General features: G+C 70.3%; 53 protein-coding genes and 1 tRNA gene (1 of these 54 running past the window's edge). 33 read left to right on the top strand and 21 right to left on the bottom strand.

Going from position 1 to position 55,157, the window contains the following annotated elements:
* Positions 1 to 378: the 3' portion of a YidC/Oxa1 family membrane protein insertase gene (locus C8263_RS10480; RefSeq protein WP_107138076.1), read on the top strand. It extends 1,266 nt beyond the left edge of the window; the window shows 378 of its 1,644 coding nt (coding positions 1,267-1,644); its start codon lies beyond the left edge, outside the window; its stop codon occupies positions 376 to 378.
* 54 nt (positions 379 to 432) lie between these two features.
* On the opposite strand, the gene C8263_RS10475 is transcribed toward C8263_RS10480, so the two are convergent.
* The 5 genes from C8263_RS10475 to C8263_RS10455 all read right to left on the bottom strand — a co-directional run bounded on the left by C8263_RS10475 (position 433) and on the right by C8263_RS10455 (position 7,409).
* The gene (locus tag C8263_RS10475) at positions 433 to 1,632 is read right to left on the bottom strand and encodes a tetratricopeptide repeat protein (protein ID WP_233218762.1); all 1,200 of its coding nucleotides are present in this window, start codon (positions 1,630 to 1,632) and stop codon (positions 433 to 435) included.
* 222 nt (positions 1,633 to 1,854) lie between these two features.
* Positions 1,855 to 2,820, bottom strand: coding sequence for an alpha-ketoacid dehydrogenase subunit beta (locus C8263_RS10470; RefSeq protein WP_408608054.1), 966 nt, complete (start codon positions 2,818 to 2,820; stop codon positions 1,855 to 1,857).
* A gap of 32 nt (positions 2,821 to 2,852) precedes the next feature.
* Positions 2,853 to 3,992, bottom strand: coding sequence for a pyruvate dehydrogenase (acetyl-transferring) E1 component subunit alpha (gene pdhA / locus C8263_RS10465; protein WP_107138073.1), 1,140 nt, complete (start codon positions 3,990 to 3,992; stop codon positions 2,853 to 2,855).
* A 398-nt stretch (positions 3,993 to 4,390) separates the two neighbouring features.
* The gene (locus C8263_RS10460) at positions 4,391 to 6,361 is read right to left on the bottom strand and encodes an alpha-amylase family glycosyl hydrolase (RefSeq protein WP_233218761.1); all 1,971 of its coding nucleotides are present in this window, start codon (positions 6,359 to 6,361) and stop codon (positions 4,391 to 4,393) included.
* A 160-nt stretch (positions 6,362 to 6,521) separates the two neighbouring features.
* The gene (locus C8263_RS10455; protein ID WP_107138071.1) at positions 6,522 to 7,409 is read right to left on the bottom strand and encodes a DUF4384 domain-containing protein; all 888 of its coding nucleotides are present in this window, start codon (positions 7,407 to 7,409) and stop codon (positions 6,522 to 6,524) included.
* A 262-nt stretch (positions 7,410 to 7,671) separates the two neighbouring features.
* Between C8263_RS10455 and C8263_RS10450 the strand changes: the two genes are divergently transcribed.
* Positions 7,672 to 8,676, top strand: coding sequence for a CAP domain-containing protein (locus tag C8263_RS10450; protein ID WP_233218760.1), 1,005 nt, complete (start codon positions 7,672 to 7,674; stop codon positions 8,674 to 8,676).
* A 75-nt stretch (positions 8,677 to 8,751) separates the two neighbouring features.
* Here C8263_RS10450 and C8263_RS10445 read toward each other — a convergent pair whose 3' ends face one another.
* Positions 8,752 to 9,339: an RNA polymerase sigma factor gene (locus C8263_RS10445; RefSeq protein ID WP_233218758.1), complete on the bottom strand. Its 588-nt coding sequence runs from the start codon at positions 9,337 to 9,339 to the stop codon at positions 8,752 to 8,754.
* Positions 9,340 to 9,478: 139 nt separating this feature from the next.
* Here C8263_RS10445 and C8263_RS10440 point away from each other — a divergent pair, with 139 nt between their 5' ends.
* Positions 9,479 to 9,823: an FUN14 domain-containing protein gene (locus C8263_RS10440; protein ID WP_107138070.1), complete on the top strand. Its 345-nt coding sequence runs from the start codon at positions 9,479 to 9,481 to the stop codon at positions 9,821 to 9,823.
* Positions 9,824 to 9,878: 55 nt separating this feature from the next.
* On the opposite strand, the gene C8263_RS10435 is transcribed toward C8263_RS10440, so the two are convergent.
* Positions 9,879 to 10,880 (bottom strand): LacI family DNA-binding transcriptional regulator, encoded by a 1,002-nt coding sequence (locus tag C8263_RS10435; RefSeq protein ID WP_199188379.1) that lies wholly within the window; start codon positions 10,878 to 10,880, stop codon positions 9,879 to 9,881.
* 188 nt (positions 10,881 to 11,068) lie between these two features.
* Here C8263_RS10435 and C8263_RS10430 point away from each other — a divergent pair, with 188 nt between their 5' ends.
* From C8263_RS10430 to C8263_RS10410, 5 genes are all read left to right on the top strand, one after another.
* Entirely contained in the window at positions 11,069 to 11,539 is a 471-nt protein-coding gene (locus tag C8263_RS10430; RefSeq protein ID WP_107138068.1) for a copper chaperone PCu(A)C, read from the top strand.
* On the top strand, positions 11,539 to 12,222 hold the full coding sequence (locus tag C8263_RS10425; RefSeq protein WP_107138067.1) for an SCO family protein: 684 nt from the start codon (positions 11,539 to 11,541) through the stop codon (positions 12,220 to 12,222). Before C8263_RS10430 ends, C8263_RS10425 begins: the two co-directional genes overlap by 1 nt.
* Entirely contained in the window at positions 12,219 to 13,016 is a 798-nt protein-coding gene (locus tag C8263_RS10420; protein ID WP_107138066.1) for a cytochrome c oxidase assembly protein, read from the top strand. The genes C8263_RS10425 and C8263_RS10420 overlap by 4 nt, the downstream gene beginning before the upstream one ends.
* A gap of 97 nt (positions 13,017 to 13,113) precedes the next feature.
* Positions 13,114 to 14,379, top strand: coding sequence for an NAD(P)/FAD-dependent oxidoreductase (locus tag C8263_RS10415; protein WP_107138065.1), 1,266 nt, complete (start codon positions 13,114 to 13,116; stop codon positions 14,377 to 14,379).
* On the top strand, positions 14,376 to 14,984 hold the full coding sequence (locus C8263_RS10410) for a VOC family protein (protein ID WP_107138064.1): 609 nt from the start codon (positions 14,376 to 14,378) through the stop codon (positions 14,982 to 14,984). Before C8263_RS10415 ends, C8263_RS10410 begins: the two co-directional genes overlap by 4 nt.
* A gap of 3 nt (positions 14,985 to 14,987) precedes the next feature.
* On the opposite strand, the gene C8263_RS10405 is transcribed toward C8263_RS10410, so the two are convergent.
* The 5 genes from C8263_RS10405 to plsY all read right to left on the bottom strand — a co-directional run bounded on the left by C8263_RS10405 (position 14,988) and on the right by plsY (position 21,099).
* Entirely contained in the window at positions 14,988 to 15,611 is a 624-nt protein-coding gene (locus C8263_RS10405) for a rhomboid family intramembrane serine protease (RefSeq protein WP_107138063.1), read from the bottom strand.
* Positions 15,612 to 16,380: 769 nt separating this feature from the next.
* Complete coding sequence (locus C8263_RS10400) at positions 16,381 to 18,168, bottom strand: proline--tRNA ligase (RefSeq protein ID WP_107138062.1); 1,788 nt, start codon at positions 18,166 to 18,168, stop codon at positions 16,381 to 16,383.
* Positions 18,169 to 18,741: 573 nt separating this feature from the next.
* Complete coding sequence (locus C8263_RS10395; RefSeq protein ID WP_107138061.1) at positions 18,742 to 19,761, bottom strand: aspartate-semialdehyde dehydrogenase; 1,020 nt, start codon at positions 19,759 to 19,761, stop codon at positions 18,742 to 18,744.
* Positions 19,762 to 19,924: 163 nt separating this feature from the next.
* Positions 19,925 to 20,224, bottom strand: a complete 300-nt coding sequence (locus tag C8263_RS10390) for a hypothetical protein (RefSeq protein ID WP_107138060.1) — start codon at positions 20,222 to 20,224, stop codon at positions 19,925 to 19,927.
* A 251-nt stretch (positions 20,225 to 20,475) separates the two neighbouring features.
* On the bottom strand, positions 20,476 to 21,099 hold the full coding sequence (gene plsY, locus C8263_RS10385) for a glycerol-3-phosphate 1-O-acyltransferase PlsY (protein WP_107138059.1): 624 nt from the start codon (positions 21,097 to 21,099) through the stop codon (positions 20,476 to 20,478).
* A gap of 135 nt (positions 21,100 to 21,234) precedes the next feature.
* Between plsY and C8263_RS10380 the strand changes: the two genes are divergently transcribed.
* From C8263_RS10380 to C8263_RS10370, 3 genes are all read left to right on the top strand, one after another.
* Positions 21,235 to 21,324, top strand: a tRNA-Ser gene (locus C8263_RS10380).
* An 86-nt stretch (positions 21,325 to 21,410) separates the two neighbouring features.
* Positions 21,411 to 23,771 (top strand): EAL domain-containing protein, encoded by a 2,361-nt coding sequence (locus C8263_RS10375; protein WP_107138058.1) that lies wholly within the window; start codon positions 21,411 to 21,413, stop codon positions 23,769 to 23,771.
* Positions 23,772 to 24,054: 283 nt separating this feature from the next.
* A complete protein-coding gene (locus tag C8263_RS10370) occupies positions 24,055 to 25,326 on the top strand; it encodes a hypothetical protein (RefSeq protein WP_146160650.1) in 1,272 nt (423 codons plus the stop codon).
* A gap of 128 nt (positions 25,327 to 25,454) precedes the next feature.
* Here the strand turns inward: C8263_RS10370 and C8263_RS10365 are convergent, their stop codons facing one another.
* Positions 25,455 to 26,621 (bottom strand): MFS transporter, encoded by a 1,167-nt coding sequence (locus C8263_RS10365; RefSeq protein ID WP_107138056.1) that lies wholly within the window; start codon positions 26,619 to 26,621, stop codon positions 25,455 to 25,457.
* An 86-nt stretch (positions 26,622 to 26,707) separates the two neighbouring features.
* Positions 26,708 to 27,130, bottom strand: coding sequence for a cobalamin B12-binding domain-containing protein (locus C8263_RS10360; RefSeq protein ID WP_107138055.1), 423 nt, complete (start codon positions 27,128 to 27,130; stop codon positions 26,708 to 26,710).
* A 354-nt stretch (positions 27,131 to 27,484) separates the two neighbouring features.
* On the opposite strand from C8263_RS10360, the gene C8263_RS10355 reads away from it, so the two are divergent.
* Entirely contained in the window at positions 27,485 to 28,633 is a 1,149-nt protein-coding gene (locus C8263_RS10355; RefSeq protein WP_107138054.1) for an META domain-containing protein, read from the top strand.
* A gap of 59 nt (positions 28,634 to 28,692) precedes the next feature.
* Here C8263_RS10355 and gltX read toward each other — a convergent pair whose 3' ends face one another.
* Positions 28,693 to 30,114, bottom strand: a complete 1,422-nt coding sequence (gltX, locus tag C8263_RS10350) for a glutamate--tRNA ligase (protein WP_107138053.1) — start codon at positions 30,112 to 30,114, stop codon at positions 28,693 to 28,695.
* A gap of 48 nt (positions 30,115 to 30,162) precedes the next feature.
* On the opposite strand from gltX, the gene C8263_RS10345 reads away from it, so the two are divergent.
* The 4 genes from C8263_RS10345 (at position 30,163) to C8263_RS10330 (ending at position 32,794) form a co-directional block, all read left to right on the top strand.
* Positions 30,163 to 30,696 (top strand): flavin reductase family protein, encoded by a 534-nt coding sequence (locus C8263_RS10345; RefSeq protein ID WP_107138052.1) that lies wholly within the window; start codon positions 30,163 to 30,165, stop codon positions 30,694 to 30,696.
* The gene (locus C8263_RS10340) at positions 30,686 to 30,985 is read left to right on the top strand and encodes a hypothetical protein (RefSeq protein ID WP_107138051.1); all 300 of its coding nucleotides are present in this window, start codon (positions 30,686 to 30,688) and stop codon (positions 30,983 to 30,985) included. Before C8263_RS10345 ends, C8263_RS10340 begins: the two co-directional genes overlap by 11 nt.
* Positions 30,982 to 31,869 carry a phosphotransferase gene (locus C8263_RS10335; RefSeq protein ID WP_158263783.1) on the top strand — a complete coding sequence of 296 codons (888 nt, stop codon included), beginning with the start codon at positions 30,982 to 30,984 and terminating at the stop codon, positions 31,867 to 31,869. The genes C8263_RS10340 and C8263_RS10335 overlap by 4 nt, the downstream gene beginning before the upstream one ends.
* Before the next feature lie 295 nt (positions 31,870 to 32,164).
* On the top strand, positions 32,165 to 32,794 hold the full coding sequence (locus C8263_RS10330; RefSeq protein WP_107138150.1) for a hypothetical protein: 630 nt from the start codon (positions 32,165 to 32,167) through the stop codon (positions 32,792 to 32,794).
* On the opposite strand, the gene mutL is transcribed toward C8263_RS10330, so the two are convergent.
* Positions 32,781 to 34,463, bottom strand: a complete 1,683-nt coding sequence (gene mutL / locus C8263_RS10325; RefSeq protein ID WP_107138049.1) for a DNA mismatch repair endonuclease MutL — start codon at positions 34,461 to 34,463, stop codon at positions 32,781 to 32,783. The genes C8263_RS10330 and mutL overlap by 14 nt on opposite strands.
* A 129-nt stretch (positions 34,464 to 34,592) precedes the next feature.
* Between mutL and C8263_RS10320 the strand changes: the two genes are divergently transcribed.
* Both C8263_RS10320 and C8263_RS10315 read left to right on the top strand, forming a co-directional pair.
* Entirely contained in the window at positions 34,593 to 35,372 is a 780-nt protein-coding gene (locus C8263_RS10320; RefSeq protein WP_233218757.1) for an ABC transporter ATP-binding protein, read from the top strand.
* A complete protein-coding gene (locus C8263_RS10315; RefSeq protein ID WP_107138048.1) occupies positions 35,369 to 37,042 on the top strand; it encodes a putative ABC transporter permease subunit in 1,674 nt (557 codons plus the stop codon). Before C8263_RS10320 ends, C8263_RS10315 begins: the two co-directional genes overlap by 4 nt.
* Before the next feature lie 303 nt (positions 37,043 to 37,345).
* Here the strand turns inward: C8263_RS10315 and C8263_RS10310 are convergent, their stop codons facing one another.
* On the bottom strand, positions 37,346 to 37,633 hold the full coding sequence (locus C8263_RS10310; protein ID WP_107138047.1) for a hypothetical protein: 288 nt from the start codon (positions 37,631 to 37,633) through the stop codon (positions 37,346 to 37,348).
* Between the two features lie 105 nt (positions 37,634 to 37,738).
* Between C8263_RS10310 and C8263_RS10305 the strand changes: the two genes are divergently transcribed.
* Positions 37,739 to 39,523 (top strand): AfsR/SARP family transcriptional regulator, encoded by a 1,785-nt coding sequence (locus C8263_RS10305; protein ID WP_146160649.1) that lies wholly within the window; start codon positions 37,739 to 37,741, stop codon positions 39,521 to 39,523.
* Positions 39,524 to 39,737: 214 nt separating this feature from the next.
* On the opposite strand, the gene C8263_RS10300 is transcribed toward C8263_RS10305, so the two are convergent.
* A complete protein-coding gene (locus tag C8263_RS10300; RefSeq protein ID WP_107138045.1) occupies positions 39,738 to 40,391 on the bottom strand; it encodes a TetR/AcrR family transcriptional regulator in 654 nt (217 codons plus the stop codon).
* Between the two features lie 205 nt (positions 40,392 to 40,596).
* Between C8263_RS10300 and hpf the strand changes: the two genes are divergently transcribed.
* From hpf to tsaD, 4 genes are all read left to right on the top strand, one after another.
* Positions 40,597 to 41,163, top strand: a complete 567-nt coding sequence (hpf, locus tag C8263_RS10295) for a ribosome hibernation-promoting factor, HPF/YfiA family (protein WP_107138148.1) — start codon at positions 40,597 to 40,599, stop codon at positions 41,161 to 41,163.
* A gap of 77 nt (positions 41,164 to 41,240) precedes the next feature.
* Positions 41,241 to 42,326, top strand: a complete 1,086-nt coding sequence (locus C8263_RS10290; RefSeq protein ID WP_107138044.1) for a butyrate kinase — start codon at positions 41,241 to 41,243, stop codon at positions 42,324 to 42,326.
* The gene (locus C8263_RS10285) at positions 42,313 to 42,684 is read left to right on the top strand and encodes a hypothetical protein (protein ID WP_199188378.1); all 372 of its coding nucleotides are present in this window, start codon (positions 42,313 to 42,315) and stop codon (positions 42,682 to 42,684) included. Before C8263_RS10290 ends, C8263_RS10285 begins: the two co-directional genes overlap by 14 nt.
* 101 nt (positions 42,685 to 42,785) lie before the next feature.
* Complete coding sequence (gene tsaD / locus C8263_RS10280) at positions 42,786 to 43,814, top strand: tRNA (adenosine(37)-N6)-threonylcarbamoyltransferase complex transferase subunit TsaD (protein WP_233218756.1); 1,029 nt, start codon at positions 42,786 to 42,788, stop codon at positions 43,812 to 43,814.
* Positions 43,815 to 43,898: 84 nt separating this feature from the next.
* Here tsaD and C8263_RS10275 read toward each other — a convergent pair whose 3' ends face one another.
* Positions 43,899 to 45,611, bottom strand: a complete 1,713-nt coding sequence (locus C8263_RS10275; RefSeq protein ID WP_107138042.1) for a long-chain-fatty-acid--CoA ligase — start codon at positions 45,609 to 45,611, stop codon at positions 43,899 to 43,901.
* A 193-nt stretch (positions 45,612 to 45,804) separates the two neighbouring features.
* On the opposite strand from C8263_RS10275, the gene C8263_RS10270 reads away from it, so the two are divergent.
* From C8263_RS10270 to C8263_RS10245, 6 genes are all read left to right on the top strand, one after another.
* Positions 45,805 to 46,344 carry a nucleoside deaminase gene (locus tag C8263_RS10270; protein ID WP_107138041.1) on the top strand — a complete coding sequence of 180 codons (540 nt, stop codon included), beginning with the start codon at positions 45,805 to 45,807 and terminating at the stop codon, positions 46,342 to 46,344.
* A gap of 3 nt (positions 46,345 to 46,347) precedes the next feature.
* Positions 46,348 to 47,262 carry a ribokinase gene (locus C8263_RS10265; protein ID WP_107138040.1) on the top strand — a complete coding sequence of 305 codons (915 nt, stop codon included), beginning with the start codon at positions 46,348 to 46,350 and terminating at the stop codon, positions 47,260 to 47,262.
* Between the two features lie 29 nt (positions 47,263 to 47,291).
* On the top strand, positions 47,292 to 47,780 hold the full coding sequence (locus C8263_RS10260; RefSeq protein ID WP_107138039.1) for a DUF1999 domain-containing protein: 489 nt from the start codon (positions 47,292 to 47,294) through the stop codon (positions 47,778 to 47,780).
* Between the two features lie 63 nt (positions 47,781 to 47,843).
* Positions 47,844 to 48,059: a heavy-metal-associated domain-containing protein gene (locus C8263_RS10255; protein ID WP_199188377.1), complete on the top strand. Its 216-nt coding sequence runs from the start codon at positions 47,844 to 47,846 to the stop codon at positions 48,057 to 48,059.
* A 5-nt stretch (positions 48,060 to 48,064) separates the two neighbouring features.
* Positions 48,065 to 48,406 carry a DUF503 domain-containing protein gene (locus C8263_RS10250; RefSeq protein WP_107138037.1) on the top strand — a complete coding sequence of 114 codons (342 nt, stop codon included), beginning with the start codon at positions 48,065 to 48,067 and terminating at the stop codon, positions 48,404 to 48,406.
* A 781-nt stretch (positions 48,407 to 49,187) separates the two neighbouring features.
* The gene (locus C8263_RS10245; RefSeq protein WP_107138036.1) at positions 49,188 to 49,733 is read left to right on the top strand and encodes an RBBP9/YdeN family alpha/beta hydrolase; all 546 of its coding nucleotides are present in this window, start codon (positions 49,188 to 49,190) and stop codon (positions 49,731 to 49,733) included.
* Positions 49,734 to 49,954: 221 nt separating this feature from the next.
* On the opposite strand, the gene trxA is transcribed toward C8263_RS10245, so the two are convergent.
* On the bottom strand, positions 49,955 to 50,287 hold the full coding sequence (gene trxA / locus C8263_RS10240; RefSeq protein ID WP_107138035.1) for a thioredoxin: 333 nt from the start codon (positions 50,285 to 50,287) through the stop codon (positions 49,955 to 49,957).
* Positions 50,288 to 50,419: 132 nt separating this feature from the next.
* On the opposite strand from trxA, the gene C8263_RS10235 reads away from it, so the two are divergent.
* The 4 genes from C8263_RS10235 (at position 50,420) to C8263_RS10220 (ending at position 53,795) form a co-directional block, all read left to right on the top strand.
* On the top strand, positions 50,420 to 50,791 hold the full coding sequence (locus C8263_RS10235) for a DUF309 domain-containing protein (RefSeq protein ID WP_107138034.1): 372 nt from the start codon (positions 50,420 to 50,422) through the stop codon (positions 50,789 to 50,791).
* A 144-nt stretch (positions 50,792 to 50,935) separates the two neighbouring features.
* Entirely contained in the window at positions 50,936 to 51,514 is a 579-nt protein-coding gene (locus C8263_RS10230; protein WP_107138033.1) for a LabA-like NYN domain-containing protein, read from the top strand.
* On the top strand, positions 51,504 to 52,529 hold the full coding sequence (gene plsX, locus C8263_RS10225) for a phosphate acyltransferase PlsX (protein ID WP_107138032.1): 1,026 nt from the start codon (positions 51,504 to 51,506) through the stop codon (positions 52,527 to 52,529). Before C8263_RS10230 ends, plsX begins: the two co-directional genes overlap by 11 nt.
* Positions 52,530 to 52,604: 75 nt before the next feature.
* Positions 52,605 to 53,795: a mechanosensitive ion channel family protein gene (locus C8263_RS10220; protein WP_107138031.1), complete on the top strand. Its 1,191-nt coding sequence runs from the start codon at positions 52,605 to 52,607 to the stop codon at positions 53,793 to 53,795.
* A 281-nt stretch (positions 53,796 to 54,076) separates the two neighbouring features.
* Here the strand turns inward: C8263_RS10220 and C8263_RS10215 are convergent.
* Positions 54,077 to 55,157 (bottom strand): ATP-dependent metallopeptidase FtsH/Yme1/Tma family protein (locus C8263_RS10215; protein ID WP_146160648.1); only part of this gene is annotated, 1,081 nt, incomplete at its 5' end.

Genomic DNA, 55,157 nt, shown 5'->3' with positions numbered 1-55,157 from the left:
CCAGACCTTGCCATTCCCGATCCTTTCTACCTGCTGGCGCTGGTCTACCTGATCGTAAACATCGGGCAGCTGTATGTCATGACGCGCAAGAGCCCCGAGATGTTCCGCCAGCAGGCGTTTATCTACATTATTTTCCTGTATTTCGCCCTGACCTTCCCGGCGGGCGTGACCATCTACATCATCCTGTCCACCCTGATCGGCATCGTGCAGCAGATCATCATCAACAAGCAGGTGGAAAGGGAAACCGCCAACCTGGGCGTGCAGAAGGTCACGGTCACCGCCCCGCCCAGCGGCAAGGCCGCCAAGCCCCAGAAGGCTGTGATCGTGGATAAGGCCGCCAAGACCTCCAAGGTCATTGACCTGCCCCGCAAGGACTGAAGCTGCCTCGAAGAGTGCCCCACCTCCAGCGCAAGGTGGGGCACTTTCCTTGGTTTATTTCAGCCGGGCCAGTTCCTGCTGGGGGGCCCCGTACCCCGGGCGCAGCCGCAGGGCTTCGCGGTAAGCCGCCTGCGCCTGCGCGGCGCGGCCCAGAGCGGCCAGGGCCCGCCCCCGCCAGTAATGCGCTTCCTCGTGGGTGGGCACCGAGCGCAGCACCGCGCCGGTCAGGCGCAGCACCTTGTCGTACTGGCCGGTGCGCACGTACGCCTCGAAGGGGCCAAACGAATACCACAGCGCGCGCCAGGGCAGCCCGCCCTGCACCCAACTGGGGCGGGTGGGGTCCAGCGTGCGGTCTGGCGGGGCAGCCAGTGCCTGATCAAAGGACCGGGCCGCGCCCCGGGCGTCGCCCAGGTCCAGTTGCGCCTGCCCCAGGTTCAGGTAGGCCACGGCGTCGCCCCGGCGGGCCGCCTCGGCCCGGGCCACGCGCAGATGCTCGGCTCTGGCAGCCACCGGATCGGCGCGCATGCCCAGCACTTCGCGCAGGGGCGCCGCCTTGCTGGGCGGCGTGACCACCAGATACGTGCGGCCAAATGAGCGCCACAACTCGTCAAACCGGGTGTAGTTCAGGGTCAGCGGGCCCAGGTACGAGTCCAGTGCACTGAACTGCCCGCGCGCGTCGTCATAGCCGGTGAGCAGGCGGTAGTGGCCCATGCCGCCGGAATCCGGCGTGACAAACCACGTTTCTACCATCACTGGAAACCCGGCCGAGAGCAAGCGGCGCAGCAGCAGGCGGTCCCCGCCCCGCGCCAGATGCACGTCCATGCCCTGCGTGCGGGCATAGGCGGCCAGTTCGTCCGGCGATACATTCACGTCGGCCCTGCCGGGCTTGAGGACCGGCGCAATGTCGTATTGATTCAGGGTGCTGCCCCAGCGGCTGAGTGCCATACCGACCGTGACCGGGCCGCAGTTGTTCAGCCGCTGGTATTCATGCCGGAGGCCGGGAATGCTGGCGCGGGCGGGCAGGGGCGGCGCGGCCGGTCTGGGCGCGGGAACGGGGGTCGGCTCCGGGGTTGGCGCCGGTTCGGGGGCCGGCTCAGGCACGGGCACTTCCTCTGGGAGAGGAGCCGGGGCAGTGGGGACAGCCGCCTGCACGGTGGGTCCTGGCTGGACCTTCTCACCCTGAAAGCGGCTGACGCCGAAGGCCGCCGCCCCCACCAGAAGGGCCGCAGTCAGGAGAAGGGCAGGGAGGCGCATCCTCTGCATCGTCCCTGCCCTTCATGATGCCGGCCTGAGGTGAATGGTGTGGTGCAGGGAGACAGAAGCTGCTGCCTGTTCTTCGGGGGTCACCACAGAGGGGGCGGGCCAGTTTGATGTGGCCCGCCCGCCGGGTTTGGAGGTTGTCAGGAAGTTGCGCGCCCCCGGAAGGAACCTCGCCCGGGCGCTCTTCCCACTGCCTACTCCCCACCTCCCCGCCCTTCAGTACGCCATGACCTGCTTAATGGCCCTGGCCACACGCACCGGGTTGGGCCGGTACACGTCCTCAATGGCCGTAAAGGGCGGGTACGGCGCGTCAAAGCCAGTCACGCGCACAATGGGCGCGCGCAGGTATTCAATGGCTTCCTCGGCAATGGTGGCGCTGATCTCGCTGTGGAAGCCGCCCGTGCGGGGGGCCTCGGTCACCACGACCACCCGGCCAGTCTTGGCCACGCTGGCCAGCACCGTCTCGGTGTCCATGGGCACCAGGGTGCGCAGATCCACGACCTCCACGCCAATGCCAGCGGTGCGGGCGGCCTCGGCGGCCTTCTGGGCCACCTCCACCATGCCGCCGTAACACACCACCGTTACGTCGTCGCCCCGCGTGACCAGCCGCGCCTTGCCCAGAGGCACGCGGTGGTCACCCACGGGCACCTCTTCTTTCACGCTGCGGTAGAGCTTGATCGCCTCGAAGAAGAACACCGGGTCGGGGTCAGCAATGGCGCTCAGCAGCAGGCCCTTGGCGTCGGCCGGGGTGCTGGGAATAACCACCTTGACGCCCGGGGTGTGGGCCAGAATGGCCTCTGGGCTGTCGGCGTGCTGCTCGGGGGTATGTACGCCGCCGCCGTAGGGCGCGCGGATGACCATCGGCAGGTGGTAGCGGCTGCGGGTGCGGTGCCGGAAGCGGCCCACGTGAGACAGAATCTGATCCAGTGCCGGATACAGAAACCCGGCGAACTGAATCTCGGCAATGGGTTTCAGGCCCGCCAGCCCCATCCCAATGCCCATGCCCACGATGGCGGCTTCAGCCAGGGGGGTATCGAATACGCGCTCCACGCCGTACTTGGCCTGCAGGCCGTCGGTGGCGCGGAAGACCCCGCCCATCACGCCCACGTCCTCGCCAAAGATATGCACGGTCTCGTCGGCCCCCAGGGCAATGTCCAGGGCGTCGTTGATGGCGGCGACCATCGTCATGGTTTTGGTTTTGGTGGCGGTGGCGGTCACTGCTGTTCCTCCGCGAGGATCTGCGCGCGCTGCTGTCTCAGCTGCGGGGTGGGTTCGGCAAACACGTGATCCAGAATCTCGGCGGGTGTGGGGTCCGGGTAGCTGTCGGCCTCCTGCAGCGCGGCCTCGAACTCGGCGGCAATCTCGGCCAGCAGCTCGGCCTCGCTGGCCTCGGTCATCAGGCCCTCCTGCAGCAGATGGGTGCGCAGCCGCAGCACCGGGTCCTTGGCGTCCCAGCCTTCCAGTTCGGCCTCGGTGCGGTAGCGGCTGGGGTCGTCGGCCACCGTGTGCGGCTTGACGCGGTAGGTCACGGTTTCAATCAGGGTGGGGCCTTCGCCCCGGCGGGCACGGTCCACGGCCTCGGCGGTCACGTGGTAGGTCGCCAGGGCGTCGTTGCCGTCCACACGCACGCCGGGAATGCCGTAGCCGTCGGCGCGGCGTGAAAGGTCCGTGGCCCTGGTCTGGGTGCGGGTGGGCACCGAGATGGCCCAGCCGTTGTTTTGCAGGATGAACACGCACGGGGCGTTCAGGGCGCCTGCAAAGTTCAGGGCCTCGTGGAAGTCGCCCTCGCTGCTTCCCCCGTCACCGATAAAGGCCATCGCCACGTTGCGCGTGCCCTTGCGGCGTTCGGCCAGGGCCGCGCCCACCGCCTGCGGGTACTGGGTGGCAATGGGAATGTAAAAGGGCAGCACCTTCAGGTCGGCGGGCATGTGCCAGCCGTGCGGGCTGGTGCGCCAGTAGGCCAGGGTGCGGGCAATCGGCAGGCCCAGGGTCAGGGCCGCGCCCGTGTCGCGGTAGGTGGGAAACAGCCAGTCGTTCTTGGTCAGCGCGGCGGCGGTGCCCACCTGGCTGGCTTCCATGCCGCCAAACGGCGGAAACACGCCCAGGCGGCCCTGGCGGTACAGCACCCAGCCGCGTTCATCGAAGTGGCGGGCGCGGCGCATCTGGCGGTACAGCGCCAGCCGGATGTCGGGGGCGGGCAGCAGATCGGGGCGAACGACCGAACCGTCGGGCGCCACGATTTGCACCATGTTGGTGTCCTGCTGCGCGGCGTCGTAGGCGGCCTGCGCGGCCTGATAGCCGAGGTCCGTCTCGCTGGCTTCCGGCTGGGTGGGGGCAGATTTGGGTGGGGTCATGCAGGGCTCCTGGGGGTGGGAATGAACCGGAACAGGCCAGAATAGACAGCAGCCTGAACGCGGCGGTTCCGCGCACAGCCTGCCAGGGAAACGCCGTCAGGGCGCGCGGCGCTGGTTGAGCAGTCGGCGCGTGCCAGGAAGGGGGCAGGGCAGGCGGTCAGGCATAGGGCTGGGCTGCGGGCGTTGGCCCCGCAAGATGGATGCCTCCCAGCGTAGCAGCCGGGAGGCACGGGAACCAAACGCTCGTTTGTTGAAGGGGGACGGGGGAGAGGGGCACTCTGGGCCGCGCCGCGTGTACCCCCTCCCGGCCTCCCCCATCAAGGAGGAGGAGAAACAACAGCGCCCACGCCGCTCTTTAATCTTTTCCTACAGCCCACACCCCACGTTCCACACCCCCTTTACGGCCTCCAGCTTCCCCCGTTCACCGTGCCTGTTCCCGACGCCGGGACCGTGTACGAGCGGTTGCTGCCGCCCTCCCAGGTCACGCTGGCGCCGCTGTCGCCGGGCTTCTTGATGAACTTGAATTGCAGGGCGACGCTGGGCGGCAGGCTGACGGTGGTTTTCCAGGTGCAGGTGCTGCCGCTGCAATTGCTGGGGGTCATGGCCAGGGCCGAAGCGGTGTTCCACGCGCCCAGTTCGCCCCGGTCGCCCAGCAGGTAGACGTCCTGGCCAAAGAAGGTGCTGGCCGTGACCTGGAAGGTGACGGGCACGGCGGTCCCCCCGCCGCCCGTGCCGGAGGCCCCAGCGCGGTAAATGCCCATTTTGCCCGCGCCCAGGGTAACGGGCAGGCGGCCGTTCGTGACGGTGGCGCTGGCGGGCGCGCCCTCGGCCAGCAGGTCGTTAAAGACCGTGCCGTTCCCCAGCGCGCTCTTGTCCGCGGCGCTGATGCCGCTGTTGCCGGCCAGGTCCAGATTGACGGTGGCGCTGCTGCTGGACGTATTGACCACCACCACAAAGCGGTTCGTGCCGCTGCCCCGGTAGAAGGCGTACACGTTCTGGCCGCCGTTGGGGCGCCACAGCTCGGCGTAGTTGCCTTTCCAGAGGGCGGCGTTGGCCTTGCGAATGCCAATCAGTTTCTTGGTCAGGTCATAGGTGGTTTTTGGGGTGCCGCCGCCCGCCACAAAATTGGCCTGCGCGACATTTCGGCCGCTGTCGGTCCAGGCCCAGGTCGGCATATCGCGGCGGTTGTCGGGGTCAGAGGCGCCGTACATGCCCAGTTCGTTGCCGTAGTACAGCTGCGGAATGCCCGGCAGCGTCATCAGCAGGCCCAGGGCGTTGTGGTACCGGGCGCGAATTTCCCCTTCGGCCACGCCCACGCCGGGTTCGTTCACAAATCGCGGCACGTCATGGTTGTCCAGCAGGTTCACCTGCAGCAGGGTGCGGTCCAGGCCCAGGGTGCCCAGCGTGTCGCCCATGCTGGCGGCCACCCGGTCCAGACTGCCGGCCTTGCCCACGCTGTCCACAATGGCCTGCCGCAGCGGGAAGTTGAAGGTGGAATCAAAGCCCGCGTCCAGGAAGGGCTTGAGTTGAGAAGCGCTTCCAGACAGGAACGCCTCGCCCAGCAGGAAGGTGTTGGGGCGAGAAGCCAGCACGCCGGGCACCCACGAGTTCTGCCAGTAGCTGTTGGGCACGTGCTTGACGGTGTCCATGCGGATGCCGTCCACCGCGTAGGTGGCGGTCCAGTTCTTGGAGAGGTTGGTCAGGTAGGTGGCCACCGCGCCGTCCTCCTGCCGGAAGTCGGGCAGGCCCGCCAGTGGGCACACAATCTCGTCGCCGCTGCAATTGCCGTGGAACCAGCCGGGCTGCTGGGTGGTGATGCGGGCACCGTAGCCGGCGTGGTTGACCACCATGTCCATGATGTATTTCTGGCCGCCCGCTTTCAGGTCATTAATCAGGCCCGTCAGCTCGGCGCCGGTGCCGAATTTGGGGTCCAGGGCGGTGTCGTCCGGGTTGGCGTAGTCGGGCCAGTAGCCGTGGTAGCCGCAGGAATTGCCGTTGACCAGCCCCACCTGCTTGTACACCGGCGTGGTCCAGACCGCACTGGCCCCCAGGTCGCGGATGTACGGCAGCTTGGCGCGCAGCCCGGCGATGTCGCCGCCGTGAAACTTGGTCGCGCTGGCGCGGTCAAAACAGTTGGGCGCCCCCAGATTGTCATTGGAAGAGTTTCCATTGAAGAAACGGTCCGGCATGACGAGGTAGATCACCTGCTGCCGCCACGCGTCAATATTGGCCCCACTGATGGCCTGTGCGCCCAGAGTCCCTGGACTGGAAACGGTTCCAAGTTGGGCAGGCGCAGGCCCCTGGGAGCAGGCGGAAAGCAAAAGTGCAGAGGACAGCGCCCCCCACAGACCGGCAGCAGAACGTTTCACAGTTGAAACCTCCAGCACGGCAAGACCCCGCACGGGTGCGGAGCCGGTGCATGAATTGTGGTGCTCCGCGATCATAAACGATGAAACCGCTCAGGAATCAAGGGGAGAGGACCACCCGGGCAGGCGGTCCTCTCTAGACAGGTTCGGCAACTGTGCTGGCTTATTCGCGCTCAATCTTGATCTCAACGCGGTTTCCCTTGCGCTTCACCGTCAGTTCAACCTTGACGTTCCCCTTGCGGAATTCGCTCTTGATCTCACTGTTCTTGCTGGTGGTTTTCACCAGGGTGTAGCCCTCGGCCTTCAGCTTGGCGGCGTAGGCGTCATGCTGGGCGCGCAGGTCGCGGCTGTCCACGGTGGTTTGCCACTCGCGGACATTGCTCCAGGGGTTCACCGACAGGGCCTGCGCGGTGCGGGGCGCTGGGGCATCGGCCAGGGGCTGGGCCGGTGCGGTGCGCAGGGGCGCCGCCACAGGCGCGCGGTTGACCACCGAGTAAAAGGCGGTGTCTGTGATCCAGTTGGCCGCTGGCACGGGGTTGACCACGATGCTCAGGGCCTGCGCCAGTCCCTGCTGCCCACTGACATTCACGGTGGCAAAGGAGTTCTGCTGGCTCCTGAAGGTGGCAATCTGGTCCAGATTCAGCGGGCTGCGGCTGGCCAGCGCCAGCACCTTGTTCACACCGTAGGGCGCGGCAATATCGAAGGTAAAGGAGTCGCCGGCGGCCGGGAACACCTTGACTGCGTTGGCCTTCAGGAAGTTGGCCCCGCCCTGAAACCGGTTGGGCAGAATCAGGTCCACCTGACCCTGGGGGTCCACGTTGAACAGGTACACGTAGGCGTCCTGATTCACCTGGGTAAAGAGGCGAATCTTCTCGCCCGGCGCGTAGCTGGGGGTGCCCGCCCCCGAGGTGTCGCGGTCAGTCCAGACCTTCACGCTAAGCGTGGTGGGCGCCGGGTTGACGATGATGCTCTGGGCGCTCAGTTGCGGGGCCGCGTATGCGGCGCAGCCCAGCAGGGCCAGGGCCGAGGACAGAAACAGGGTCGCTTTCATGCCCCCACCCTGGCCTGTTCACTTGACGGGGGCCTGACTGGCACCTGATGCCCGTGCTGAGGCGCAGCTTAGCTGGCGCTCATGTGGGCGTCGCTGTGTCGCTTACCCCTGTCCCTGGCCTGGACGGTCTCGTGCCTGAAGCGGAGACGGGTGGGGACCACCTGCCCTTGCCACCACGGCGACGCCCGTTCCTCCCTGACCCCCGACTGATAATCCCAAGTCGCTCACAGCAAAATTCCGGGCCAGCGTCTAGGCTGTTGGGGTGAGCCGAGCCCCCAAACTGCCTCATCTGGTCTTGACCCTTGGCCTGCTGAGTCTGGCCGCTGCGCCCCTGCCCGGCCAGGCACAGGGGGCGCCGGACTTCCGCATCGGGTACCGCGTCAGTGCCGAGCGTCAGGCGCCGCTGCGGGTGGCCTTTGAGGCCTCGGCGCCCGCCGGCTACGTGGTGCAGTGGGTCTTTGGCGACGGCACCCAGGCCACGGGACTGCGCGCCGAGCATGTGTATTACCGCCCCGGCACCTATCAGCTGCAGGCCACCCTGGTAGACGCCGGCGGCCGCGTGGTCAGCCGCGCCGAGGCTCAGCTGCCGGTGGGCAGTGCCGGCGCCGAGCGCCCCGCGCTGACGGTGCTGCAGCCCACCCCCGGCGAGGTGCGCCTGAGCGCCGAGGGCAGCGTGCTGTATACCCCTGCCCGCCCCACCCTGATGCTGTCCGGGCGCGAGGTGGGTACCGGGGCCACCCGGCTGCCCAGCGGCACCCACGCGGCGGTGGTGCGCGCCACCACCAGCGACGGGCGCACCGTAGAAAAGCGCCTGAACGTGACGGTGGCTCCCTGGACCGGCAGCGCCGCCTTTGACGCCGAGGTGCTGCGCCTGACCAACCAGGCCCGCGCCCAGGGCTACAACTGCGCCACCCACCGCACCGGCGGTGGCGCCCTGCCCCCGCTGAAACTGGACCCCACCCTGACGGTGGCGGCCCAGGCGCAGTCGGCAGGGATGGCCCTGTACGGCTACTTTGACCACACCAGCGCCTTTGACGGCAGCACCCCCATGCGCCGGGTGCTGGCGGCGGGCCTCAGTCCCCAGTCGGTGGCCGAGAACATCGCCGCTGGACAGCAGAGCCCGGCCGAGGTGGTGCAGGGCTGGCTGAAAAGCCCCGGTCACTGCCGCAATATCATGGGCGACTTCAACCGCATCGGCCTGAGCTATGTCAACCGCGCCGGCACCACCTACGGCCGCTACTGGACCCAGGTGTTCGCCCGGATGTAACCAGCGGCGCGCTTGCTGGGACAGGCCCCGCAAAGAGGCCACCTCATGGCTCATGCCCCGGAGCCCGTAGCCCCCTCAGTGCACGTCGGCCACGCCAGCCAGCAGCCCGGCCAGCTGCTCCTTGGCGCGGAACACGCGGCTTTTGGCGGTGCCCACGGCCACGCCCTGAATCTGGGCAATCTCGTCGTAACTCAGGTCCTCGACAAAGCGCAGTACCACGGCCTCGCGGTACTCGGCGGGCAGGCGCAGCAGGGCACGCTGCACCCGGTCCTGGGCGTCGGCGCTCTCGGCGGCCTGCACGGGCGAGCGCTTCTCGCTGGTGACCTCAAAGCCCACGTCCTCGCGGGCCTGTTCCAGCGAGAAGCGCTGCAACTGCTTGCGGCGGTGCGACTCAATCTGGGTGTTGCGCGCCACCTGGTACAGCCACGGCAGCACCCGCTCGCCCACCCGGAAGGTTTTGATCGAGCGCCACGCGCGGTAAAAGACCTCCTGGGTCAGGTCCAGCGCGTCCTCGCTGTTGCCTTCCAAGCGGTACAGGTAGCCGTACATGCGGCCCTCGTATTCCTGCACGAAATCGAACCACGCCGCTTCCTCGCCTGCGCACAGCCGCGCGTACAGTTCGGGAGAGATCAGGTCGGGTGGCAATGACTCGGCGGGGTCCACAGTGGCTACACCATAGCGTGCCCCGGCGGGCGGCTGGGCTGGCCTTGCGGCGGGCTCGGGGCGCGGGCTCCCGGCGCGGCGACAGGCCACCCCCCGGCTGCTCTACCATGCACGCACGTTGAGTCCTGTTCGCCCTGAAATGCTGTCCTCTGCGCCGCCCACCCCACTGGCCGATGCCCTGCGCCCTCTGCTACCCGACCTGAGCGTGGGGGGGCTGCTGGGCTTCGCCACGGGCGTGGCCCTGCGCCACATTGGCCGCGTGGCCCTGATCGTGCTGGGCACGCTGTTTGTGGTGCTGCAACTGCTGGCCGCCCTGGACCTCGTGACCGTGAACTGGCTGCGCCTTCAGGCCCTGACCGAACCGTGGCTGAGGCAGGGCCAGGAACAGGGCGGCGCGTGGCTGCTGCGCGTGCTGACCGCCAATCTGCCGTTTGCCGGAGCCTTCACGGCGGGGCTGCTGCTGGGCCTGCGAGCGAGGGTGTAGATGGTTGATGGCGAAGTGCTTTTTCGATCAACCATCAACGGTTCCCCCTCGACCCCTATGCGCTGGTGCGCACCACGAGGCGGGGTTCAAAGCGGCGGGCGCGCGCCGGGCCCTTGTAGCCGTTCAGGCGGGTCAGCAGCAACTGGGCGGCCTCGTAGCCCATGCTTTCCACCGGCTGGTGCAGGGTGGTCAGGCCGCGCGCCTCGGCCCAGGGCTGGTCATCAAAGCCGATCACGCGCACGTCCTCGCCGGCCTTCAGGCCCCGCAGCCGCAGTTCGTCCAGCAGGGCCCCGGCCAGCATGTCCGCCGAGGCGAAGATGGTGCAGGGCAAGCCCGTCGCCTGGGCCTGGTCCAGCATGGCCGAGGCGGTGTTGCGCGCCGCCAGCGAATCGAAGCTGGAGGTGTATTCGGCTGCTGGCGTGCGCCCGGCAGTCTGCAGCGCGCCCAGAAAGCCCTTGCGGCGATCTTCAAAGACGCGGGTGGTGAACAGCTGGTCCAGTTCGGTTTCCACCCATACCGCGTACAGGTCGCCGGGCAGGGTCACGGCATATTCCCCGGCCATGCGCCCGCCCGCCACGTTGTCCATAAACGAGGAATCCACGTGCTCGGCGTAGGCGTCCACCAGCACCGTGGGCTGCTGGGTGCGCAGGCGGCGCTCGTGGAACATCTGCGTGAGGTTGTAGGTGGCCATCACCAGCCCGTCGGCCTGATAGGCCAGGGTGTGCGAGCCCAGGTAGCGTTCCAGCCGTGAGCGGTCCAGCAGCGGAAAAATGGCCACGTCGTAGCGGGCCTCCTGAAAGGCGGTTTCCAGACCGTCAAGCAGGCGCACATAGAACTCGGTGGTCAGCACCGGCAGCAGCACGCTGATGGTGTAACTTTTGCCGCCCGCAATGCGCCGGGCATGGGGGTTGGGCGTATAGTCCAGATCGGCAATGGCCTTGAGCACGAGTTCGCGGGTGGCGCCCTTGACCGCCACGTGGTTGTTCAGCACCCGTGACACGGTGCCGACCCCGACCCCGGCCTGCCGGGCCACATCCTGAATGGTGGGTTTACGCATGATTTGTTGCCCAGCATACCCTTTTTTTGGAAAGGGTTCCATGAGCTGTGCCTGAAGCCTCGCCCTGAGGGTTCGGTGGGCCCAGGCAACAGAGCCAGACAGTGGTCCAGCGCCGGGGACAAAGCGGCCCGGGGCGGCGGCCTAGACTGGGCGCAGGCTGGCCCCGGCCTGCAAAGGAGCCCTGCTTGATGCCCCAGTTCCCCACCCCCCACCCCGCTCGTCTGGCGCTGCTGGCCGCCGTGCTGGCGCTGCTGCCCGGCTGCCGCCCGGCGCCCCAGGCAGGCGCGGCCCGGCCCGCATTGACCGTGCAGGCGGCGCGCGTGGTGGCGGTGCCGCCCGGGGTAAAGGACACCAGCGTGTTTGGCACCCTGCGTAACCCCGGCGCGCGCCCCCTGCGCCTGACCGGGGTGCAGACCGGGGCGGCCGACCACGCCATGCTGATGGTCACCCGCACCGATGCCCGGGGCCTGACCGGTATGGCGGTCACCGGCGCCCTGACGGTGCCGGCGGGCGGTGAACTGGTGCTGAGCGACACGGGCGACCACATCATGCTGATGGGCCTGCGCGCGCCGCTGCGCGAGGGCGAAACAGTGGCCCTGACCCTGACCGACGACGCGGGCGGCACCCACACCCTGCAGGCCCCGGTGGTGAAGCCCTGATGCCCCCAGCCTCACCGGCCACAGAAGCCCCAGGGCCGCCGGCCCCCGCCCCCCCGGCGCGGCCCTGGTACGTGTCGGCGGGACTGGCGCTGGCGGCGGTGGCGCTGCTGCTGGGGCTGGCCTGGGGCATGGCGCGGCTGCGCAGCCCCTACCCGTTTTACGGCACGGCGTACCCGGCGGGCACCCTGGCCGCGCCGTTCCGGGGCGTGGCGGTGCAGGGCGGGCAGGCGCGGCCCTTCGCGTTCACGCCGGGGCAGGGGGGACAGGCCACCGCCCTGTTTTTCGGCTTTACCCACTGCGCCAGCATCTGCCCGCTGAGCCTGTCGTACCTGAACAAGGCGCGCGCCGGCCTGCCCCCCGAGCTGCGGTCCAGGCTGCAGATTGTGCTGGTCAGCGTGGACCCGGCGCGCGACACCCCGGCGCGGCTGAACGAGTACGTGCGCTACTTCGGCACCGGCGCGGGCGTGCGCATTCCGGAGCCTGCCCTGGGCCGCGTGGCGCGGGCCTATGGCGTGGCCTACGAAAAGGCTGAGCTGCAGGGCGCGGCCTATCAGATCAACCACACCACGGCCACCTACCTCATTGACGCCCGGGGGCGACTGCGGGTGCTGTGGGACTACACGCAGCTGCCCCAGGTGGCGCGCGTGCAGGCCGACTTGCAACACGTGCTGGAGACCCCATGAGCCTGAACCCCACCCTGACTGACCTGCTGCTGCCCCGCCCGGACTGGACCCTGCTGCCCATGGTGCTGGTGGGGGCGGCCTACGCCGCCGGGTTCGTGCGTGCGCGCCGCAGCGGTGCGCCGTGGCCCGTCTGGCGCGCGGCGCTGTTCGCGCTGGGTCTGGTGGCCCTGGTGCTGACCACCCAGACCCGCGCCGCTGGCCTGACCCAGGGCAGCATGGCGCTGTACATGGGCCGCCTGATGGTGCTGGCTGAACTGGTGCCGCCGCTGCTGGTGCTGGGCCTGCCGCCGCTGAAGATCAGTCCCCGGTCCGGGCTGGGGCGCATGCTGGGGGTACTGCTGGACCCCTGGGTGGCGCTGGCGCTGTGGACGGCCGTGATCGTGTTCTGGAACGTGCCCGCCGGGTTTAACGCCAGCGTGGTGTCCAACACGGCGGCCAGCCTGCTGCCGGGGCTGTACCTGCTCACCAGCCTGCTGGTCTGGAGCGTGGTGCTGCGGCCCCTGCCCAGCGTGCAGCCGGCGGGCATGGGCTCGCGCGGGTGGTTCGGGCTGCTCTCGGCCCTGCCCATGATGGCGGTGGCCAGCGTGTGGCTGTACGCCCCAAAGGTGCTGTACACGCCCTACGTGAACGCCCTGTGCCTGTGGAACCTCACCCCGCTGCAAAACCAGCAGCTGTCAGGGTGGATCATGATGGTGGCGGGGCTGCCGGCCCTGGCGCTGGCGTTTGTGCAGCTGTTCGCGTGGCTGATTCGCCTGACGGAGGGGCAGGGGCTGCCGCCCGAAGCCCCGCGCTAGACGGCAGCTCCTGGCCCCCCCACCCAGCTCAGCGTAAAGACCGCCTGAAGGCGGCGCGGCGCCCACCCCCACGCCCTGGCCTGTAGCCTGTGGGGGCATGTATGACGTTCTGGTCGTTGGCGGGGGGCTTGCGGGCCTGACGGCGGCGCGCGCCCTGGACCGCGCCGGAAAGCGGGTGCGCGTGCTGGAAGCGGGGCCGCAGCTGGGCGGGCGCGTGCAGTCGCGCGTGGAGGACGGCTTCACGCTGGACGCGGGGTATCAGGTGCTGTTTCCGGCCTATCCGGCCGCGCGGCGCTGGCTGGACCTGGAGGCCCTGGACCTGGTGCCCCTGCCCCCGGCCGCCGTGATTCGCCGGGGCCCGCAGGCCGATGTGGTGGGCTGGCCGCCCGGCGACCCCGGCGCCCTGGGCGGCACCCTGCTGACCCGCGCCCTGAGCACCCGGGACAAGGCGCGCGTGCTGGCCCTGGCGCTGCGGCTGCGCAGCCCGGCCCCCTGGACCCTGCTGCGCGGCCCCGATGAACCCACGGAGGGCTATCTGCGGCGCTTCGGGTTCAGTGAGGGCGCGCTGGACCAGTTTTTCCGGCCATTTTTCGGGGGGATTTTTCTGCAGCGCGACCTGAGCACGAGCGCGCGGCTGTTTCGCTACTACTTCCGGATGCTCATGGACGGCGGCGCCGCGCTGCCAGCGGCAGGAATGGGCGCCGTTTCGGCCCAGCTGGCCCAGGACCTGAAGGTCACGCTGAACGTGCAGGTTCAGCACCTCGCGCCGCACGGGTCGTCGGTGACGGTCAGCACCAGCGCCGGCGAACTGGACGCCCGGCAGGTCATCGTGGCCACCGACCCCGACACAGCCGCCCGCCTGACCGGCGAGGACACGGCGCGCGGGCACCTGAGCGGCACTTACCTGCACTACGCCGCCCCCGCGCTGGTGGACCGCGAGCGGCGCCTGCTGCTGAACGCGGGTGGCGGCCTGATTCAGAACGCCCACTGGCTGTCTGCGGCCGTGCCCGGCCGCGCCCCGGAGGGCCAGCACCTGCTGACCGTGACGGTGCTGGGCCTGCCCGACCTGCCCGACGACGCCCTGGACCGGCAGGTGCGCGCCGAACTGGCGACGTGGTACGGCGAGGCGGCGGTCCGGTCGCTGCGCACGCTGCTGACCGAGCGCATTCACCACGCCCAGTATCCGCAGCCGCCGGAATATGCCGCCACGCTGGCCGGCCACGCCACCCGCCTGAGCGGCGTGCTGCTGGCCGGTGAGGTGACGGCCATGAGCAGCATTCAGGGGGCGATGGAAAGCGGCGAGAAGGCGGCGGCCATCGTGCTGGGCGATCCAGAGGGCATGAGCCGCCCCCGGGGCGCATGACCGCCCACCTGGACCACCTCGTGGTGGCCGCGCGCACCCTGGACGAGGGCCGCGCGTGGCTGGAAGGCCGCCTGCGCGTGACCGCCCAGCCCGGCGGTGAACACGCGCACTTTGGCACCCACAACGTCCTGCTGTCGCTGGGCCCGGACGCCTATCTGGAAGTGATTGCGGTGAATCCCCAGGCGCCGGCCCCCGGGCGCCCGCGCTGGTTCGGACTGGACAGCCCGGCGGTGCAGGCGCGGCTCTCGCACGGTCCGGCCCTGATTCACTGGGTGGCGGCGGTGCCCGACCTGCCCGCCGGGCCCGGGGTCCTGGCCCTGTCGCGCGGCGAGCACCGCTGGACCCTGACCGTGCCCGAGGACGGCAGCCTGCCGGGCGGCGGCGTGACGCCGTCCCAGATTCACTGGGACACCCCACCGCCCCCCACCCGCCTGCCGGACGCCGGGGTGCGGCTGGCCCATCTGCACCTGGGCACCCCCACCCCCGATGCGCTGCGCCGGCATCTGCGCGCCCTGTCCTTCCTGGGCGAGGTGGAGGTGTACCGCGCACCCCAGCCCGAACTGCGGGCGCTGCTGGACACGCCCCACGGGCCGGTGGAGCTGTAGCGGTCAGCGGGGCCAGGGAGGTGAGCCGGGCGCGGCGCGGGGTCGGCGCCGGTGCAGCAGCGCCGCCGCCACCAGCCCGCCCACGAAGCCGAATAGGTGCGCTTCCCACGACACGGCCGGGTTGGTGGGAAGCACGCCCCACAGAATGCTGCCGTACAGCACGAAAGCCGCCACCGCCACCCCGATGGCCAGCGGGGTGCGCTCCCACCAGCCCACGCCCAGCAGGTAGGCCAGTAGCCCGAACACCAGCGCGCTGGCGCCCAGATGTACACTGCCGCCCCGGCCCAGCAACCACACCAGCGCGCCCCCCACCACCACAATCACCAGCAGCGCCGCCAGAAAGCGCCAGGGCCCACGCAGCGCCCCCATAAAGCTCAGGGCGGCCAGCGGCACGGTGTTGGCCAGCAGGTGCCCGAACCCCGCGTGCAGAAAGGGCGCCGTCAGGATGTGCCACAGGGCGCCCGGCTCGCGCGGCTGAATGCCGTAGCGGTCCAGGTCGCCGCCAAACACGAATAGATCGGCCACCTCCTGGCCCCAGAGCCCGGCGATCAGCAGGGTGGTCAGGCCGGCGGCGGGAAGGACGCCGGAGCGGGAGGCCAGGGAGCGGGGGGGAGGGGGGCGCCGCATGGGTTCAGCATGACGGAAAAGGGGAGGGGGGGCGTCGCTCCTTGGGTGGAGGTGGGGGGGCAAGTGTGGTTTCTCTTGGGGCGGCGATGGCCTGGCCCGGGTTGCCTCACCCCCCCAGCCCCCCTGCCCCGGACTCGTAGAGCTGCGCAGCAGAGGGGCAGGGGGGAGCAGCGCTGCGCTAGGCAAGAGTTTTTACTGGCGTTGGCGGGTTCGCTCCGTTTGGTCACGTGTCCGGCCTCGACGCCATGCTCCGCTCCCGCGCAATGGCCCGCGCCCTTCGGGCACGACGGCCTCGTCTGGACCTGGGCGGTGTGGGGGCAAGAAGGCTTGGTGCGGCCTAGAAAGTTCTACTTGAAAGACCACAGTAGGCAAAGGCCAAAGCTGCCTTTCAAAAGGAGAACCTCGTGCTATAAGCGTCCCCACCCTTCGCCTTTACGGGGCCAGCAACGGAAGCCGTCGAACGTGGCCCCACCCATTCGGGGGCGGTCCCTCTGCGGGGCAGCTCTGCGAATCACTCATCTTGATTTGGTGACATAGGCTCACTTGCTCCTTGGCGCGCAGCGCGCGGGCGTGGGGCGATGGGCGGAGGTAGGCCACGGCGTACAACGCGGGGCGAAGCCGCGCCGCCCCGGACCGTCAGTCAACGTTGCCCAGTGCCAACGTTTGCTCCCCCCTGCCCCTCTGCTGCGCAGCTCTACGAGTCCGGGGTAGGGGGGCTGGGGGGGTGGGGCAATTCGGGGCTAACCAGTCACCCAACTCGCCCCCACGCTCACCCTCGCCCCTGCACCCACGCCACCACCCCCTCCACCGGCACCAGCACCACCTCCCCGCTGCGCCGCACCTTCACCTCTACCTGCCCCTGCGCCAGCCCCCGCCCCACCGTCACCCGGTACGGCAGCCCAATCAGGTCCGCGTCGGCAAACTTGACCCCGGCGCGCTCGGCCCGGTCGTCCAGCAACGTGTCTATTCCAGCCGAGCGCAGTTGCTTGTACAGCGCTTCGCCCGCCGCCCGCTGCGCGCCGTCCTGCATGTCCACCACCGCCAGATGCACCCGGTACGGGGCAATGGCTTCCGGCCACACCAGCCCGGCGGCGTCGCACAGCTGCTCGGCCACCGCCTGCGCCAGCCGCGTGACCCCAATGCCGTAACAGCCCATCTGGAACGGCTGTTCCCGGCCACTGGCCGCGGTGAACGTGGCGCCCATCGCCTGGGCGTAGCGCGTGCCCAGCTGAAACACATGCCCCACCTCTATGCCGCGCGCCGCGTGCAGAGGCTGGGTCCCGTCGTGCGCCGCAGCCTCGCCCGCGCGGGCCTGGCGCAGGTCCACGACCTCCGGCAGCGGGTACTGGCCCTCACCCCCGGGCGTTTGCCAGTTCGCCCCCGTCACGTGCCAGTCGGTTTCCCCTGCTCCGGTGGCAAAGTCGCGCAGCGCCGCGCCCGCCGGGTCGCACAGCCGCAAAAAGGCCGGCTGCAGGCCCCCGCGCCGGGCAATCACGTAGTCCGGCAGGTCCGGGGCCAGAAAGCCCAGCGGCAGGGGTTCGGCGGCCCAGGTGTCGGTCTGGGCCACCGCCAGCCCAATCAGGTCGCCCGCCACGCGCGCCTGCACCGCGTTCCACAGCTTGACCGGATTCACCGCATGGTCCCCGCGCAAACTGACCAGCACCGGGGTCAGGTGCCGCTCCCCGGCCTGCACGCTTACAGCGTCGTATAGCACGTTTTTCAGCATGTGGGCTGGGTCACAGCCCAGGGCCGCGCAGCCGCTCGCCACGGTCACGGTGCCCGGGGTGTGGTGCCGGGTGAGGGAGCCAAACGGGCTGGGCCGGGCCGCCTGGGCGCGCGAAGAGGCCCGCTCGGCGTTGGCAGCGTAGTGGCCGTCTTCGGTGTACAGCACCTCGTCCTCGCCCACCGCGCTCAGCACCATGAACTCGCGGCTCTCGGCCCCGCCGATGTTGCCGCTGTCGGCCTGCACCGCCCGCCACGCCACCCCCAGGCGGGTGAGGATGCGGCCGTAGGCAGCGCCCATGGCCTCAAAGTGCTCGCGCAGGCTGGCCTCGTCGGCGTGGAACGAGTAGGCGTCCTTCATGACAAATTCGCGGGTGCGCAGCAGCCCAAAACGTGGGCGCAACTCGTCGCGGAACTTGCGGCCAATCTGGTACACGCTGATCGGCAGGTCGCGGTAACTGTGGGCCAGGGCGCGCACCACGTCCAGCGCCACTTCCTCGTGGGTGGGGCCCAGGGCGTGCACCCGGCCGGCGCGGTCGGTCACGGTAAACATGACCCCCTCGGCCTGCGTGTAGGCGGCCCAGCGCCCGGACTCGTCCCACAGGTGCCGGGGCTGCAACACCGGCAGGCTCACCTCCTGCGACAGGCCGTCCAGTTCCTCGCGGATCAGGGCCTCAAGGTTGTGCATCACGCGGGTCATCAGCGGCAGGTGGGCGTACAGGCCGCTGCCCACCCGGCGCACGTACCCGGCGCGCAGCAGCAGACGAATGGCCGGGGTCTCGGCGCCCTCCGGCGCCTCGCGCCACGTGCGGAACAGGCTGGATTGAAGTTTCATGGGGGCTCTCCCTTCGGTAAAGCGCCGCTGTCCTGAGCCACAGGCATCAGGACGGTTCGGTGGTGGGTCTGACAGTGTGGGCCCCGCACGCGGCGAGGCCGGCCAGTTCAGCGGGCAGGCGTCAGACCCCGAAGGGTGGCGGGAGCACGGGCAGGCCCGCCCCCACGCGCAGGGTCCGCTGGGGAACCGCCGTGGGGGGATAACGCTGCTCGCTCATGGGGCCCAGGGTAGGGGAGGGGGGGCGGGAAGGTCAAGGGAGGGTGTGGACTGTGGGCTGTGGGGGAGAAACCCGGCAGTGTGGGCGTGAGCTGACAGGCACGAAAAAAGCCGGGGTGTAAACCCCCAGCTCTGTTTGCATTCATGCGGGTGAGCAGGGCGGTGGGCCCCACGTCCCGTCGTTCCTCCGCCCCACAGTCCACCACTGGCAACCCTTTTATACGGATTTCCGGGAATTGGAGGAACATCCGGCTCTTTCCCGGAAATCCGTATTTTTCCTTCTCTGCTCCGCAGCTTTTCGAGTCCCTCTGGTCGGAAAAATTCCGTAACACGTTGCGGAATTCTTCGGAATCCGTATTACACCTGCGTCCTGGCCTTCAGCGCCCCTTTCTGCTGCAGGTACTCCGCAATCTGCACGGCGTTCAGGGCGGCGCCCTTGAGCAGCTGGTCACCCGCCACGAACAGGTCAATGCCGCCGTCGAACACCAGCGACGGGCGAATGCGGCCCACCTCCACGTTGTACTTGCCGCTGGCGGTCAGGGGCATGGGATAGAGCTTCTCGGCGGGGGTGTCGCGCACTTCCACGCCCGCTGCCCCGGCCAGCAGCGCGCGCACCTCTTCAGGGGTGGCGGGCCGCTCCAGTTCCAGCGTGATCGCCTCGCTGTGGGTGCGCAGGGTGGGAATGCGCACCGCCGTGCAGGAGATCTTCAGCGACTCGTCCCCGATGATCTTGCGCGTTTCCCAGGCCACCTTCATCTCTTCTTTGGTGTAGCCGTTGTCCTGAAAGGCGTCAATGTGCGGAATCACGTTGAAGGGAATGGGGTGGGCAAAGACTTCGGCCCCGGCTTCCTGGCCGTGCAGCACCTTGTGGGTTTCCTGCAGCAGTTCGTCCATGCCCTTGGCGCCCGCGCCGCTGGTGGCCTGGTAGGTGCTGACAATCATGCGCCGCACGCCATACGCGCGGTGAATGGGCGCCACCGCCACCACGGCAATGGCGGTGGTGCAGTTGGGGTTGGCAATGATGCCCTTGTGGCTCAGGGCGGCCTCGCCGTTCACTTCCGGCACCACCAGCGGCACCTCCGGGTCGTAGCGGAAGGCGCTGGAATTGTCTATGACCACGGCGCCGCCCGCCACCCAGGCCGGGGCCTTTTCCTTGCTGATGCTGCCCCCCGCCGAGGCCAGAATCAGCTCGGCGTCAATGGCGCCTTCAGGGGTGACCTGCACCGTCAGGTCCTGGCCCCGAAACGGCAGCGTGCTGCCCGCGCTGCGCGGCGAGGCGAAGAGCAGCAGTTCGTCAAACTGCAGCGTGCTGCCCTCCAGCACCTTCAGAAGTTCGTGGCCCACCGCTCCGGTTGCTCCCACAATCGCTACGCGCATCTGCCCCTCCAGTAAAAAGGCCGCCCGGCGTGTCTCGCGCGGGCGGCTGTGCACGGCAGGCCCGCCCTTACGGGGTCATGGTCGCGCCGCGCTTCATGCGCTCAAGGGTAGGGGCTGGGGGGGTGGGGGTCAAGGGCGGCAGACAGACTGCCTGGGGGCCCCGCTACCGCTTCTTGCGCAGAAAGCTCAGCCAGCCGGCGCGTTCGGGGGCGCGGGACGGGGCAAAGTCCTCCATACGAATCTCGGCCTCGGGCAGCGGCGCGGCCTCCCAGCCGTAGGCGGTGGCCACCAGACCGCCAAAGCGGCCAGCGGCGTACAGGGCGTGGTCCCGTTCCTGCTCCTCGGTCACGGCGCGTGGGTCGGCCAGGGCCTGCAGCATGGCCTGCAGGCTCTCGTCGTCGCAGGCCCACTGGCCCTGGGTAAACACCGCTTCCTTGCCGTACACGCGAATCCTGGCCGACATCCTTCCCCCTGCGCGCCCAGGTCTGCCCCCGGGCCCCGTGTTGTGTGGTGCGGGCAGCATAGCGCAGCAGGAGCGTGGGTGAAGGGGGGTGACGGGGGCAGTCGGGTGGCTTCCAGCGGCGGGTCAGCGGCGGGCGGTGGACCGGCTGACCGGGAGCGCGCCTTCAAGAAGAATCCCGGGGGCCCGCTCAGCCGTGTGGGGGCCCCTCAGCAGTGCTGGCAAAGGGGAGCGGCAGGGCGCGCCCAAGCAAATTACGTGCCGTTCCCGCGCTTCCCCTCACCCGCCCCGGTTTTGTCTCCAAAGCGCCGCTCGGTCCCGGCCTGCAAGCGGCGCACGTTGTCGCGGTGCTGCCAGGCCAGCAGCAGGCTCAGACCCGTGATGACCACGCCCAGCCACAGAGGGCCAACCACGAAACACACGAAAGCGGCCGTCACGGCCCCCAGAATGCTGCCCAGCGACACGAAGCGGGTCAGCCACACGCTCAGCACGAACAGCAGGGCGGCCCCCAGGCCCGCCACCGGCAGCAGCGCGGCCATGGTGCCAAACGAGGTGGCCACGCCCTTGCCGCCCCGGAAGCCCAGAAAGGGGCTGAAATTGTGCCCCAGCACGGCGGCCACCCCGCAGGCGGCCATCACCGGCTGGCCCAGATTCAGCCCGGCGGCCACGCCCACCGCCAGCGCACCTTTCAGGATGTCAAAGGCCGCCACCGCCAGCGCCGGGCCGTTGCCCAGGGCGCGCTGCACGTTGGTGGCGCCGCTGTTGCCGCTGCCCACCGTGCGGATATCCACCCCACGGGCGCGCGCCACCCAGGCCGCCGCCGGAATGGCCCCCAGCAGGTAGGAAAGAAAAACCGTCAGGACGGCAAGCAGGCTCACGGGCGCATGATAGGGGATGGGCCCAGTTTGGACTGACTTCACACAGAGGCGCCGCGCCGCGCCGGCTTGCCGCCCGGCGTGCCAGTTGCGCCTGCATTGATTTTCTGCCCCCGACCCGCTAGGCTGCTGTGCGCTGGAACGGTGTCCGAGTGGTTGAAGGAGCACGCCTGGAAAGCGTGTATAGGTGCAAGCTTATCGAGGGTTCGAATCCCTCCCGTTCCGCCACAGCGGCGCCCCCTCCGGGGGCGTTTGTTCGTTAGGGGGGTGGCTGGCGGCCAGCGGCAGCGGGGCGTACACTGGCCGCACCCACCATGACCCGGCCCGCGCCCCCCACGGATGATGCCTCTGGGCTGCTGGGCGCCCTGCTGGACGAGGCCGAGGAGCTGCGCAACGTGCGGCCTGAACTGGCCTACGCCCTGGCGCAGCGCGTCCTGGGCCGCCTGGATGAGGGCCTGGGCAGCCCTACCGCTGCGCGCGCCCTGTTTCTGATGGGCGTGGCGCAGTACGAACACAAGGAACCCCACCGGGCGCTGCGCCTGCTGAACACCGCCGCTGCCCAGGCCCAGCGCCTGGGCAGCGAGGCGCTGGAGGTGCGCGCCCTGAACGCCGTGGCCCTGGTGCTGACCGATCTGGGCGATTTTGGGCGCGCGGTGGGGCTGCACCTGAGCAACCTGGAGCGCACCCGCACCCGGGGCGACGCGCCGGGGCAGCTGCGGGCGCTGGTGAACCTGAGTGCGCTGCACGCCGACGCCTTTGAGCGCGACCTCGCGCTGCGCTACGCCCGCGAGGCGGTGGCGCTGGCCCAGAAGACCGGCCTGCCGGAATTCGAGGTGCAGGCCCAGAACGCCCTGGGCGTGGTGCACAGCCGCGCCGGGCAGCACCCGGCGGCGCTGACGGTCTTTGAGCGCGCGCTGCTGCAGGTGCGCCGCCACGGCCTGTATGCCTTTGAAGCGCTGGTGCTGGGCGGGCTGTTTGGCAGCCTGTGCGCCCTGTCGCGCCCGGCCGAGGTGCTGGCCCGCGCCCGCGAGCTGGACCTGAAGGTGCACCCCGCCTTACCGGTGCTGGCGCAGTTTCGCCTGAACCTCGCGCTGGGGCGCGCCCACGCCGCCTGTGGAGCCCCGGACGCCGCCGATCCCTTTGTGGGTGCGGCCCTGACCCTGGCCCAGGGGGCCAGCTTGACGCGCGAGGCCGCCGAGGCGCACGCGGCCCTGGCCGAGGTGCGCCGCGCCCAGGGCCAGCTGGACGTCGCCCTGGCGCACCTGGAAGCGGCCCGCACCCTGGACCGCGCGCAGCTGGACGCCGCCGGCGAGCAGCGCGCGCAGCTGCTCAAGGCGCAACTGGCTGCCGAGCGCGAGCGCGCCCGCACCCGTGAGTTGCAGGCGGTGCAGGTGGCCCTGCGCCACCAGGCGGTGCATGATCCGCTGACCGGCCTGGCCAACCGCGCGGGGCTGCAGGCCCGCCTGAACGCGCTGCTGGCGGCCCGGCAGCCCTTTGGCCTGCTGTTTACCGATCTGGACGAGTTCAAGCGCGTGAACGACACCCTGGGCCACGACGCGGGCGACACCCTGCTGCGGCAGGTGGCCGGACGGTTGCAGGCGCTGGTGGGCGAGGACGCGGCGCGCTTTGGCGGCGACGAGTTCATTGTGCTGTTTCCCCTGGGGACCGAGGGGGCCGGGCTGTGGGAGCGCGCCCAGCGGGTGCTGACCGAACTGGGCGCGCCGCTGTGGCTGGACGGGCGCGCCATGACCCTGCGCGTCTCGGGCGGGCTGGTGGCCTACCCCACCGACGGCGACGACGCCTCCACGCTGCTGCGCCGCGCCGACACTGCCATGTATGTGGCCAAGCGCACCCAGCGCCATCTGGTGCGCTACCAGCCTGCCTTCGAGCGCGAAGTGACCGAGCGGCTGGACCTGGATCAGGCGCTGCGCCGCGCGCTGGCCCGCCAGGAATTCCGGGTGGCCTACCAGCCGGTGTGCGACCTGAAAACGGGCCTGCCGGTGGGTGCCGAGGCCCTGGTGCGCTGGGAGCGGCCCGGGGTGGGGCTGGTCAGCCCGGCGCAGTTTATCGGCGTGGCCGAGGACAACGGCCTGATTCGCCCGCTGGGCGAGTGGGTGCTGCGCGAGGCATGCCGGCAGGCGGGGCTGTGGCGCGCGTCGGGGCTGGGGCTGCTGTCGGTGGCGGTGAATGTCTCGCCAGTGCAACTGGCCGACCCTGGATTTACCGGCGCCGTGGAAGCGGCGCTGACCGACTTTGCCCTGCCGCCGCGCGCCCTGAGCCTGGAGGTGACCGAGCAGGTGGCGGTGACTGACTTGCGCGAGGCCGGGCAGCGCCTCTCCGCGCTGCGGGGCCTGGGTGTGCGCATCAGCCTGGACGACTTTGGCACCGGGCAGAGCAGCCTGGCGGTGCTGCGCCACCTGCCCATCGACACGTTGAAGCTGGACCAGTCATTCGTGCGTGACGTGCCCGGCGAGCCTGCCGCCCAGGCGGTGATTTCGGCGCTGCTGACTTTAACGGCTGGGCTGGGGCTGCATGTGGTGGCCGAGGGCGTGGAGACCCAGGCGCACCGCGAGGCCCTGCTGGGCCTGGGGGGCGGCGCGGCCCAGGGCTACGCCTTTTCCCCGCCCCTGCCCCCCGACGCTTTTCAGCGCTGGTGGCTGGCGCAGATGGACTGAGGGGCACGGCGACCCCACCGTTGGCCACAACGGTTCAGGCCGAGCCGTGCGCGAAGGCACAACACGGCTTGGGCGTGCAAGGCCGTGGCCCGTGGTGCGGACCAGGGCCACAGCCTGCGGCGTGGTTGCCTCCCCACTGGGCGCACAAAAAGAACAGAATTTTGGACTGCGGGCTCTAGGCAGGGGGGCGGCGGGTCGGGTAGCCTGACGCCTGCAACCCACAATCCACGCCCGGGCCGGCCCCCTGTTGCTGGCCACCTCGCCGCTGTGACCGGAGGTTTTCATGCCTGTTCGTCCTGTCCGTTTTGCCCATGCCCTGCTGCTGTGCGGCCTGCTGGCGGCCTGCGCGCCTCAACCGGCTCCGTCCGTGCAGACCAGCGCCATTCCGGGTGGCTTCAGTGAAGCGCTGCTGGCCCTCAGTCCGGCAGCCACCCCGGGGCTGGTGGCCCAGGCGGCCGCCTGCCCCACGCAGGTGGCCCTGCCCTTCGGGGCCTCGGGGCTGGATACGGGCGTGTACTGGTATTCCAGGGCCGAAACGGGGGCGCCCGGCGGCGTGGGCTGCAAGGCGCGCGGCGACGGCGCTGGCATTGCCGGCTACTACGACCCGGCCCGCCCGGTGCTGATCTTTGTGCACGGCTGGCAAGACGGCAACACGAGGGCCGGCAAGCGCGACTCGTTCTATTTCAGCGAGGCCAACCAGAGCGTGGCCGACGCCTGGATTGCGGCGGGCTGGAACGTGGGCCTGTTTCACTGGACCCAGCTGGCCGACGACGAGGGCACCGGCGGCGTGCCCTACCACGCCCAGGCCAAGATCTGGACCGCCGGCTACACCTACCGCGACGCCCTGGGCCGCACCCAGGACATCCGCATGCGCTACCGCCGCCCAGACGGCACCTATACGCAGGTGGGCACGCCCACAGTCAGCGCGGGCGCGCTGTTTTACACCGCCTACAAGAGCGCCCTGTCCGCCTGGACCTACAGCGGCCCGGAGCGCGTGCGGGTCATGGGCCACTCACTGGGCGCCCAGATGGCCCTGGCCCTGGCCGAACAGGCGTACGCCGACCCCGGCCTGAGCGCCGCCAGACGCCCGGGGCGCCTGGTTCTGGCCGATCCCTACTGGTCGCCGGCCAGCCCCGGCTCGGGCCACACCTACAGCTTCCTGAGCCCCGACGCCACCCCGGCCGCCCGCAGCGCCCGCATTGCCCAGAGCCTGAAGCAAAGTGGCGCGGCGGTGGAATGGATCAAATCCAGTCGCCTGCTGGACCTGGGGGGCGACAACAACCTGAACATGGCCAAGTTCATCAGCCGCACCGAGATCTTCCCCGAGTACATTTTCGACCTGAACCCGGCCAGCGGTCTGGCGCGCAAGCACGGCGTGGCCCCGCGCTGGTACATGTGGACCCGGTCCTTTGCCCCGAACGGTGCCGTGAGCGCCGCCAATACCCTCACGGGGGCCGTGAGCCGCATGAACAGTGGCGTGCGTTACGACCAGCAGGGCGGGCGCAGCACCGTGAGTCCGGGCGACGACACGTTTGTGAGCGGGCCCAATCCGTAAGGGAAGGGTGTGGGACGTGGGGTGTGGAATGCAGGAAAAGACGGGGTGGGTGGTGGTAAGGCCGCTGCGCAGAAGGTCAAGGAGGGGGGCCGGATAGAGCTCCCCTCCTACAACCTACAGCCCACACCCTACGTCCCCCTCACCCTCCCCGCGCTCACCAGCAGCAGGCCCGGGAGCGCGGCGCAGATCAGGGCCAGGGTGGGGAAGCCAGAGGTCGCAATGACCACACCGCCCAGCAGGGTGCCGGTGCCGGCTGCCACATAGCCCAGGCCGTCGGTCACGCCCTGGGCAGCGGGAAAGCGGGTCAGGGCCTTGCTGCCGCTCACGAAGGCGAGGTTCCAGCCCAGCCCCAGCAGAAACAGGCTGAGGGTCAGCCAGACGGTGCCGGGCAGCGGCGCGGTGAGGGCCGCCGCCGCCAGCAGCGCCGCGCCGCCCACGTAGCCAAAGCGCAGCCCCAGGCGGTCAATCAGGGGGCCGGTGAGCCAGCCAAAGCCGAACATGCCCAGGATGTGCCCGCTGATCAGCGCGGCCACCCCGGCGTGTTCCATGCCCATGTGGTGGGCGCGCAGCGGGGTCAGGCTCATCAGGGTGACCATCAGGCCCTGCGCGGTGGCCAGAGCCAGCGCCGTGGATTTCACGCCGGAAATGGCAAAGGCCGCGCGTAGCCCCAGCCGCGTTCCCGGGGCCTGGGCCGGGGCGCGCAGGGGGCGCCACGCCCGCAGCAGCAGCGCCGCCATGCCCAGCAGGGCGCCCGCCACCAGCCAGCCGGCCACCTCGGCGCTGGTGTTCAGGGCCGCGCCCAGCGCCTCAATGGGCCGGGCCGCCCCGGTAATCACAAACGAGCCGGCCACGCTCATGAGCATCAGGGCGCCCAGGGCGGTGCCCCGGCGGGCATCGGGCACGCTTTCAGCCGCCGCGTACCGGGCCTGCTGATAGCCGCCCTGCGCCGCGCCCATCAGGCCCGCGCCCAGCAGAAACAGCGGCAGGTGCCCGGCGCGCGCCCCGAAAAATCCGGTCAGGGCCCCCACAGTGCCCAGGGCAAAGGCCGCGCTCAGCCCGCTGCGCCGGCCCCGGCGCAGCATCCAGGCCCCAAAGAACCCGGCCGACAGCGCGGCGCACGCACTGATCAGGGTGGCGGGCAACCCGGCCAGCTCTTCAACGCCCAGCTCGCTCATGATCAGGCTGGAGAGCACCGTACTGACTGTGGTGGCGCCGGTGGCCAGGGCCTGGGCGGCGTACAGCGGGGCCAGCCGCCCGGCTTCCAGGGGTGGGGCGTTCAGGGCAGCGTCACTCATGGGCGGGGGCGCCCAGACGGCCAGGGCTGGGCAGACCCACCATGCCGCCCCTCAGGCCCATGTGTGCCGCGGGTGCGGGGCCTGCCTCACGCCTCGCCCTGGGCCTGCCAGCGGGCCTGCACCGCGCCGCGCAGGTACGCGGCGGCGTCCTGGGTGCTGGCGCCGGGGGTAAAGACGCGCCCCACGCCCAGTTCCTGAAGCTGCGGCAGGTCCTGGTCTGGAATGATGCCGCCCCCGAACACGATGATGTCGTCGGCCCCGCGCTCGCGCAGCAGGCCCATCACCTCGCGGAAATAGTGCATGTGGGCCCCGGACAGCACCGACAGGCCAATGGCGTCCACGTCCTCCTGCAGGGCGGCGTTCACGATCATCTCGGCGGTCTGGCGCAGACCGGTGTAAATCACTTCCATGCCGGCGTCGCGCAGGGCGCGGGCCACCACCTTGGCGCCCCGGTCATGGCCATCCATGCCCGGCTTGGCAATCAGTACCCGAATGCGGCGGTCTTCCATAATGTCCTCCTGAACACGCCGGAACAGCCGGCGGGGGTGTCAATGCTGAACAGCCCTGGCGCGGGCCTAACGGGCGTTTGCCGCATTCTACGTGCTGAGAGGCGCTTCGGGCGCGCCGGCGTCCAGGCCCCGCCGCCTGAACGGAATGCAGGGGGACGCACATTCAGAAGGGCGGCCGTCTGGGCCCCCACCTCAGAGAAGAGTCTGTGTGTCCGCTTCATGTCCGGAGGGGGGAACGTGCTCGCTCTGCTGCGCCGCTTTGCCTGTCTGCTCGGCTTGAACCGCTGTTGCGCCGGGTGGGGTCGGCGGTGAAGTCATCACACGGTCATCAGTTTCGCGGTGTACAACCCTCTCATGAATGCCCTGCTCACCAGTCTGACCCTGGCCGCCCTGGCGGCGCCTGCCGCCGCGTCTCCGGTGGGCACCACCTGGACCCTGCAGAGCGTGCAGCTGCCCGGGCGCGCGCCGGTGACCCCTGGCCCGGCCCTGGCCCGCCCCACCCTGCGGCTGGACGCCAGCGGGGGCGCGCTGAAGGTGAGCGGGTCCACCGGCTGCAGCCCGCTGACCGGCAGCGGCACCCTGAACGGGCAGGCCCTGCTGCTGCGCGGTCTGTCGGGGGGAAGCAGCATGAATTGCCCTGACGCGGCCCTGAGCCTGCGCGAGGATTATCTGGCGCTTCTGGCGCGCACCACCCGCTTTGAGCACAGAGGCGGCACCCTGACCCTGGTGGCCGGCGCTGGCCGCCTGACCTTCACCACAGGAGGCGCTGTGAACACCCCGTCTTCACCGGCCAGTTCGTCGCCGCTGGCTGCCCTGGACGGCACCTACGTGGCGCGCGGCCTGAAACTGGGCGCCCAGGACCTGCCCCTGCGCGGCGTGCTGAGCCTGACGGTGAAGGGCCCCGCCCTGAACCTGAGCGGCGTGGTGGGCTGCAACACCCTGCGCGCCCCGGGCACCCGGCTGGCCAGCGGCACGTTTCAGTTCATGCCGGTGGGCGGCACCCGGCTGCTGTGCCCGGCGCCCCAGGCCCAGACCGAGGCGGCCCTGAGCAGCGTGCTGCGTGGCCCCCTGACCCCGGCCCTGAGCGGCACCACCCTGACCCTGACCGGCAAGGCGGGGGTGCTGACCCTGACGCGAATCAGCCCCGCTGCGGGAACGCCGGGCCCGGTCACCCCGCCGGTGGCCGCCCTGCCGCTGGGCACCTACCGCCTGAAGAGCATGAACGGGCAGGCCGCGCCCCAGACCACGCGCCCGGTGGTCCTGATCTTCGAGAATGGCCGGGTGGGCGGGGTGGACGGTTGCAACTCGTTCGGCGCTGCGGCCTCGCTTTCCGCTGATCGCCTGACCGTGAAGGGCGGAGTGACCAGCACCCGCATGCTGTGCCCCGACGACCAGACCGTACCGCTGATCGCGCTGCTGGAAGGCAATCCTGGCCTGAAGGTGGCCGGCAAGACGCTGACCCTGCAGGCCGACGATCAGATCTGGGTGTTCGAGCAGAACTGAAACCAAGGACGGGGGGTGGGCACGCACAGGCCCACCCCCTGTTCCTGCCCTCACGCGGCTTAGCGCGCGGCGCGCTCGATCCGGGTCACCACCCGCTCGCGCCCCAGGGTGGCCAGCAATTCCGGCAGGTCGGGGCTTTCCAGGGTGCCGGCCACTGCCGCGCGCACCGGGGGCATCACCTTGCCCAGCTTCAGGCCCTGTTCCTCGGCGTAGGCGGTGAAGGCCGCCTTGATGCTGGCGGCGTCGAAAGTGGGGAGGTTCTTCAACCGGGCGGCCAGATCGGGCAGCGCGGCGCGCCCGGCCTCAATGGCGGCCTGGGCCTTTTCGGTCACCGGGTAGTCCTCCTGCCAGAAGTAGGGGGTCTTGTCCAGAAATTCGCTGAAGACCTCCATACGCGGGGTCATCAGGCGGGTCACGGCGCGGAAGTAATCGTCTTCGGGCAGCTCTACCTTCTGCCCGGCCAGATAGGCGTGCAGGCGCCGGGCCACCTCGCCTTCTTCCAGCACCTCGCGCAGATACTTGCCGTTGTACCAGCGCAGCTTGTCCAGGCTGAAGACCGGGCCGCCCAGCGTCACGTCTTCCAGGCGGAAGACGCGCTGGAACTCGGCCAGATCGAACACTTCCAGGCCGTCCGGGTGGGTCCAGCCCATGGTCGCCAGGAAATTCAGCATCGCCTCGGGCAAAAAGCCCTGCGCCTGATACCACTCCACGCTGGTGGGATTCTTGCGCTTGCTGATCTTGGACTTGTCGGCGTTGCGCAGCAGGGGCATGTGCGCCCACACGGGTTCATTCCAGCCAAACGCCCGGTACAACAGCACGTGAATGGGCGTGGAGGTGATCCATTCCTCGGCGCGCACCACATGGGTCACGCCCATCAGGCGGTCGTCCACCACGTTCGCCAGGTGATAGGTGGGAAAGCCGTCAGCCTTGAGCAGCACCTTGTCGTCAATCTCGCGGTTCTGAAACTGGATGGGAGCGCGCAGCAGGTCATTCACGACCGTCTCGCCCTCGCGCGGCACCTTCAGGCGAATCACGGCGGCCTCGCCGGCGTCTGCGCGGGCCTGCGCCGCTGCTGGGTCCAGGTCGCGGCTGGGCACGGCGATCACGTGGCCCGCCGCCTGGGCGGCCTCGCGCAGGGTCGTCAGCTCCTCGGGCGTCTCGAAGGCGTAGTAGGCGTGCCCGCTCTGCACCAGCCCCCGGGCGTAGTCGCCGTACAGGTCAAACCGCTCGGACTGGCGGTAGGGCCCGTTCTCCCCGCCCTGCAATGGGCTCTCGTCAGGGGTCAGGCCCAGCCACTGCATCATCTGAAAAATGCGCTGCTCGCTGCTGGCCACGTAGCGGCCCCGGTCGGTGTCCTCGATGCGCAGAATGAATTTGCCGCCGCCCTGGCGCGCCAGGGTGTGGTTGAACAGGCCGATGTAGGCGGTCCCCACATGGGGGTCACCCGTGGGGCTGGGGGCAATGCGGGTCACGACAGACATGGGGCACAGGATACGTGGGCGCCTGCGGGGGCCGCTATCCTCGCTCCCATGCTGCGCGAAGTCACCGACCGCTTTTTTGGGTATTACCCCGGCACCGTGGCGCTGGTCACGGCCGCGCACGGCAACACCCGCAACGTCATGGCGGCGGGCTGGCACACCGCCCTCAGCGCCCAGCCGCCCTTGTACGGGGTGGCGGTGGGCCAGGGGCGCGCCACCCATCTACTGATTCTGGGCAGTGGCAGCTTCGGCGTCAATTTCCTGCCCCTGGCGCGGGCCGGGGCGGTGCAGGGCAGCGGCACCTACAGCCTGCACGGCGGCCACGACAAGCACGCCCTGCTGGCGCTGCCCACCCTGGACACGCAGCCGCTGGCCCTGCAGGGCGCCTACCTGCACTACACCTGCCGCGTGACCCAGGTGCTGCCCACCGGCGACCACGACCTGATCGTGGGCGAGGTGCAGGCCGTGCACTACGACCCGGATGCCTACGACGCCCAGGGGCTGCTGATCGCCCCGCCCGCCATCTACCTGGGCCGCAGCGTGTACACCACCACCGCCCAGGACCGCGTGACGCATGGCCCATGAGGTGGCCCTGTGGGCCCAGGACGGCCGGCGGGTGTGGCGCGAACCCGGGGGCGGCTGGCTCTCGGTGCCCCTGGCGCCCGATCAGCCCCTGGACGCGGCGCTGACGGCGGCGCTGGGGCCAGTATGGGTGCTGCATGACGGCGGGCACCTGTTTGGGCAGGCTGGACTGATTCACGTTCAGGCCCTGACCGGCCGGGCGCCGCCCGGGCAGGGCCACTGGAGTGAGGCCCTGCCGCCCCCATTCCCGCCGCCCGGCCCTGGCAGGGCCCTGGCTGGCCGGTGCAGGTGACCGGGCTGGCCGACGACCTGCTGCGCGGCGCGGGCCTGTGCCGCCAGGGCCCGCTGCGGCTGCACTTCGCCACGGACCTGACCGCCACCCATACCCTGCACACCAGTCAGGGCCCGGCGTGGCTGAAGGTGAGTGACACTGGCCAGGAAGCGCGTCTGACCCGGCACCTGGCCGCGCAGCACCCGACCCTGGTACCCCCGCTGCTGGGGGCCGATCCGCAGCGCGGCGCCCTGCTGACCGGTGACGGCGGCACGTTGCTGGACGGGGTGGGTGACCTGGGCGCCTGGACCGGGGCGCTGGAACGGTTGGCCCGATTTCAGTGCGCAACCGATGCGGCGGCTCTGGCCGCGCACGGAGCGCCCGCGCTGCCCCTGGCCCAGATGACCGAACGGGTGGACGCCCTGCTGGGGGACCTCGCGGCGCTGCGCGGCTGGGGGCTGTCGGCCCAGGAGGTGACCACGCTCCAGGCCGCCCGGGCCCAGATTCGCGCCGCCTTTCTTGACTTGCACCAGCACGGCTTACCCGATTTGCCGGCGCACGGCGACGCGCATCCTCGCAACGTCCTGCACAGCGCGGCGCGCGGGCCGGTGTGGTTTGACTGGAGTGAAGCGGCCAGCGCCGCGCACCCCTTCATGGACGCGGGGTGGTTTCTGGCCTTCGCCCTGCACCCCAGCCGCGCCGGCTTGCCGGTCTGGCAGGCACACGACGCGGCGGACCGGATGGCGGGCACCTACCTGCACGCCCTGGGCGCCCCGGACGCCGCGCCGCTGCTGCACCGCGCGCTGCCGCTGGCCCTGCTGCACCGCGCGGCGGTGTACGACGTGGCCTTTCGGAACTGGCAGGGCACCGTGCCAGGGGTGCGGCCCAACTACGTGCCGTATTAAGTCCCTCGCTGTTGATCTTCAGATCAACCGAGCGGAGCGAGAAGCGAACACAGTGCCTCGCCCCGGGAATGGAAACGTTTCTGCGCCCTTCTGAAACGTTGCAATGAGAGGGGCGAGGCACTTGGCTGCGGCTGGCTGCCCGGGCGCTGGGGCGCCTGACCTGACCGGAGGCCGCTGGCCGCAGTCCGGCTCTTTCGTTCCCTTGCCCAGGCCCCCCAGTGGGCGGGGCTGCGCCTGTGTAATGAACCTCACGTTGGCCGACCGCGCACTGACGCCCCAGCTCCATCCTGCGCCCATGACGTTCCGACGCCTTGGTCTGACCCTGCTGACTCTCTGTGCGCCGCCGGCGGTGGCCGTGTCCGTGGGCATTGGCGGTGAAATCCGCAATCCCCAGGCGCTGGCCCGCGTGGGCGGGCAGGACGTGCGCATTCTGCTCACCAACCTCAGCGAGGGCTGGCTGCTGGGCGCCGGGCCGGTGTCCGGGGCGCGCTTCAATATCGCCATTCCCGAAGCCTTCAAGCCCCCCGTGCGTCCGCTGGACCTGTGTGCCGGGGTGCGGGTCAGCCCGGGCGGCGCGCGCACCTACACGGCCGAGACGCTGCTGGCTTACCACGCCCCCAGCGGCAGCCTGGCAACCATCATTCAGGCGGATCATCCCACCACCCCCACCCGGCGCGGGCAGTGGATGTACAGCGACCGCACCGTGACCATCAAGGGGCGCTGCGCGGGCCTGAACACCTACTACAACCTCACGCTGCGCCAGGGCTGGACCGGGGTGATGACGGTTTCGCGCGAAGGCCGCTTTGAGGTCACGAACGCGGCGGCCCGCCTGCCCTACTGGGTACAGCCGGTGATGACCCGCGCCGCCCGCGCCACCTTTCCGGCCCTGTTCAGCGGCCAGCGCAGCGCCTTCAACGTTCGCTGAGCTCGGGCGCCCCCCCGGCGGCGACCGGTCTGGCCGCGTCCCGGCCCCGGGGCACATCACGCACGCCCCGGCGCCCAAATGAATGGGCCAGGTCACGCTCGGGCAGGCGCAGGGCGGTGGGGCGGCCGTGGGGACAGGCCCAGGGCTGCTGGCAGGCCGACAGCGCCTGAAGCACCGCCGCGCCGCGCGCGTGGTCCAGCATGCCCGCCTTCAGGGCCGGCGCGCAGGCCAGCCGGGCCAGCACCTCCCGCTGGGGGTCGGGGCCGGTGCCCAGGGCCGCTTCCACAATCTGTTCGTGCAGCCGGGGCACACCCAGGGCCGCCAGGGCGGCGGGCAGGGTGCGCAGCCGCGCCAGCCCGGCGCCAAAATCCTCGATGGTCAGGCCCCACGCCTGCAGTTCGGGGGCGCGTTCCTGCAGCCGGGCCCGCTGTTCCGGGGTCAGGTGCAGCAGTTCAGGCTCGGGCAGGTCCAGGGGTGGGGCGGCGTTCAGGGTGCGCCGCAGGTCCTCGTACAGCGCGCGTTCGTGGGCGGCGTGGGCGTCCACGATCCACAGGTCGCCCTCGCCCTGGGCCAGCAGATACAGGTCCTGATACACGCCCAGCAGGGTCAGCGCCGGAAAGTGCTCGTGGGTGGGCGGGGGCGGCGCAGCGGCGGGCGACAGCGGCGCCGGGGCGGCGCGCGCCAGCGGGTGGCGGCTCAGGGCGCCCTGCACCGCCGCGCGCACCGCCGCCGCCACACCCCCCAGGTCGGCCAGGGCCACCACCTGCTTGGCCGGGTGCACGTTGGGGTTGTGTTCGTCGGGGCCCACCGTCAGGTCCAGCACACACAGGGGCGCGGCGCCGGCAGGCAGCAGTTCGCCGTAGCCCTCGATGACCGCGCGTTCCAGTTCCGGTGGGGCCTGCACGGGGCGGCCATTCACGCTGAAGTGCATGCGGTCGCGCCGGGGCCGCGTGAGTTCGGGGCGCGACACCACGCCGCGCACACCTGCCTGCGCCACCGCCAGCACCCGGTTGGCGTTCAGGGGCCCGTATACGCTGGCCACCGCGCCCCGGTGATCGGCCGGCGCGTGCGTCAGGCGCACCTCGCCGTCCACGCACAGGCGCCAGTGCAGCCCCGGCCAGTGCAGCACGTAGCGCCCCAGCAGGGCGGTGACCTCGCGGGCCTCGGTGGCGGGGGGCGCCTGGGTGCGCAGCCGGGCCGGCAGCCGCGCAAAGAGGCGCCGCACCGTCACCGTCGTGCCCGCCGGGGCGGAGGTCCGCCCCACCTGCACCTCGTCGCCGCAGGCCAGCAGTTCACAGGCGCCCACCTGAGCGGCCGGGCGCGTGACCAGCTGCAACTCGCCCGCCTGCGCCGCCGCCCACAGCGCCTCGCCCCGGAAGCCCAGGGTGGTCACGTGCAGCGCGGCGCCCGTGTCGGGGGCCAGCTTGCTGGTGGCGTGTCTCAGCGGGGCCAGCTCCACGAAGGCGGCTGGAATGCCGCCGCCGTTGTCACGCACCTGCACCAGGGTCAGGCCGCCGCCGTCCAGGTCCACCTCAATGCGGGTGGCGCCCGCGTCCAGCGCGTTGTCCACCAGTTCGCGCACCACGTCCAGCGGGCGTGAAACCACTTCGCCCGCCGCGATCAGACGGGCGACGTGTTCGGGCAGCACGTGAATGGCAGGGGGGGTCATGAACGCCGTCAGGGTAGCGGGTCTGGGGCGGGCCGTTGCTGCCCTGGGTTCCAGTCGGGGCCCCTGCTCCGCCAGCCGCCGGGCCCCCTGTCACGTTGCCGTCAGAGCGCGCCGCCTACGCTGCGGGCCATGACCGGCGGAATGGGCATAGAGGTGCAGGGGTATACCAAGCGCTACGGACGGCACGAAGCGGTCAGGAATCTCAGTTTCGCGGTGGCGCCGGGGCAGGTGTTCGGCCTGCTGGGCAGCAACGGCGCCGGCAAGACCACCACCATCCGCGCCCTGGTGGGCCTGACCCGCCCCAGCAGCGGCACCGTGCAGGTGGCAGGCTTCGATGTCTGGAAGGAGCCGCTGCGCGCCAAGGCGGCGTTCGGGTACATCCCGGACCGCCCCTACCTGTACGGCAAGCTCAGCGCCCGGGAACTGCTGCGCTTCGTGGGCCAGCTCTACCGTGTGCCCGGCGCCGACGCGGCCACCGACCACTGGCTGGACTTCTTCCGCCTGACGGACTTTGGCAACGAACCCGTCGAAACCTATTCCCACGGCATGCGCCAGAAGGTGGCGATCATTGCCGCCCTGCTGCCTGACCCCCCGGTGCTGATTGTGGACGAGCCGATGGTGGGCCTGGACCCCCACGCCGCGCGGCAGGTGCGCGGGCTGTTCCGTGAACACGCCGACCGGGGCCGCACGGTGCTGCTCACCACCCACTCGCTGCCGCTGGCCGAGGCGGTGTGTGACCGGCTGGTGGTGCTGGACCGGGGCCGGGTGCTGGGCCAGGGCACCATGGACGACCTGCGCGCCCGCACCGGCACCGAGGCCGGCGGCGTTCACGGCGACAGCCTGGAGCGCATTTTCTTTCGCCTGCTGGAAGAGGAGCAGGCCGGGCGGGCAGCCCAGGCCCCGGCATGAGCGCGCGGGCGGCGCGGACCCCCAGCCTGTGGGCCCTGAAGGGACTGGCCCTGCGGCGCACCCTGCAGCGCGGGCCCCGCTGGGGGTACGCCCTGGTGGCGGCGCTGGCCCTGGTCCTGCTGAGCGCCGAGGTCTACGGCACCTGGCGGGCCCTGAGCTTTCTGGCGCGCTTTGGCGACATTGGCCTGAATGTGTTTGCGCGCGTGCTCGAAATTGGCCTGATCACCCTGTCCAGCGGCGTGACCTTCAGCGCCACCACGGCCGCCATCTCCACGCTGTATCTCAGTGACGACCTGAATTTTCTGCTGGCACAGCCCCTGTCGGCGGTGCGGGTGTTTGCCCTGAAAGTCACCGAAACGTTCCTGAATGCCGCGCTGGTGCCCCTGGCGCTGACCCTGCCGCTGCTGCTGACAGTGGCGGTCTTTTTCCAGGCGCCGCTGTGGGCGTACGCGGTGATGGGACTGGCCGCCCTGCTGGTCTTTGCCGCGCCGGTGGGGCTGGGGGCGCTGCTGGCGGTGTTCCTGATGCGGGTGGCCCCGGTGGGCCGCGTGCGCGAGGTCAGCACCGCCCTGGGCGTGCTGATCAGCGCGGGGCTGGTGTACGCCATTCGCGCCCTGCGCCCCGAAGTGCTGGTCCAGCGCCTGCAGGACCCCACGAAGGTCGAAGCGGTGCTGCGCGACTTCGGTGGGCCCGGCAGTCCGCTGTTGCCACCGTCGTGGGCGGCGCAGGGCATCTGGCAGGCCGCGCAAGGCACGCTGGCATGGCCCTTGCTGCCCCTGGTCCTGCTGACGGCCGGGCTGCTGGTGGCCGCCACCCTGCTGGCCGCGCACGCCTACCAGGAGGGCTGGGCCCGCGCGCTGGATTCCAGCACCCCGAAGCTGGACCCTGCCCCCCGCCGCGCAGGACCCCTGGAGCGCCTGCTGGGCCGCCTGGGGCGCGGCGGCAGCCTCGCCGCCAAGGACCTGCGCCTGACCCTGCGCGATCCCACCCAGTGGAGCCAGCTGCTGGTGGTGGTTGCGCTGGCCGGGGTGTATCTGGTGAGCGTGCGCGCGGTGCCCATTCCGGTGCCGCAGTTTCGGGGCATCCTGGGGTATATCCAGCTGGCGTTTCAGGGCTTCATCATTGCCGGGGTGGCCGTGCGGCTGGCTTTTCCAGCCGTCTCCACCGAGGGCCGCGCCTACTGGCTGCTGCGCACCGCGCCCATCTCCGCGCGGCAGATCGTGCTGAGTAAGTTTCTGGGCGTGCTGCCCGTCACCCTCATTCTGGGCCTCGTGATGGGGCTGGTCAGTGCAGCGGCCATGGGCCTGGGGCCCACGCTGTTTGCGCTCAGTGCCCTGGTGAGTGTCAGCAACGCGTTTGTCATCACGGCGCTGGGCGTGGGGCTGGGCGCGGCGGCCCCCAGATTCGAGGCTGACAACCCGGCGGAAATTGGCGTGAGCCCCGGCGGCCTGGCCTTTATGGGCCTGAGCCTGCTGTATTCGGTGGTGTGCCTTTTGCTGCTGGCCCGCCCAGCGGCGGCCAGTGTGCTGCGCCCGGAACTGTTTCCGGGGTATTCTGCGCTGTGGACGCTGGAGGGGGGGCTGGGGCTGCTGGGGCTGGCGCTGGCGACCGTGCTGGGCACGTGGCTCAGTTTGCGCCTGGGCTGGGAGCGGCTGGAGCGGTGGGAGTAGGCGGGTGGACGTACGCGCCAGGCAGACCGCCAGCGTGCGCCCCACGCGCCACTCATACGAGTTCCGAACAATTCCGTCATGTGTTCCGGAATTGTTCCGACGGGATGGCGAAGAAAAGAATGCGGATGTCCGGAAATTGAAGGAACAGCCCCCTTCTTCACGGATGTAAGGGAAATGGACGGAAGCGTCTGAGCCGCAGAGGCCGGCTGCCCAGGTGACCGCCCCACAACAACCCGCCGCCCCTCTGACAGGGCGGCGGGTCCGTACTCGGGGGCTCAGGCTGGGAACGGAAGGGCGCGCCGCTCAGCTGGCCTGGGCCACGGCCGGGGGCGGGGCGCAGCGGCCCACAGCCTGCACCAGTGCCAGCGTGGGGCGCAGGCAGGGCAGGAACTGGCCCAGAAACACCAGATCATCCTGCAGGGGCAGCAGGTCCAGGCCCTCGCCGGGGCTCAGGGCCTGGGGTGGGGTCAGGGTATACGCGCGGGCCAGCAGCGCACACGCCTGGGGCAACTGCCCGGCGCGGGCCTGGGCGGCGGCCTCGTGGTACAGCTGGGTGGGAGAAGAAGGACTGGGGGCAGGCCGTGGGGTCATGGGTCACGTCTCTGGGGAAAAATGGCGCAGGCAGGGGCAGCTGGGAAGGGGCGCAGCGGCCCGTTTCTGGGGGCAGCATAGCCGCCCATCGGTTATGGTCAGGTTATGGCTGGGGTCAGGGGATTGGGGGCACTGGAGGGGGGTCAGTTTGGGCTGGTCCTGACCGAACTGCGCGGGCGCATGGACCTCTCGCCTGCGGAGCTGGCGGTACTGGGCACAGCGGAACTGGCGCTGGGCGCCTATCCGGAAGCCGAACTGCACCTGTTGCGGCCCCATCTGGCCGGGGAGATGCGGGCGACAGTCGGTTACGGCACGGTTTTGCTGGAGGTGGGCCGCTGGACCCAGGCCCGTGACCATCTGGAGCGGCATGTGGCGGCCCTGAGCCCCGAGTGGGCCGCCGAGGCGCAGCACACGCTGGCCGCGCTGGACCTAGAAGAGGGCTGGTGGGCGCGCGCCGCCGAGCGGGCCGAGGCGGCGGCGCGGGACCTGCTGGCGCTGGGGCTGGAACGCCGCGCCGCCGGGCCGCTGGTCACCATGGCCTGGGCCTGCGCGCGGCACGGGCAGCTGGCCCGCGCCGAGGGCGCCCTGCAGATCGCCCTGAGTGTGCTGCCCGAATACCCCGACCCCGCCGAGCGGGCCATGGCCCTGGCCACCCTGGGCTGGGCCCAGGCGGTGGCGGGGCGCGCAGCGGAGGCGCAGGGGCACCTGGAGCGCGCCAGCCAGTTGCTCAGCACCGAGCAGGTGCACGCCCAGCGCTTTGTGTGGGCCGCGCGCGCCGATGTGGCCGCCTGGACCGGGGACCACGCGGCCGAGCAGGCGCTGGTGGACGCGGTAGCGGCCACCCTGGGCCCGCTGACCCCGCCCGACAGCCGCTGGGGCCGCTGGGTGGGCCTGCGCCGCGTGGCCCTGAGCCGCCGCGCCGGGCAGTGGAGTGCGGCGCTGCGCGGGCTGGCCCTGCTGCCCCCGGGCGCCGAGACCCTGTGGGAGCGCGGCGCGCTGCTGTGCGACCTGGCCGAGGGCCCCGCCGCCACCGAAGCCCTGCAAGCCGCCCTGGCGGCGTTCCGGGCCCGGGGACAGCTGCTGGGCGAGGCGCGGACCCTGGCCGTGCTGTGCCGCGCCGCCGGGCCCCCGGACGCGCCGGACCTGGCCCGGCAGGCCCTGGACGCGGCGCTGCGCAGCCCCCTGCTGCTGCCGGTGCGCGCTGTGCTGGACGAGGTGGCCGCCGCCCTGGCCGGCCAGCCGCTGTCGGCAGCCCTGGGCGCGTATCTGGAGGCCGCGCGGGCGCACGTGCAGCCCCCGGCGCCGCCCCCCACCGTGCAGGTGCAGACCCTGGGGAGCGCGCAGGTGTGGCTATCCGGCCAGCCGGTGCGGGCCCCGGCGGCGCTGCTGGCCTGCCTGGGCCTGTGCGGACCGCTGGACCGCGCTGCCCTGCAGCTGCACCTGTATCCGGACCGGGCACCTGCCGCTGCCAGCAGCGCCGTCAAGCAGGACATCTACCGCTGCCGTCAGGCCCTGGGGCCGCACAGTATCGTCAGTGAGGGCGCGCACCACACCAAGCGCTACCGGCTGGGCCCCGCCTACCACTGGCTGCTGGATGTGGCCGAGGTGCAGCGCGGCGCGGCCAGCCTGGACCCGGTGCGGGCCTTCGGGGGGCGGCGTGGTCCCTTCCTGCCCGGCGTGGATTCCGATTGGAGCCAGGGCGTTCAGGCGCAGCTGGACGCCGCCACCGAGGCCATGGTGCCCGCACTGCTGGCCATCTACCGGCGCGAGGGGCTGACGGCCAACATGGGGCACCTGGTGGCCCAGTTTGCCCAGGTGTACCCCGACCATCCCCGCCTGGCTGAGTTCCGGGTGCTGGCGAGCACCCCGCTGGAAACGTCCGCTGGCTGAGGTTCCGGGAGAAGTGGGCGCAAGTGGCCACGGCGCGGGGGCCAGACGAAAGGCCCGCGTCCCGGAGAGCAGGGGAGAGGGCGCCATATAGCCCCAGGGCCGCCCCGCTTTCGTTCCTCGCCTACGCGACCGCCTGGACACGCCCGGGGGGCTGCGCGCCTATAGCTTTTCATCCAGGTTTCCGGCCCCTTTGTCTGCGGCCTTTTCCCCGGCCCTACCCTCGTTCGCGCAGCGCGGTGTCCGGGCTCAGGGCGCCGTGCATCAGCAGGCTGAAGCGCTCCTGCCAGTCGCGCAGCACCTCGCGCTGGTCGCGGTGGCCGCCGTGCAGCAGGGCCAGGATAAAGGCGTCCACCAGCAGCACACTCAGCAGCTGCACGTTGGCCTCGGGGCGCAGCCGGCCCTGGGTTTGCATGGCCAGCAACACCGGCTGCACCAGGGCCGCCAGGGTCAGGGCGGTGCGCAGGCCGTCACCGGGGCGGGTCAGTCCTCCTTCACGGGCAGCGCCGGGTTGATCGGGGGCGGCGCCCAGCACCGCCTGCCCCACCGCGCCCACCAGGTGGCGGTAGCGCACCCCCAGGTCGGCCATGCGCGCGGTCACCCGGTCCCACACCAGCTGCGGGTTGGCCCCGGCGCGCAGGCGCTCCAGGGCGTCGTCCCGGCTGGCCTGCACCGCCTTTTCAAAGTGGGCCAGCAGCATATGCACCTTGCTGGGAAAGTAGCGGTACAGGTTGGTGCGGCTCACATACGCCGCGCGCGCGATGTCCTGCGCGCTGATCTCGTCCAGGCTGCTGCGGGCAAACAGCTCAAAGGCGGCGCGGGCAATGCGCTCGCGCCGGGCCTCGTCCTGTTCCTGGCGGTCCACCTTCACGCCTGTCAGTTTAGCGCCGCGCCCCTGGCGCGACCATAAGCCGGGCCTTCACCCTGCCGGGGGGGCGCGCTCCACTCCGGAGCATACCCCGGAAAGCGTGGCGGGGGCTGTAAGGTGCTCGCATGACAGGCTCATGACCGGCGGCCTACAGTGGAGGGCACCGGAGCGCAACCCCACCCTCCGGGAAAAGGAAGAGGTGAACGCCGTGCACATCTACAAGCTGTCAGGCCGGAACGTCGAAGTCACTGATGCCATGCGGGACTATGTCGAGGACAAGCTCTCCCGGCTGGACCGTTTCAACGACCAGATCACCGACGCGCGGGTGACCCTCACCGTGCGCGACGTGCGCGACGCCGCCCGCCGCAACCGTGTGGAAGTGCAGCTGAACGTGCCCAACGGCATTATCCGGGCCGAGGAGCACCACGCGGACATGTACGCCGCCATTGACCGCGCCAGCGACGTGCTGGAGCGCCAGCTGCGCAAGTTCAAGACGCGCTACCTCAAGCACCGCCACGACGCCGCCCCCCAGCCCGAACCGGGCCCGGCCGAGGCCGATGTGGACGCCGGACTGGACGATGTGGCCGAGTTCCAGCCGGAGATCGTGCGCCAGAAGCGCTTCGAGATGCGGCCCATGAGCCCTGAGGATGCGGTGGCCCAGATGGAAGCGCTGGGCCACGACTTTTACGTGTTCATGAACATGAAAACCGGTATCTGCGGCGTGGTGTACCGCCGCAAGGACGGCCATTACGGCCTGATTGAACCCAGCGCATAAGGGCGCGCGGGCGCCTGACCGGCCCACCCGGAGGGGAGCGTGTTCCCGGGTGGGCCGGTCTGCTACGCTGCGGCGTCGTGATCGCCCACGTGATCAATCCCGGAAGCAGCAGCGTGAAGCTGGCCTGCGCGGCCCTGGCCCCCAGCGCCAACCCCGCGCTGCCGGGGCAGCTGCGCGTGCAGCTGACCCGCGCCGAACTGCCGCTGGACGCGCCGCCCAGCCCGGCCAGGGTGCCCGCCCTGGCCCAGGCCATCCTGGCCCTGACCGCCGACTGGCCCGCCCCCGACGCGGTGGTGGGGCGCGGCGGCTTTATTGGCCGGGTGCCCACCGGCACCTACCGCGTGACCGAGGAACTGGCAGCCTACGCGGTGCAGGGCGAGGCCGGGCAAGAACCCCCCAATCTGGGCGGCCCGCTGGCCCTGGCAGTGGCGCGCGGGCGCGGCGTGCCCGCCTTTATCGTGGACCCCCAGAGCGCCGATGAGCTGCTGCCCGAAGCCCGCCTGACTGGCCTGCGTGGGGTAACCCGCCGGGGCGAATTCCACGCCCTGAATGCCCGCGCCGTGGCCCGGCGCGCCGCGCATGAGGTGGGCAAGCGCTTCCACGAGGCGCGGGTGGTGGTGGCGCACCTGGGGGCCACCACCAGCGTGACCGCCTTTGATCAGGGCCGCGCGGTGGACACCACGGGCGCCGGCGCCGACGGTGGACCGCTGGGCGCCATGCAAAGTGGCCCGGTGCCGGCGCGGGCCCTGCTGCGCCTGGCTGCCGAGCAGGGCGAGCGCGCCCTGGCCGGGCTGGCCAGCGAGGGCGGCTTTCTGGCCCTGACCGGCAGCGCCAACCTGCGCGACCTGGAAGCGCGCGCTCCCAGCGACCCGGAGGTGCAGGCGGCCATGGGCGCGTTCGTGCATCAGGTGGCCAAGGCCCTGGGCGAGCAGACCGGCGCCCTGAGCGCCCGGCCCAACGCCATTGTGTTGACCGGCGGCATTGCCCGCTGGGACGAGCTGATGGACCGCATTGAGCGCCGCGTGGCCTGGATGGCGCCCGTGTTCATCATGCCCGGCGAGGTGGAACTTGAAGCGCTGGCCGAGGGGGCCGGCCGGGTGCTGCTGGGCCTGGAAGCGGCGCGCGAGTGGACCCCGCCCGGGGTGGTGCGTGGCCCGGCGTAGGCCCCTGCGCGCGCCGGAGCCCATCCGGGCCACGAGCATGTGGCGGGTGGATCAGGTGTTTCTGGCCCGGCGCGGCCTGCGGGTGGAGGTGACCTGTTCGCTGGTCAACGACCAGGGGGGGCTGCGCAACCTGTCTGTCACGGCGCCCACCGAGGACCCCGCCGCCGCCATTCGCCACGCGGCGCGCTTTATTGCCGGCAAGGGCAACGTGAGCGGCGCCCGGCAGGCCCGGGTGCGCTGGGTGCGCGAACAGGCCACCACCGAGCAGGACGCCCTGATCCGCGACCGCCTGCTGGAAGACGAGTTTCTGGACGAATTTGAAGAGACCCTGGCAGCGGTGCGCGACCAGCAGCGGTAGAGAAGGCCGCCAGCTCAGCAGCTGGACCCTGTTTCGCACCTCCTCCTGATTTGTGCCGCGCCCGCCGGAGGCGGCGGGCGGCCCCCTGCTACACTTCGCCGGTGACCGTGCCACCGTCTGCCGCGCCCCTGTTCATCCTGGGCATTGACACCTCCTGCGACGACACGGGCGTGGGCGTGGTGGAGCTGAGCGCCGGGCGCGTGCAGGTGCGCGCCAACCGGGTGTGGTCCCAGACCGTGCATGCCCAGTACGGCGGCGTGATGCCTGAACTGGCCAGCCGCGAACATGTGGAGCGTATAGACGCGATTGTGGGCGAGGCGCTCTCGGAAGCGGGCCTGGGGATAACGGACCTCGGCGCGGTGGCCGCGACCTCCGGCCCCGGGCTGGTGGGCGCGCTGCTGGTGGGGCTGATGTACGGCAAGGGGCTGGCCCAGGCGCTGGACGTGCCCTTCTACGCCGCCCACCACCTGGAAGGCCACATCTATGCGGCGGCCAGCGACGCCGAGCTGCGCGCGCCCTACCTCGCGCTGGTGGTCAGCGGCGGCCACACCCACCTGTTCGACGTGCCGCGCGAGGGCGAATACGTGCTGATCGGCGCCACGCGCGACGACGCGGCCGGCGAGGCCTTTGACAAGGTGGCCCGCCTCGCCGGGCTGGGCTATCCCGGCGGCCCGGCCATCTCGGCAGCGGCGGCGCGCGGCAATCCGGACGCCGTGCCCTTCAAGGAACCGTTGAAGGGCCAGAGCGGCTTTGATTTCAGCTTCAGCGGCCTGAAAACAGCGGCCCTGCTGGCGCACCGGGCCGGCGCGGCCCCCGATGATCTGGCCGCCAGCTTTCAACGCGCGGCGGTGCAGACCCTGGTCAAGACCACCGTCCGCGCCGCCGGGGCCACCGGGCGCGGCACCGTGGTGGTGTCGGGCGGGGTGGCCGCCAACCGCGCCCTGCGCGAGGCGTTTGCCGCCACCGGCCTGCGGGTGGTCTTCCCGGGCCCCGGCCTGAACACCGACAACGGCGCCATGATCGCCCTGGCCGCCGCCGCCGCCGTCCAGGCGGGCCGCGCGCCCAGTGCGCTCAGCGAGGGCGCGGTGGCCTACGCCCCGCTGGCGGGGGGTGTGGGTCGTGGGCTGTAGGGGGTAGAGAGCAAAGGGCCCGGCGCAACAGCGACCGGGCCCCTGGTTGTCCTACAGCCCACACCCTAGAGCCTACACCCCTCTTTACGCGCTGGCTTTCGTGCTTCCCCGCGCGGCCTTGGCTTCCTGGGCCAGCTGGCGGCGCAGGATCTTCATGGCGGCCGTCTTGGGCAGTTCGGTGCGGAATTCCACGCTGCGGGGCACCTTGTAGGCGCTCAGCAGGCCCTTGCAGTGGGCAATCAGGTCGGCTTCCGTGGCGCTCTGGCCGGGCTTCAGGGCCACCACGGCGTGCACGCTCTCGCCCCGGTACTCGTCGGGCAGGCCCACGGCCGCCGCTTCCAGCACCGCCGGGTGAGTCATCAGGGCCTCTTCCACCTCACGGGGGTAAATGTTGAAGCCGCCCGCGATAATCAGGTCTTTCTTGCGGTCCACGATGCGGAAATAGCCGTCCTCGTCCATGGTGGCCATGTCGCCGGTCATCAGCCACGTGTGCCCGAACGCCTCGCGCAGGGTCTTGGCAGTCTCGTCGGGGCGCTGCCAGTAGCCCTTCATGATCATGGGGCCGGCCACCCACAGCTCGCCCACCTCGCCCGGCTGCACCGGCTGGCCGCTGTCATCCACCACCACGGCGTCCACGCCCGGCATGGGCAGGCCAATGCTGCCTTCTTTCTGGGCTCCGAAAATGGGGTTGGTGTGGGTGCAGGGGCTGGCCTCGGTCAGGCCGTAGCCCTCCACCAGATTGGCCCCGCCCGTGATTTCCTTGAAGCGCCGGGCCGTTTCCAGCAGCAGCGGCGCCGACCCGCTGATGCAGGCGCGAATGCAGGTCAGGTCGTGCTTGGGGGTGTCGGGGTGGTTGTTGATGGCGTTGTACAGCGTGGGCACGCCTGGAAACAGCGTGGCGCCCGAGGCCGTGATCTGCGAGAGCACCATCTTCAGGTCACGCGGATTGGGCACCAGGGCCACGGTCGCGCCGATCAGGATGCTCAGGTTCATGGCCACCGTCATGCCGTACACGTGGAAAAACGGAATGGCCGCCAGCGTCACCTCCTGGCCGTCGCGCAGATCGGTCATCCAGCCCCGGGCCTGCTCGCAGTTGGCCACAAGGTTGCGGTGGGTGAGCATGGCGCCCTTGGGCACGCCGGTGGTGCCGCCGGTGTACTGCAGCAGCGCCACGTCGTCCGCGCTGATGGGCACGGGTTGTGGGTTGGGCGCCTGCGAGGCCACCACCTTGGTCAGGCTCAGGGTGCGCTCGCCGTAGGGAACCTTGACCCAGGTGCCGTCCTTGCGCGCCTTGAGGGGATACAGCAGGCTCTTGGGAAAGGGCAGGGCGTCTTGCACCCCGGTCACCAGCACCCGCTTGACCGGCACCCGCGCGGCAATCTCTGCGTAGCGCGGATAGAAGGTGTCCAGCATCACCAGGGTCTCGCTGCCGCTGTCGGTGAGCTGGTGTTCCAGTTCGCTGGGCGTGTACATGGGGCTGGTGTTTACGGCCACGGCGCCTGCCAGCAGCGTGCCGTAAAACGCCACCACGAACTGCGGCATGTTGGGCAGCATGATGGACACCCGGTCGCCTTTTTGCACCCCCATCTTCTGCAGCGCGGCGGCAAAGCGCCCGGCGTCCTGCCACAGCTGGCGGTACGAGGTCTTGGCGCCAATAAAGCTCAGGGCCGTGCGGTCCGGGTACTTGCTGGCTGCGCGCTCCAGCAGTTGCGGCAGGGTCAGGCTGCTGGGCACAAAGGTCTGCGGCACGCCCGCTTCGTAGCGGCTGAGCCAGGGACGGGGAAGAGGCTGGGTCATGAAGCGCTCCTGTGGGGGGTGAGAAGGCGAGGAGCCCGGAGCGGCGGAAAAACACCGGGCGGGCGGCGGATGAGCCGAAACTGAAATTAGACTCAGTATAAGCTAAACGCCGCAACGTTCAAGGAGTTTGGTGGAAGGCCCGGGCAGGGGGAAGTGTTACGCCTGAAACGGGCGGCGGCTGCCACACTGGCTCATGCCTGAACTGCCACCACTGGACCATGTTCGTTACCTGAAAGAAGTCCTGGACCTTGCGCGTCAGGGACAGGCGGCCGGCAGCGCCCCGGTGGGCGCCCTGCTGGTGGACGCACGCGGCGAGGTGCTGGTGCGCGGCCACAACCGGGTGGGCCAGCCCCAGACCCCCGGGCGGGTGGGCGGCGCCAGCGTGGCCCACGCCGAGATGGACGTGTTTTTTCAGGTGGGCCACCTGGAAGACCCGGGCAGCCTGACCCTGTACAGCAGCCTGGAGCCCTGCCTAATGTGTGGTGGCGCCAGCGCCCTGCTGGGCATTGGCCGGGTGGTGTGGGCCACGGCAGATCCCTGGGGCGGCTCCGGGCGGCTGCTGCGCTGGGAGGACCATCCCGCCATGCAACAGACCCATGTGGTGCCCATTCCGGACCCGGAACTGGAACGCGAGGGCGCCCGGCTGTTCGCCCCCGAAGCCCGGCGCGCTTTCCCCGAGGAAGGCTGGGCGCTGTGGCGGGCGCGTTATCCCCAGGAAACCGAGGGGCTCTGAGGCGTGGGCGTGCTGGTGGTGGGCAGCCTGAACGTGGACCTGACGGTGGCGGCCCCGCGTATTCCGGCTCCCGGCGAGACGGTGCTGGGTTCAGAGCTGCACGTCTCGCCGGGTGGCAAGGGCGCCAATCAGGCGCTGGCAGCGGCGCGGGCCGGGGCCGCCGTGGCCCTGGTGGGCGCGGTGGGGCAGGACACGTTTGCCCCCCAGGCCCTGCAACTGCTGCGGGCGGCCGGGGTGAAGCTGGACAGCGTGCGCGCGGCGTCCGGCCCCACCGGCGTGGCCCTGATCACAGTGGCGGCCGGGGGTGAAAACGCCATCACGGTGGCCGGCGGCGCCAACGCCGGGGTCACGCCCGGTGACCTGCCGGCCGACCTGGGCCCCCACACCCACCTGCTGCTGCAACAGGAACTGCCCCCGGCGGTCACCCTGGCAGCGGCCCAGCGGGCCCGCGCGGCGGGGCGGCAGGTGCTGCTCAATGCCGCGCCCAGCCGCGACACTGCGCCCGAACTGCTGGCCTGCACCCACCACCTCATCGTGAATGAACATGAACTGGCGGCGCTGGCCGGGGCCGGGGCTGGTGGTGGAGCAGAGGTGGCCGGGCAGGCCCGCGCCCTGCTGGCCCGGGGGCCGGAAGCGGTGACCGTGACCCTGGGCGCGCGGGGCAGCGTGACCGTGACGGCCAGGGCGACCCACGCGCTGCCCGCGCATCCGGTCACCGTGGCCGACACCACCGGGGCGGGCGACACCTTCTGCGGGGTGCTGGCCGCCCGGCTGAGTCGCGGTGATTCACTCTCCCAGGCGCTGCACTGGGCGGGCGTGGCGGCCGCCCTGACCTGCACCCGGCGCGGCGCGCAGGCGGCCATGCCCCTGTGGGCCGAGGTGCAGGCGGCGGGCGCGGCCACACGGCCCACACCCTAGGGTCCACAGCCATGCCCTAGCCTGGGGCCATGCGTTACCGCACCTTCACCGAGCACGATTACGAGGCCCTGCAGGCCCTGGACCTGGAGGCGCAGCGCGGCGCGGACCCGGCGTTTGACGCCCTGGCAGAGCGCGAACGCGACGGCCGCCTGCACACCAGCCTCGCGGCCCTGAAGTTTTACGAACGCAGCGAGCATTCCTTTGTGGCCGAACTGGGGGGCGAGCTGCACGGCTTTGTCCTGGCGCAGTCGGTGTGGCAGGGCGACCGGCCCGTGGTGCTGGTGCGCACCGTGGCTCTGCGCCCCGGCGCCGACGCCCAGGTGGCCGGGGGCCTGCTGCACGCCACCGTGAAAAGCGCCTACGACACCGCCGTGTACGAGGTGCATTTTCCCCTGACCCCCGCGCTGGCCGGGGCAGCCGCCCAGGAAGAAGCCGTGGTGACGGGCAGGTACGCGGTCTGCCACCTGGGCACCCGCGCCCAGACGGCGCCCGGTGAGCGGCTGGACAGGCAGGGCTAGCCAGCCGGGGCTGCCCCCATTCGGGCATCTGGGGCCGGACCTCGCGCCGGTATACTGGGCAGCATGACGAACAAAGCCACCCGCGTACTGCTGGGCGTGCGCGGCATGAGCCGCGAAGCCGGCACCACTGTTTCCGAAGCCCTGGCCGCCCTGCCCGGGGTGGTCAAGGCCACACCGGACGAAGGCCAGATTGAAGTGCATTACGACCCCTCGCAGCTGACCGTCATGGACCTTGTGCGCGCCGTGCGCCGTCAGGGGTTCCTGGCTGGCATGCTCTAGGCCCCGTGGCCCTGGGCTACGTGGGGGTGCTTATCATCCGGGTAGAGATGCCCTGGGTGGGCAACCTGAAAGAAAAACGCGCCCTGGTGCGCCCGGTCGTGGAGCGTCTGAAAGTGCGCTTTCCCCTGACGGTGGCGCGCCTGGACGGCCTAAACGCCCACGACTGGGAAGTGATCGGCGTGGCCACCATCAGCAACGATTACGGCTGGGTGGAAGAAACCCTGCGCATGGCCGCCGATTACATTGCCAAGGAAGGGCCTTACCGCGTGACCTCCGAAGAGGTCACCATTACGCCCCTGGGCGGCGATGAGGAAGAACCGGAAGAGGAAGACGACGTGCTGGACTGAGGGGCCAGGACAGGGTGGGCCGCGTTTCCCGGGAGCGCGGCCCGTTGTGCTGGTCGGCTGATACGGACTGCGACCCTATCGTTGGCAGAAACGATTCCATTCGAGCGGATTCGGGGAGCGGCTGCGCAGCGCGAGGGGGGGAAAACACGTCCCCCCGGGCGTGGCGTGAGCACTCCGGTTCTGTTCCGGACTGTGGGCGTTCCAGAGGGAATCCGTCTCATACGGGTTCCGAAAAGTTCCGTAACACGTTGCGGAACTTTTCCGACCAGAGGGAGCAGGAAAAGATGCGGATTTCCGGGAATTGGAGGAACATCCGGCTCTTTCCGGGATGTGACGGAAATGGACGGAATCCGTCTCATACGGACGGCCATCCATGTCCGGAACATCCGGGAAGAAGGGGGCTGTTCCCCGCCTTGGGCTGGGGGCGGTCCAATGCCCGGATAGCCGTCTCCCTTCCTGCTCCGCCGCGCTGCGCGTCCCTCTGGTCGGAACAATTCCGTCATGTGTTCCGGAATTTTTCGGAACTCGGATGAGACGGGGTTCAGGTGAGCCGAAGGCCAGGGGGGAGCGAACTCGCGGAGCGACGGGGCTCCGGCGACAGAAAAGCACCCCTGCGCCCTGCTGCATCTGCCTTGGCATCCGAGGCGTCCTGTAAAGAGGGTGGTTGTGGCTGTCCCTGCCTGCGTTGGGTTTTGTGCGGTTGAAGTGGAGCGGCAACCAGGACAGCCTCTCTGCACCTGTGAGGCGCCTCCCCCCAGCGGCAGGCCGTACCCTGAAGGACATGACGCCCACCCTCGTGATCGTGCCCGGCCTGGGTGACAGCGGCCCGGACCACTGGCAGACCCGCTGGCAGCAGCAGTTTGGGGCCGCCCGCGTGCGCCAGGACGACCCGGACCATCCCACAGTCCAGGGCTGGGCTGCGCGGCTGCAGGCAACTATTGACGCCACGCCCGGCGACCTGATACTGGTGGGCCACTCCTGCGGCGTGCTGACCATCGTGCACTGGGCTGCCCAGACCGGCGGGAACGAACGGGTGCGCGGCGCCCTGCTGGTGGCCCCCACCGATGCCGAGGCTCCAGAGACGGCGGCCCTGTACCCGGCCGTGGCCGCCCTGGCGCCGGTCCCGCTGGCCCCACTGCCCTTCCCGGCCCTGGTGGTGGCCAGCGAGAACGATCCTTACGCGTCTTTTGCCCGCGCCGAACTGGTGTCGGCGGGCGAGGCGGGGCACCTCAACGTGGCCAGCGGGCACGGCGACTGGCCCGACGGCGAGGTGCTGCTCTCCGAGGTCCTGCACGCCTGGACCCCGCCCGAGGTGGTGCGCTTCTAAGTCACTCGCTGCCAAGCCCCCGATCAACCGAGCGAAGCAAGTCTCGAAAAAAGGACGTTGCACCGGGAGTGGAGACTTTGCGGTGCTCTCCTGCAAAGTCGTAACGTGAGGTGCAACGTCCTTAAGTCCCTCGCTGCCAAGCCCCCGATCAACAGCGAACGACTGAGCCACAGCAAAGCCGCCCCGGCGCTCTAGCCCGGGGCGGCTGTACGTGTGTGGGGTTACGCGCTGGCGATCTCGGCGCTGTGTTTGTCCAGCAGGGCTTCAAAGGCGCGCTTGGGCTGGGCGCCTACCACGCCTTCCACCGGCTGACCATCCTTGAAGAGAATCAGGGTGGGGATGCTCATCACGCGGTACTGGCCCTGGGTGACCGGGTTCTCGTCCACGTTCAGTTTGGCAATCTTCACCCGGCCCTCGTACTGGCTGGCCAGTTCCTCAATGACAGGGGCGATGATCCGGCAAGGACCGCACCAGGGGGCCCAGAAGTCCACCAGGGTCAGGCCCTGACCGATTTCGTCCTTGAAGGTGCTGTCCGTGAGTTCCACAGGCTTCATGCTCCGACTATACGCCTGAGCCCACAGCGGCGGATATGCCGCGTATGGACGCCCTGCTCACCTGTTGTTTAACCGCCGTGAGCTGGGCCCCAATTGCGGCCCCAGGCAGCGCCGGGGCGCTAGGCTGGGGGCATGTCGCACCCTCCATTCCGCGCGGCCCTGGAACGGGGCGCGGCCCTGTTCGCCGCCGGGCACTGGTGGGAGGCCCACGAAGCCTGGGAAGCGCCGTGGCTGACCGCCCGTGGCCCGGACCGCGCCTTTCTGCAGGCCCTGATTCTGCTGGCCGCCGCCCTGCACAAGCGCTGGCACCACGGCAGCGCAGCGCACCGCAACTTCTTCAAGGCCGAGCGGTATCTGCAGACCCTGCCCGGTGGGTACGCGGGCGTGGACCTCGCGCGGCTGCGCGCCGAGGTGTGGGCGGCCCTGCACGATCCGGCCCTGCGCCCCGCCCTGCAGCCCTGGCCCGGTCCAGAGGCCCCGGAGCCCGCAGGGGTGGACCCGTAACGCGTGCCTGTGCCGCTGGCGGCGCATGATCCGGTGCTCCGGGCCCCGGGCGCGGCGGCGCGATCAGGTATCCTGAGCGCGCGAGCGGCGGGCGTTGCGCGCTGAGCGTACCGACCGGCCCGGCCGCACAGGAGAAGCAGACCAATGGAACGTATTGCACTTTTTATTGATGGCGCCAATGTGTACGCCGCCGCCAAGCGGCTGGGCTGGAATTTCGATCACCGCAAGATCCTGGATTACTTTGCAGCCCAGGGCACGCTGCACAACGCCTTTTATTACACCGCCGTGCCGGTGCCTATGGACGACAAGCAAAAGCGCTTTACCGACGCCCTGACCTACATGGGCTACACCGTGCGCACCCGGCCGCTGCGCGAGGTGTCTGATGACAGCGGCGAGGTGTCGCGCCGCGCCAGCCTGGACATAGAGATCGTGACGGACCTGCTGCTGACCAGCGACCGGTTTGATACCGCCGTGCTGCTGACCGGCGACGGCGATTTCGAGCGACCCGTTGAGGCCCTGCGCGCCCGCGGCAAGCGCGTGGTGGTGGCCTGCATTGCCGAGATGACCAGCGCCGAGCTGCGCAACGCCGCCGACGAGTACGTGGATTTCAAGGACATCCGCGAGCAGGTGGAGCGCCCCGGCTACCGCCTGCCCAGCAGCCAGCGCGCCGAGCCCCGGCCCTTCTACGCCTCGGCGGCGCTGAGTGACCCCGATGACCGCTAAAGTCCCCGGCCGCCTGCCGGTGGCGCTGGACGCCATGGGCGGCGACCACGGCCCGGTGCCCAACGTGGACGGCGCGGTGCAGGCCGCCCGCGCCGGCGTGGGGGTGCTGCTGGTGGGCGACCGCGTGAAACTGCACGCCGAACTGGGCAAGTACCCGGGCAGCGGCAGCCTGCCCCTGGAGGTCGTGGAGGCAGGCGACGTGATTGGCATGGAGGAGCACGCCAGCGATGTGCGGCGGCGCACCGGGGCCAGCATCAATGTGGCCACCCGCCTCGTCAAGGACGGCCGGGCCTGCGCGGCGGTCAGCATGGGGCACAGCGGCGCCACCATGGCCTCGGCGCTGCTGACCCTGGGGCGGGTGCGTGGGGTGGAGCGTCCCGCCATCCTCACCCACCTGCCGGCCCAGGGCGGCTTTACCACCCTGCTGGACGTGGGCGCCAACGCCGATGTGAAGGCCAGTTACTACGCCCAGTGGGCGCAGCTGGCCACCGTGTACCTGCGCGTGGTGGAGGGCCGCGAGGCGCCCACGGTGGGCCTGCTGTCTATTGGCGAGGAAGACCACAAGGGCAGCGCCCTGGTTCTGGAAGCCCACGGGCTGCTGCGGGCCCTGCACGGCCAGGGCATTCACTTTCACGGGAACGTGGAGGGCCGCGACATCTTCCGCAACACCACCGACATCGTGGTAACCGACGGTTTTACCGGCAACGTGGTGCTGAAACTGGCCGAGGGCGAGGCCAAGGTGCTGTTTGGCTGGGTGCGCGAGGCCCTGACCAGCACCGTGAAGGCCAAGCTGGGTGCCCTGCTGGTGCGCGGCGCCCTGCGCGGCCTGGCCGAGCGCATGGACCCCAGCACCTACGGTGCCAGCCTGCTGATTGGCGTGCGCGGCCTGACTTTTATCGGTCACGGCAGCGCCGATGCCCGCGCGGTGAAAAATGCCCTGCTGCGCGCTGAACGCGCCCATGAAGCCGAGCTGATTCCGCGCCTGGAAGCGGCCATGGCGCAGGTGTCGCCCTGACCGTATGGGGCGGCCAGCGTCAGGGGCCGCCCCGGCATTCATACAACCAGGGGACCACGTATTAAGGTGGTCGTCATGCTGGCTGAACTGAGCATTCAACTCACCAAACCCCAGGTGTGGCTGGGGCTGGCGCTGAGCGCGCTGGCCGCCTACGCCATCTACCGCTTTGGGCGCACGCTGCTGCGCGCGCTGGAACCGCATGTGCCGGCCTCGTTGCGCCCGGCCCTGAAGTGGATCTGGCTGCTGCTGGTGACCGTGAGCTGGCTGGCGGTGGCCACCTTCGTGGCGTACCTGCCCAGCGTGCCGGTGCTGTTCGAGCTGGGCCGGGAAATCACGAGTGGGTTTCGCCACACCGCCGGGCAACTGCTGGTGGTGCTGGCCCTGGTGCTGATCGCCTGGAATCTGGTGGGCGCGCTGACCGGCCGCATTGTCCCCGATGAGGAATTCAACCGCCGTACGGTGCGCGTGCAGACCCTCAAGGGCGTGGTGGAAAGCACCCTGCGGGTGGTGGTGGTGGTGATTGGCCTGATTGCGGCGCTGCAGGCGCTGGGCGTGAACGCCACCAGCCTGCTGGCGGGGGTCTCGGTGCTGGGGCTGGCGGTGGGCTTCGGCGCCCAGAGCCTGATCAAGGACGTGTTCAACGGCTTTTTCATCCTGCTGGAGGATCAGTATGGGGTGGGCGACGTGATCACGGTCAACACCGGCCTGATCACCGGAACGGTGGAGCGGGTGAACCTGCGCGTGACGGCCATGCGCGCCCTGGACGGCACGGTGCATATCGTGCCCAACGGCCAGATTCTGACCGTCAGTGTGAGCAGCAAGGACTGGTCGCGCGTGGTGGCCACTGTGGACGTGACCTACAACGCCAACATTGACGACGCCCTGCGCGTGCTGGAAGCCGTGAGCACCGAACTGTACGAGGCCGAGGAATGGAAGGGCTTTTTCCTGGAAGCCCCCGAGATTCAGGGGGTGACGCGACTGGCGCCCGACGGCGTGACCCTGCGCGCCCTGTTCAAGGTGCAGCCCAAGAGCCAGTACGCCATTGGCCGGGAGTTTAACCGCCGCATCAAGATTGCCATGGACGAGGCGAACATTGAGATTCCCTTTCCGCAGCGCAGCCTGAACTTTGGCGGCGCCCCCATTGAAATCAAGCTGACCCGCGAGGACCTGCGGGGCGACGCCCGCACCGCCCAGGACCGCACCCACGCCCCGGTCAAGCCTGCCGAAACCCGTGATCCGGAAGAAGGGGAGGGCATGAATAGCTGAGGGCAAGGGGCCTGGGCACTGAGGGTCCACTCCAGCTGACTTCGGTCACTCTGTTCCGGCGGTGGCCTGCGCCCTTCCAGAACACGCTGCGCCCCTCTCTAGGTCCCTCGCTGCCAAGCCCCCGATCAACCGAGCGGGCTGGAACAGTTGCGCCGCAGCGCGAGTCTCGAAAAAAGGACGTGGCACCGGGCGTGGAGACTGTTCGGTGCTCTCCTGAACAGTCGCACCGTGAGGGGCAACGTCCTTAACTGGGGCGCGGCGCCTTTCACTTCCTAGTCTCTCTAGCCCGGCAGGGTGGCCGGCGCCGGGGGGGCGGGCGGCAGCGGGTCCAGCTCATGGCCCTGCAGCACGGCGCTGAACTCCTCGCCACTCAGGGTTTCGCGCACCAGCAGTACGCTCACAATCTCGTGTACGCGCGGCAGGTGCTCGCGCACCAGGGCCACGGCCCGGGCGTAGGCGGCGTCCAGCAGCGCGCGCACCTCCTCGTCGACGGCGAAGGCGGTGGCCTCGCTCATGGGCAGGGGCTGGGCGCCGCCGCCCAGGTAGTCGCCCTGGTCGCTGGCCAGCGCCACCTTGCCAATGCGCGCGCTCATGCCCCATTCAGTCACCATGCGCCGCGCCAGCCCCGTCGCCTGCTGAAAGTCGTTCTGGGCACCTGTGGTCACGTCCCCGAACACCACCTCCTCGGCCGCGCGGCCCGCCAGCGCCACGGCCAGCATGTCTTCGAGGGCGGGGCGCGTGACGTGCAGGCGGTCGTCGGCGTCCGGCATCATGTAGCCCGCCGCACGGCCCCGGGGCACGATAGTCAGTTTGGCCACCCGGTTGGCATGGGGGAGGAGTTGGGCAGCGAGGGCGTGACCGACCTCATGAAAGGCGGTGACCTTGCGGTCGGCTTCGCGCACCACCAGACTGCGCCGCTCCGGGCCCATCAGCACCCGGTCTCTGGCTTCATCCACATCCCGCATCGTGATGCGCCCCCGCCCCGAGCGCGCCGCCAGCAAGGCCGCCTCATTCAGCAGATTCTCCAGGTCCGCGCCCACCATCCCCGCTGTGCGCCGGGCCACCACACCCAGGTCCACCCCCGCGTCCAGGGGTTTCTTGCGGGCGTGAATGCGCAGGATCATCTCGCGCCCCCGCACGTCGGGGGCGTCCACCACCACCTGCCGGTCAAAGCGTCCCGGGCGCAGCAGCGCGGCGTCCAGGACATCGGGGCGGTTGGTGGCGGCCAGAATGATCACCTCCTGTCCACTGCCAAAGCCGTCCATCTCGACGAGGAGCTGATTGAGGGTCTGTTCGCGCTCATCGTTGCCGCCCTGGAAGCCCAGACCACGTTTGCGGCCGACGGCGTCAATCTCGTCAATA

This window comes from Deinococcus arcticus (assembly GCF_003028415.1).
Classification (GTDB): domain Bacteria; phylum Deinococcota; class Deinococci; order Deinococcales; family Deinococcaceae; genus Deinococcus; species Deinococcus arcticus.
The sequence above is the reverse complement of the archived record's forward strand: the minus strand, read 5'-3'. Positions and strand labels throughout refer to the sequence as shown.

Bases quoted from the DNA above. Each gene is read 5' to 3' on its own strand.
- C8263_RS10370 (WP_146160650.1), top strand. From the start codon at position 24,055: ATGCCTGTTCGTCCTGTCCGTTTTGCCCATGCCCTGCTGCTGTGCGGC.
- C8263_RS10360 (WP_107138055.1), bottom strand. From the start codon at position 27,130: ATGGAAGACCGCCGCATTCGGGTACTGATTGCCAAGCCGGGCATGGAT.
- C8263_RS10355 (WP_107138054.1), top strand. From the start codon at position 27,485: ATGAATGCCCTGCTCACCAGTCTGACCCTGGCCGCCCTGGCGGCGCCT.
- C8263_RS10255 (WP_199188377.1), top strand. From the start codon at position 47,844: ATGACGAACAAAGCCACCCGCGTACTGCTGGGCGTGCGCGGCATGAGC.
- C8263_RS10475 (WP_233218762.1), bottom strand. From the start codon at position 1,632: ATGCGCCTCCCTGCCCTTCTCCTGACTGCGGCCCTTCTGGTGGGGGCG.
- C8263_RS10230 (WP_107138033.1), top strand. From the start codon at position 50,936: ATGGAACGTATTGCACTTTTTATTGATGGCGCCAATGTGTACGCCGCC.
- C8263_RS10440 (WP_107138070.1), top strand. From the start codon at position 9,479: ATGCTGTCCTCTGCGCCGCCCACCCCACTGGCCGATGCCCTGCGCCCT.
- plsX (WP_107138032.1), top strand. From the start codon at position 51,504: ATGACCGCTAAAGTCCCCGGCCGCCTGCCGGTGGCGCTGGACGCCATG.
- C8263_RS10400 (WP_107138062.1), bottom strand. From the start codon at position 18,168: ATGAAACTTCAATCCAGCCTGTTCCGCACGTGGCGCGAGGCGCCGGAG.
- C8263_RS10420 (WP_107138066.1), top strand. From the start codon at position 12,219: ATGAGCCTGAACCCCACCCTGACTGACCTGCTGCTGCCCCGCCCGGAC.
- trxA (WP_107138035.1), bottom strand. From the start codon at position 50,287: ATGAAGCCTGTGGAACTCACGGACAGCACCTTCAAGGACGAAATCGGT.
- C8263_RS10235 (WP_107138034.1), top strand. From the start codon at position 50,420: ATGTCGCACCCTCCATTCCGCGCGGCCCTGGAACGGGGCGCGGCCCTG.
- C8263_RS10340 (WP_107138051.1), top strand. From the start codon at position 30,686: ATGGCCCATGAGGTGGCCCTGTGGGCCCAGGACGGCCGGCGGGTGTGG.
- C8263_RS10365 (WP_107138056.1), bottom strand. From the start codon at position 26,621: ATGAGTGACGCTGCCCTGAACGCCCCACCCCTGGAAGCCGGGCGGCTG.
- C8263_RS10275 (WP_107138042.1), bottom strand. From the start codon at position 45,611: ATGACCCAGCCTCTTCCCCGTCCCTGGCTCAGCCGCTACGAAGCGGGC.
- C8263_RS10455 (WP_107138071.1), bottom strand. From the start codon at position 7,409: ATGAAAGCGACCCTGTTTCTGTCCTCGGCCCTGGCCCTGCTGGGCTGC.
- C8263_RS10375 (WP_107138058.1), top strand. From the start codon at position 21,411: ATGACCCGGCCCGCGCCCCCCACGGATGATGCCTCTGGGCTGCTGGGC.
- C8263_RS10415 (WP_107138065.1), top strand. From the start codon at position 13,114: ATGTATGACGTTCTGGTCGTTGGCGGGGGGCTTGCGGGCCTGACGGCG.
- C8263_RS10430 (WP_107138068.1), top strand. From the start codon at position 11,069: ATGCCCCAGTTCCCCACCCCCCACCCCGCTCGTCTGGCGCTGCTGGCC.
- C8263_RS10305 (WP_146160649.1), top strand. From the start codon at position 37,739: ATGGCTGGGGTCAGGGGATTGGGGGCACTGGAGGGGGGTCAGTTTGGG.
- C8263_RS10405 (WP_107138063.1), bottom strand. From the start codon at position 15,611: ATGCGGCGCCCCCCTCCCCCCCGCTCCCTGGCCTCCCGCTCCGGCGTC.
- C8263_RS10310 (WP_107138047.1), bottom strand. From the start codon at position 37,633: ATGACCCCACGGCCTGCCCCCAGTCCTTCTTCTCCCACCCAGCTGTAC.
- C8263_RS10425 (WP_107138067.1), top strand. From the start codon at position 11,539: ATGCCCCCAGCCTCACCGGCCACAGAAGCCCCAGGGCCGCCGGCCCCC.
- C8263_RS10345 (WP_107138052.1), top strand. From the start codon at position 30,163: ATGCTGCGCGAAGTCACCGACCGCTTTTTTGGGTATTACCCCGGCACC.
- C8263_RS10220 (WP_107138031.1), top strand. From the start codon at position 52,605: ATGCTGGCTGAACTGAGCATTCAACTCACCAAACCCCAGGTGTGGCTG.
- pdhA (WP_107138073.1), bottom strand. From the start codon at position 3,992: ATGACCCCACCCAAATCTGCCCCCACCCAGCCGGAAGCCAGCGAGACG.
- C8263_RS10390 (WP_107138060.1), bottom strand. From the start codon at position 20,224: ATGTCGGCCAGGATTCGCGTGTACGGCAAGGAAGCGGTGTTTACCCAG.
- C8263_RS10410 (WP_107138064.1), top strand. From the start codon at position 14,376: ATGACCGCCCACCTGGACCACCTCGTGGTGGCCGCGCGCACCCTGGAC.
- C8263_RS10260 (WP_107138039.1), top strand. From the start codon at position 47,292: ATGCGTTACCGCACCTTCACCGAGCACGATTACGAGGCCCTGCAGGCC.
- C8263_RS10330 (WP_107138150.1), top strand. From the start codon at position 32,165: ATGACGTTCCGACGCCTTGGTCTGACCCTGCTGACTCTCTGTGCGCCG.
- C8263_RS10395 (WP_107138061.1), bottom strand. From the start codon at position 19,761: ATGCGCGTAGCGATTGTGGGAGCAACCGGAGCGGTGGGCCACGAACTT.
- C8263_RS10245 (WP_107138036.1), top strand. From the start codon at position 49,188: ATGACGCCCACCCTCGTGATCGTGCCCGGCCTGGGTGACAGCGGCCCG.
- C8263_RS10315 (WP_107138048.1), top strand. From the start codon at position 35,369: ATGAGCGCGCGGGCGGCGCGGACCCCCAGCCTGTGGGCCCTGAAGGGA.
- C8263_RS10470 (WP_408608054.1), bottom strand. From the start codon at position 2,820: ATGGTCGCCGCCATCAACGACGCCCTGGACATTGCCCTGGGGGCCGAC.
- mutL (WP_107138049.1), bottom strand. From the start codon at position 34,463: ATGACCCCCCCTGCCATTCACGTGCTGCCCGAACACGTCGCCCGTCTG.
- gltX (WP_107138053.1), bottom strand. From the start codon at position 30,114: ATGTCTGTCGTGACCCGCATTGCCCCCAGCCCCACGGGTGACCCCCAT.
- C8263_RS10270 (WP_107138041.1), top strand. From the start codon at position 45,805: ATGCCTGAACTGCCACCACTGGACCATGTTCGTTACCTGAAAGAAGTC.
- C8263_RS10320 (WP_233218757.1), top strand. From the start codon at position 34,593: ATGACCGGCGGAATGGGCATAGAGGTGCAGGGGTATACCAAGCGCTAC.
- C8263_RS10435 (WP_199188379.1), bottom strand. From the start codon at position 10,880: ATGCGTAAACCCACCATTCAGGATGTGGCCCGGCAGGCCGGGGTCGGG.